Raw genomic sequence first — 57,671 nt, 5'->3', positions numbered from 1 at the left:
TATTGTTTTTCACTTCAACGCTGACAGAGAAACCTTGCTTCAAATCACCAATTTCACTTGTAATATCGACTGTAAATGGATATTTTGCAGAGGAAGCTGCGCCACCTGTATTGGTTGATGAAGCTTGCTGTCCATCCTTAGGATAGTTGGAAATATAGCTAATTTTACCTGTCCATTTTTTATCTGGATACACTTTTGAGGTAATGGTTACTTCTTGTCCAACTGACAAATTAGCCAGATTGTATTCAGAGAGTTCTCCCTTGATTTGAAGACTACCATTGCTGACGATGTGCACCAAGGTTTGGTTAGTTCCTGTTGTTGATTTGGATACATCGCGATTTACTTCTACTACTGTTCCCTCAACAGTGCTTGTAACAGTCGCTGCATTCAACAATGCTTGCGCCTTGTTCATATTATCCACAGCGTCAGAACGTGCATCACGCAAATCAGCCAGTTGAGAATCGACGGTACGTTGAGCAGAAGCAAGGGATTTACTATCCGTCTCTTCATCGCCAGTTTTTTCTACTGTCGCCCCATTAGTCTGTAAGTCATTAATCTGACGGTCAGCCTTATTGACAGCACGAACTGCTGCATCATAATTTGCTTGAGCTTCTGTGCTCTTATATTGAACAAGTGCTTGTCCTACAGCTACTTGGTCGCCAACATTGACTAGGACGGACTCCAAGTCGCCCTTGGTAGCATCATAATAAACATATTGCTCTGAGTTAGCCGTTACGGTCCCCGTCAACAGGACAGATGAGGCTATGCTACCTTCTTTTGCCTGCTGCACAATTGGTGCAACTTCCTTAGGTTCTGTTGTAGAACTAAGATTACTCAGGACTATTGCAGAAATTGCTCCTACTACAACTACAACAGCAACTCCGATAATACTAAATAGCTGCCATTTTTTCAGCTTTTTCATCTTTTTTCCTCCTCTTGATGAAAACCATTTTTCTTTTATACTACATTATATCATATGCCTAACATATTGTGATAGGAAAAGGGACAAAATCCCTAAAAGACCATTTTCCCTCTAAAAACGCTGCAGGATCTCTAAATCATAGCAGATTTTTGCATTCATTTTCTAAAAAAGGTACAATTACTTCATATTGATTAAAGGAGCTTCTATCTAACTATGAAAGAATTCGATATTATTGCAATTGGCGGTGGTAGCGGGGGTATTGCTACCATGAATCGCGCTGGTGAGCATGGCGCTAAAGCAGCTGTCATTGAAGAAAAGAAATTAGGGGGAACCTGTGTCAATGTCGGTTGTGTCCCTAAAAAAATCATGTGGTACGGTGCTCAGATTGCCGAGGCCATCCAACACTACGGACCAGACTATGGCTTTACTTCAGAAACTCAGCACTTTGACTTTGCTACTTTACGAAGGAATCGGGAAGCCTACATTGACCGCGCTCGCTCATCCTATGATGGAAGCTTTAAACGCAACGGCGTTGAACTGATCGAAGGTCGCGCTCATTTCGTTGACAAGCATACAGTCGAAGTCAATGGAGAATTGATTCGCGCCAAACACATCGTTATCGCAACAGGTGCTCATGCAGCCATTCCTCAGATTCCTGGTGCCGAATACGGTGAGACTTCTGATGATGTCTTTGCTTGGGAAGAGCTTCCCAAGTCTGTTGCTGTTGTCGGAGCAGGCTATATCGCAGTGGAGCTTGCTGGTGTCCTCCATACTCTAGGTGTCAAGACGGATCTCTTTGTCCGTCGCGACCGTCCTCTCCGCAATTTCGATAGCTATCTGATTGACGGATTGGTGGCTGAGATGGAAAAATCTGGTCCTAGTCTTCATGCTCACAAGATACCCGAACGAGTGGAAAAACTAGTCGATGGCCAACTACAACTCTACTTCCAAGACGGCAGTAGCCATATTGCTGAGCGAATTATCTGGGCTATTGGCCGTAAGCCAAATGTCCAAGGGCTCAATCTTGATGCTGCAGGAGTTACCCTGAATGACCGTGGCTTTATCGCTGTGGATGAGTACCAAAACACTGTTGTACCTGGCATCTATGCCTTGGGCGATGTGACGGGCGAAAAAGAGCTGACGCCAGTAGCAATCAAGGCTGGACGCACCCTGTCTGAACGCCTCTTTAACGGCAAGACAGATGCCAAGATGGATTACTCCACTATTCCGACTGTCGTCTTCTCCCACCCCGCTATTGGCACAGTAGGGCTGACGGAGGAAGAAGCTATTCGAGATTATGGCGCTGAGCAAGTTCATGTCTACACCTCTAGTTTTACCTCTATGTACTCAGCTGTCACCCAGCACCGCCAGCAGGCTCGCTTCAAGCTTATCACTGCGGGTCAGGATGAAAAGGTTGTCGGCCTTCACGGCATTGGCTATGGCGTAGATGAGATGATCCAAGGCTTCGCTGTTGCTATTAAGATGGGAGCTACCAAAGCTGACTTTGATGCCACTGTTGCCATCCACCCAACTGGCTCTGAAGAATTTGTCACCATGCGCTAAAAGTTCCTTCTTTGGCCTTTCTAAAGCTCACTATTATCATAAAATAAAGAATAAAGGGCGACCATAACTTATCCTTTCATTTTGGATTTTTATCTTACATTTTTGTAAGAAAGAAGTCTTAGGCCATTGGAATAGACCTAGACACACTATCTGGCTTTATTCTTTGACTTCTTTCTTTATTTTAAAGCATAAAATTCAATTATCATTCAAGAAATTCTAAATTATTTCTAAAATTGAGGAAGATTTATGTAAAGAATCTTCCTATTTTTTATTTAGTTGACTTACTTCTTCTAGACAAGCTTATAAATTGTAACTTGTCTAGAAAATCCTATTTTCTTAAAATATTCATAACTTCCCAACCATCTTTTACCCTTTCTGCTATTCAAGAAACCGTATTTTTGATATGATAGTAAGAAATACTAAGAGAAAGGGGATTGGAAATGAGCAAAACGAAAAAATTATTAGCAGCTCTGGGAATTATTTTCTTTAATATTTTTGGTTTAATCGCCTTTATCTTCCTCCTCATTCGGAGCCGCAAAAAACGGAAATAAGCAAACAACTGTCTAGTCTGATGTAAAAAGACTTGACTTTTTTTTATTTTGATTTAAAATAGTTACCATAATTTTAAAAAGAGGTTTACTATTCATGAACAAGAACAAAGCATTTCTTCTTGCACTCCCAGCTATTGGCGCTGCTTTCCTAGCTGTACTCTCCCAGCTTAGTTTCTCCATTGGACCGATTCCCATTACTTTACAGACCTTTGCTGTAGGTTTAATTGCAACCATTTTTAAAACCCGCGAAGCTGTCTTGTCTGTTCTGCTTTATCTGCTGCTAGGAGCTATTGGTCTGCCGGTATTTGCCGGAGGAAGCGGTGGATTTCAAGCACTTTTTGGTCCAAGCGCGGGCTACCTTTGGGCTTATCTACTCTTTGCGCTGGTTGCTTCCAGTCTGACAAGCAAGGATAGCAAGTTTTACACGATCTTTTTGGCTAATCTGATCGGAGATACACTGGTCTTCGTCGGTGGAGTTATCGGACTTCATTTTCTGGCTAATATGGGATTTTCTAAGGCCATGGCTGTTGGAGTCACACCTTTCATTCTTCCTGATCTTTTAAAAATGGTCTCAATCACTCTCATCAGCATTCCTATATTTAGAAGCCTAGCATTTCATCCCTATTTTTCAGACAATAAAAAAGGATAGACTTAAAGTCTATCCATTTTTAAATGCATCCAAAAGAACTTGAAACTCTTCATTGGAAAGGGTGATTCCCTTGCCCATCTTGCTGTGGTCAGGACTCCAAGTGCGAATATCGTACTTAGCAGGCGCACCGTTAAAACTTACGCGGTTGAGCTCCTTGGTCCAACCTTTTTCATTTTCCGATAAAACGAGCAATTTTTCCTCGATTTCAAATTTAAAATCTGCCATACTTTACCTCTTTTCTACTTTCTATCTCATTATTCGTAAAAGATTTTACTTTTTCAATTATTTTATTATATAATATATTGTAACAAGTTATGGAGATTTTATCTATGAAAAAATATCTCGAAATGATTTTACAGAAGACGAATGAGTTCATTAACTATAAAAAGACAGATAAGGAAGAGGATGACAACAGTCACATCCTGCAGACCATTGATTTGGCTCTGCGGAAAGATTCTGGTGTCCATGTTATTTTTCTGGATAAGAATTTTACTGGCGATATTGTCAAATATGACCGTGACCGCCAGCAGCTAATTGTCAAGAATTTCAAAAAAAGTATGACAACCATCATCCGTGTGCCTGATATCCAGCGCATCAGTATAGTTCCCAATAACATCCGTGAAGCCCAGAGAAAAGATATTCGGCTCGAAAGCCGCAAATTCAAAAAATAACTCTTCAAATCAAAAGCGATTTGAAGAGTTTTTTTCTTTGAAAGTTAATGGCAGAATTTATAGGATAACTAGCTCTGCTATCAATTCGCATCAACGCAAGCAACTCTTGCTTAACTAGCAAATTCCTCCTGACTTCGCTTCGAATTAAGCCCGAACAGTCACACTAGTGCCATCTTCTTTATACAAATTGATTAAACCTTCCTTGCGGGCACGGACCATGTCACCAGGTTGGACTGGCTGTGGAACGGTAATCGTCAGTAATTCCATTGGATTTGGCGCACGGTCAATCTTATTTCCTTTTTCATCATGGAGGTCCGTAATATAGGTTTCAAAATGGCGGAAACCAGGTCCGTAGAATTCTACCTGATCGCCTTCATGGATGACATTCCGCTGGCGAATGGTCGCAGTTTGTGTCACTTCATCATAAGCAACCACTTCAGCAACAAACTTATATTCTGGAATCTTACGGCGGGCTCCGAAAAGCTGCTCATTCTCAGTTGGTGTATGATAGTAAAAGCCAGTTGCCAGCTCACGTTGGGCTACTTTCCACATTTCATCTACCAAATCTTGCTTAATAGATTCAAACTTTTCTGGGCTTTCCAAATAAGCATCCACAGCAGCTTTGTAGCAGTTGGTCACCGTAGAAACGTAGTGAATAGACTTCATCCGACCTTCGATTTTCAAACTATCAACACCGTTTTCAATCATATCAGGAATGCGGTCAATCATGGACATATCAACAGCTGACATAGAAAATTCTTCTGGAATTTCCCCCTTCAAACTCTTGCGTTCTTGTCCGAAAGGCATGTCGTACAAATCATATTTCCAACGACAAGATTGCGAGCAACCGCCACGGTTGGCGTCGCGCATGCTCATGTGATTGGAAAGGGTACAACGGCCAGAGTAAGAAATACACATTGCTCCATGAACGAAGGCTTCGATTTCTACATCGGTACGCTTGCGAATCTCAGCTAGCTCAGCCATGGAGACCTCACGTGCCAAAACAACCCGTGTCAAACCAAGATTTTTCCAAAACTCAAGCGTTTCATAATTGGTTGCACTAGCCTGCGTTGACAAGTGAATCTCCAGACCAGGTGCTTCAGAAGCTGCAATCGCAATCAAGGCTGGGTCAGAAACAATAACAGCCGCGATCCCAATGTCTCGCAAACGACGGAACCATTCTCCAGCACCGGCTTCATTTCCTTCGTGCATGACCATATTGGCCGCTACATAGACCTTGGCACCATGCTCAGCCGCAAATTGGACACCTTCTTCCATTTGCTCAAAAGTGAAGTTCCCCGCACGACTGCGCAAACCATAGGCTTGACCACCAATAAAAACAGCATCTGCCCCATAGCGAACAGCTACTTTTAACTTTTCTAACGTACCAGCTGGTGAAAGCACCTCTGGACGTTTTAATTTCTTTGTCATCTTTTCTCCTATTTGCAATATAAAAGTATTGATGTTTAACCCTATCTATTTTATAGCAATTTACCGCTAAAAGCAAGATGGAGCCTAGTTTTTTGACAATTCTAATCTTCTATCCTCATCTCCTTACTAAGTATTTTAGGATATAGGTTTATTATCTTAGAAAGAGGAAAAAAGCCAGAAGTCTTAAACTTCTAGCTTTTCTTTCAAAATTTATTCTTCCTCCTTCTTTTTATTAAATTGTTTGTATCCGAAGAATCCAGCAACTAGAACAACCAATACACCGATGACAATCCAAGTAGTTTGACTTGAGCTATCTTTCTTCGTATCGCTAGCTTTGTCCGCTGATTTTCCTTTTTCTGCTTCAGCCAGGAGGTTTGCTTTGTTATAGCCTGTATAGACAAGATCTGCATCTTTACCTTTTTCCTTCTTAATCTTTTCTTCCATCTCTGCTTCGACTGCTTTGATTTCCTTAAAGATTTTTTCTGAGCGTTCTAAGGCTTCCTTCGTCACTTCTGGTCCAGCGGCTTTGGCTTGTTCATCTGTGTAGTTTGCATATTTGGCGTCGCGTTCGGTTTGTTCTTTATCCCATTCAGCTTCTTTTGCTTTCCATTTTTCTTGGATGCTGTTACCAAAGATTTCTGGATATTTCATAACCATTTGGTCAATATGCCAAACAGTCCAATACCAAGATTTTCCGTCATATTTAGTAGAGCGGTTCTTGAAAGCTTCGTAAGTATCTTCTACATTACCATAGAATGGCACATATGGTGTGTTGCGACTTTGTGCCAGACCCAGCCACATGACACCGCCAAAGGCATTTGGCAGGTTTGGTTTGATTTGATAAACGTGGGCGTCGATTACATTTTCGTTACCTAGCGCATATTTGTAGACATTGCCATCGATCTTCTTACCGACTTCAACTAAGTCATCTGCTTTATATTCTGGCAAGTGTTCAAAACGATTTCTTTGTTCAGCGATCACATCATGAACTGTGTATTTCTTATTTGGATCAGTTGGTTCGCGCAAGAGATCAAAAGCTTCATCATCATAATTTACTTTTGCTTGTGGATCCATCCACTTGATACCTGCATAGGTCCGAGAACGGTTACGTTCCATATATTTATCAGGTCCATAAGATTTAGCAATCATAAAGTTGCCATCTTTGTCGGTCTTATAGTTGTCTGCTTTTTTAGCTACTTCTTCCACGTCTTTAGAAGCAATGACATTTTCCTTATCGTTCAAGTCAACATGACCAAGATAGTAAGTGTTCGCAAAGACAGCATACTTATTCGTTGGGAATTTGATAGCTACATATTGGTGACCAGACAGGATTTCCATGTACCACAGCTCATTCTTATCTGCTGCAACAATGATATTTCCTTCTGCTGATCCTTTTTCGTCCAGAACTTTCGCCACTGTCTCAATAACTTCACGTGCTGTTTTTGCACGAGGCAAAGCAAGGTCAACTAATGATGCTTCTGGAAGACCATCTTTTACAAGTGGGTCTTCTTTAAGCACTTTGTCATTTGGTGTTGCTGAAACGGTCGCTGTCATAGCTACACCAAGTTCATTAAAGCCATGCGCAGCGAAGTTTCCGTTACTTCCGTTATCACGATCAGAGTCGTAGACAGCTGTGTATTTCATTTCATTCGCCAAATGCGGATAGGTAAAGCCATTTGACTCATCTTCTATCTTATCGCCATCTTTATAGGTCTTAGCTGGCACAACTACATAGTTTTGATTGTGCCGACCACCGTCAGGGGCGTATGGATAGTCCTCTGTCCGACCAAATAGAGTAGAGCCATCTGCTGTCAGATCTTTACCGACAATAAAAGCAGAACACGCTTGTGCCACATGAACAGGCAAAAGAGCAACTAACATTGCAAGGAACATTAGTCTGAGCAGTATTTTCTTCATAGTCTATCTCCTTTTGACTATCTGCGGGGCTGGAATCAACTCCCAGTCTAAACAACATAAACCGTAATACCTTAACATTCCTATTTTAGTATACTCTCTTTCTAAACTTTTTGCAAGCGTTTACACAAAATTGTGTATATTTTTTATCTAATCTATATTTCCTCTACTTTTTTCTCAAATCAGAGCAAATAAACTAAAAAATAGCCCCATCTTATTTAGAGGAAAGGCTATTATTTTTTATCTTATCAGAAAACATCCTGCTATAAAATCTTTATAAGCAATTCACTAGAGATTTTGGCAGAGCCGACTTGAGCTTCAAAAAATTTATCTCACTTTTTTAGCCAGCATAGTCGCAAAGCGCAGCTGAATCCGATTCCCGTTTTCATCACGGCGATGGAGGTGGCCAGGATTTTCATTGTACTTGACCAGCTCCCAGTCTTTATAATACTCCGCAAGCTCCCCTTCCTTAAAAGTAAAAGGAAAGGGCACAGAGCAAGGGAAGTCCTCTGTATCCATAGCACAGACGATGAGATTGTAGCCGCCAAGCGCTGTATGTTCTTGCATATTGCGGATAATATCTGGAATCCGCTCTGCCTGCAGAAACATCAGAACAACGGTAGAGACGATCAAGTCATAAGTCTGAGTCAGACTAGCTGAGTTGATATCGTAGGTACCCACTGGCAGATCCAAATCTTCCTGCTCGACAATGCTACGTAAGATTTCCAGTGCCAGCTCACTCTGATCTACGGCCGTTACTTCAAAGCCCTGCTTGGCTAGAAAGAGAGCATTGCGACCTTGACCACAGCCTAGATCTAAGGCCCGTCCTGGGCCAACCGTCTGCATAGCTTCCAAAACCTCTGAGTGCACTGGATTGCTGCCGTATTTCTTAGGAAAATAATCCTCAGGCCGACAGTAAAACTCCAAATACCACTCCAAATCATCTGTCAAGGCTTCGACCCGATGCCAAGCTTGGGGCTGGGCAAAAGGATTGTCCTGACCAGCTTCAAAGATGTGCTCAGCCAGCTCCTCACCTTCCTCTGACATCTCAACAAACTTAAGGCGTCCCTTGAGAACAGTGATTTTGCCCCAAGTTCCCTCTTTGGTATTGTGCTTGTTCTTGACCAATTCGGGCATGGTCTCAGCTGTCCACACTGGCATGCGTTTATAAGCTAGCAATTTTTCTGTCATAAAAAATCCTTTCTCTGAAAGCCAAATTTCAAAATTTTAACTGTCTTTATCATACTCGAAAAAGCCAGACTTGACAAGCGCTAGGGTATTCAAGGTCTCACTAACAAAAAAGCAAGAAATGATTCAGTAGTCAATTCTTGCTCATATCATACATTAAGTTTTGTTTCCTAAAATATATCCCTGCATCTTATACGACAGCTTGTCCTGAAGAGCTTTCATCTTGTATTAAAATTCTTCATTTGTCTTGCGATGTCGCGGTTTTGCTCGCGGCGTTTGATGGACTCGCGCTTGTCATAGTCGTGCTTCCCTTTGGCTAGACCCAGGAGCAGCTTGGCATAACCGTCCTTGAGATAGACCTTGAGCGGTACCAGCGTCATTCCGGTTCCCTTGGTCTCCTGCTCCAGCTTTTGAATCTGCTTCTTATGCAGCAGTAGCTTTCTGCGACGTTCAGGCTCTTGGTTCCAGATATTGCCCTCTTCATAAGGAGCAATATGGACATTGCTGAGCCAGGCCTCACCGTTCTTGATTTGGGCAAAGCCGTCTTTTAGATTGATACGAGCGGCACGGACACTCTTGATTTCCGTCCCGGTCAGCACCATGCCAGCCTCGATGGTATCCACGATGGTGTAGTCGTGTCTGGCCTTTTTATTTTGCGCGACGACCTTTCCTTCTCCCTTTGCCATGCTTGGCTCCTTTCTTGACTAGTTCCTTGTAAAATGCCTTCTGGCTCTTGCCTTTCTTGGACTTCTTATCTTTCTTATCTCTGTTGCCTTTTTCTTTGGAAGAATGGCTGCGCTTGTCATCCTCACGGCGTCTCTTTCTGCCGGATTTGCCTCTGCCACTCTTGCTAGTCTTTTCTACCAGGTCAAATTCACTAGGCAGGTATTCAAAGTCAATCTCGCCCGTAGCCTTATCCGCTCGGACCAGCTTGATGCGAATCTGCTGACCGACTTTAAAGACCACGCCAGACTTTTCTCCTTGCAGGGTCATCGTCCGCTCATTGTAGCTATAAAACTCTGGCAGGTTGGTGACATGAATCAAGCCTTCGACCGTATTGGGCAGCTCGACAAAGAGTCCAAACTTAACCACGCTTGAAACCACGCCGTCAAACTCTTCCCCAACGAATTCTTCCATGTACTCAGCCTTCTTCATGGCTTCGACTTCACGCTCGGCCTCGATAGCCCGACGCTCTCGGCTAGAAGACTGACTGGCAATCTCTGGAATCACTTGCTCAAAATGCTCTGCTATTTCTTTAGACTGTCCATAATCCCGTACCATCCGGTGAACCAGAAGATCCGGATAGCGGCGAATCGGACTGGTGAAATGCGTATAATACTCCGCTGCCAGACCATAGTGACCGTGATTGTGCTCAGAGTAACGAGCCTGCTGCATGGAGCGCAGAAGCATCATAGACAGGACATCCTCATAAGGCTGGTCTTTGACTGCCTCCATAATATCCTGCAGGGCCTGCTGACTCATAGAGCTAGCCGTCCCATATATCCGAATCCCAAAGCTAGAGGCGTAGTCGATAAACTTCTGCACCTTCTCCGCCTTAGGCTCCTCGTGGATCCGATAGATGAAGGGCAGATTTAACTTAGCAAAATGCTCAGCTACCGTTTCATTAGCCACTAGCATAAAGGATTCAATCATGCGCTCGGCAATTCCCCGCTGACGCAGGACAATATCCACTGGCCGGCCTTCCTTGTTGACTATGATTTTAGCTTCATTGGTGTCAAAGTTGAGCGCACCACGTTTAAAGCGCATGCTTTCCAGAATCTCATGCAGCTGGACCATGCTGTCAATACTAGGCACAATGGCCTTGAACTGCGCAGCCTTTTCCTGATCTCCTGCGATGATGTCGTTGACGTCGCTGTAGGTCATGCGGAAGGTCGTTTTAATGACAGACTGGGTGATGGTATGCTTGACCACGCGCCCCTTGGCATCAATCTCCATGATAGCTGACTGGGTCAGCCGGTCCACATTGGGATTGAGAGAGCAGATACCGTTGGACAGGCGCTCCGGCAGCATAGGTACCACGCGGTCGGTCACATAGACGGAGGTTGCCCGATTGAGGGCTTCCTTGTCCAGCTCAGAGCCTTCTTTGACATAGTAGGATACATCTGCGATGTGGACGCCCAGCTCAAAATTACCATTTTTCAAGCGCTTGATATGGACCGCATCGTCCAAGTCCTTGGCATCCGCTCCATCGATGGTGAAGGTTATCTCTTCGCGCAGGTCCAAACGTCCTTCCAAATCACTTTCTGTCGGTGCATCTGGAACTCGCTCGGCCTCTTCCAAGACCTTTTCTGGAAACTCGGAGACAATGTCCATCGACTCCAGCACTTCCAGTACATCAATACCTGGATCGTTTACATGACCGACTACATCAATCAGACTAGCCACAAAGAAATCGTGTTTCTTGGTCGGATATTTGTCAATAGCGACCTTGAGCACCTCTGTGCCATCCAAAACCATGGCTGGTTTTTTGACATAAATAGGCTGACGGATTTTCTGATTTTTCGAGCGGATATAGCCCGCATACTTGGGCTTTTCCTCATCTAACACCAGCTGGCCAACTGCTGTGGTCAGGCTGTGCTCCAAAATATCGATAATCTTAGCTTCAGCTGATGTTTCCTTGATACGATCTGCCACCTTAGTAATGACCACTTCCACCGTATCGCCATCAATGGCATGATTGACATCATTACGGCTGACAAAAAGATCATCCTCTTCTTCATTCAGGGTGACAAAGCCAAAGCCATTCTTGTGGGCATGAAAAACACCCTTGAGCGTCAGACGCTCCTGTTTTTTCTTCTCATAAAGCTCAATCCGCCCCTCATCATCAAAGCGAATCTGATGCTTTCTTTCCATTTGGGAGATAATCTTGACCAAGTCACTAAAGTCCTTGGAAGACTCTTTCCCCAAAGCAGCTGCCAGCTCATTCACGCTAGCCTGCTGCTTTTCTTTTAAATATTCTATAATTTCTTCTTTCATACTTTCTTTCTATATACTGAGGGACTTTTGATGTTCCTCTCTTTTTAAACTTTAAAAAAAGGCCAAGACAAAGTCAGAGCCCATTTTATTTACTAGATAATACTGCCAATATCAAGGCAATCAGTAACCAGACGAAGATCAAGAATCCGGTCATACGCTGCATCACAGCTTCAAATCCACGTGCTTTAGACCGCTCAAAAAGGTCGTTGGCACTCGAATCAAACACGTTACTAGATTGGTTTTTAGTTGGTTGCATGAAAATAGCAATGACAATAAAACCTGATAAAATGACTAAAATCGTTAATAATAGGCTATACATAAATAAAACTCCTTAAAATCCTTTCTATTTTACCATAAAATCTACTTAGATTCAAGATGTAAGGTTACTTTTCTTTCCTTGGGGCAGTACTTCAATACCTCAATCTTATCAGGATGAGTCTTACTATTCTTACTGGTCAGATAATTTTGACTGCCGCAACTGGAGCATTTCAAATGAATTTTAACGCGCACTAGATTTCCTTCTTTTTCAATAAATTTCCAAAACAAAAAAGGTTGATAAGGAGACTCAATCCCACTAAGCCTGCTGTAGCATAAAAGACTGAATGATAGCCTGCTGTCGCTGCAATAGCCGAGCCTGACATGGGGCCGATGACGCCACCCAGATAAAAGAAAATCTGGTTGTAGCTAAAGATTCGAGAAATCCCAAACTTAGGCGTGATTTTGCTCAATAGGGCATTGACCCCCGGCACCAAAGCTCCGGTCCCTAAACCAAACAAGAAACGGTAAAAACCGAGTTGGAGCGAAGAGCCTGCATGAGCACAGAGCAGGTAAATGATAATAGAATAAAACTGAGCTAAAACGAGCAAACGATGATTGCCCATCCGATCCCCCATACGGCCTAAAATACTTGAGCTCAGCATACTAGACAGTCCCATACTCGAAACAATCAGGCCAGATACAAAAATCAAATTGTCCGTTTGACCTAACTCCCGAATATAAAGGGAAAGAATCGGACCAATAGACTGGGCTGCAAACTGGATAACAAAGCTAGTCAGAAAAAGAGTGGACAAGAGCTTGGGATATCTAATCTGGCGAATGAGTTCCCCAAAGCCAATCTCCTCTTCCTTGGTGACTGGCCTAAAATCTTCTCGGATAAAAGCAGCCGTCATCAGGGTCGCCACTAGAAAGAAAAAGCCAATCAGTAGAAAGACATTGCGAATGCCAAAAACTTCAGCAATCACTCCACCAATCAAGGGCCCCATGAGATTACCAGCAACGACACCAGTTGCTAGAGTACCTAGCGCATAGCCCGTCTTGTCCTTAGGTGCCTGACTGGCAATCAGAGCTGTGCTGTTGGGCACATAACCAGCAAAAACACCGTTTAGAAAGCGTAGGAGTAAGAGCCAGAAAATATTGGGCACAAAGGTAAGGCCTCCCATGGTAAAAACCATAGCCGTAGCAGCCCGAATCATCATAGGTTTACGGCCATAGCGGTCAGCCAAACTACCCCAGACAGGGGATAAAAAGGCTGCCGAAACAGCCGAAAGAGCAATGCCAAGACCAGCATAATACTCCACCTCATGACCACGCGCTCCTAGCTGCTCCACAAAAAGGGGCATGAAAGGAGTGACCAAGGAAATACTGGCACCTGTCAGGAAGTTCCCAAACCAAGCGATTTTCAGATTATGTTTCCAATTTACTTGTATCGTGATAGAATCATCTTCTTTCTAATTTCTGCAAAGCATCGAGAAGCTGCTGTCTTGTCTCCTCTAGCCCACCATTATTCTCAATCAACACGTCCGCCCTCTTTCGTTTTTCTTGTAAAGATAACTGAGCTGCTATGCGTTTTTCTGCTTCTTCCTGATTCAGAGCATTTCGATTCATAAGGCGACTGAGCTGAGTTTCCTCCGTCACATCCACCAGCCAGATTTGGTCAAACCAGTTATCATATCCTAACTCAAACAACAAGGGAAGATCCATGAAAAAGATATCTTCCGTCTCTGCCAGCAAGTCTCGTCTGCGAGCCAGTTCCTCTCGAATAATCTCGTTCTGAAGCTGGCTAGACTGCGCCAAGAGTTCGGGATTCCCAAAAATCATAGCTCCCAGCTTAGGCCGATCCAATCTCCCATCTTCCTGTAAGATAGTTGAACCAAAAGTAGATAAAAGAGCTTGATACAGTCGTCCTCCTGGCTCTTGTAGCTCATGCACCAATTGATCCGCATCGATGACTTGGTAGCCTTGCTGCCGCAAAAACTCTGTCACTGTTGTCTTACCCGAAGCAATACCGCCGGTGATACCAATAATTCTTACCATAACAGCTACCTCGCTTTCTGGCAGTGAGGACAGAGATGAGTACCTCGTCCACCCAGCTTAATTTTTTCAATCGGACTGCCGCATCTAGCACAGGGTTGACCAGTCTTTCCATAGACCTGCAGAAAATCCTGCATCGTGCCATCTTCGCCCAAAGCATTGCGGTAGGTCCGAATAGTCGAACCCCTCTTCTCAATCCCAAGCTGCAAAACTTCTATAATCTGCTCACGCAGCCGTTTCACTTCAGCAGTCTTTAGACTAGCTGCTGGCCTTGCCGGATGAATCCGCGCCCGCCAAAGGGCCTCATCTACATAGATATTGCCCAGACCAACAACCAAGGTCTGCTCTAGCAAATAGGGTTTGATAGGCTTCTTGGAGCGACTCAAAGCTACGGCAAAAGGCGCCAAAAGAAAGTCTGAGTCTGTTGGCTCAGGACCAAGCTTTCTGGCAGCAAAATAAGCCTCCAGCTGATCCTTTCTCAGCAGCTCCATGGTCCCAAACTTGCGGACATCCTCATAAACAAGCGTTCCACCATCTGTCATCTCGAAAAAAACATGGGCATGCTTGCGCTCGGGCACCTCTTCAGGATAGAAAAGATACTTGCCTTCCATTCGCAGATGGGAAACCAGCACTCCGCCTGTCAAGTAAAAGAGCAAATACTTGCCCCGACGGCCAATCTTTTCAATGGTCTGACCTGGCAAGTCGTGGACAAAGCTATCCACTCCCGTACCAATCATCTTGGCATAGCGGACCCGCACCTGCCCAATCGTCTTGCCAACAACCAGACGCTCCAAACCACGCCGAACCGTTTCCACTTCAGGTAATTCAGGCATAAAGTTCCTTTCTTAGTATTCTCAATATCAAAGCCCCATAGCAAAGCTGTCCGAGAAATACTCATCCAGCATCAGGCGGTGTTTATCCGATACATTTTCCAGCTCCGCTATTTCTTTCTTAGAAAAGAATCCTAAACGCAGTGTTTCCTCATTATGAAAATTGGTAATATCAACATTCTCCAGTGCCTGGAATTCATACAGAAAGACAACCGTCTGCACTTTGTCTCCATTAGGATAAGATTCATCAAAATTAGTGTAGACATTCAGCAAGCGCTTGGCTTCAACAGCAATGCCTGTCTCTTCGTAAAACTCACGCACGGCTGCTTGCAGAGAAGTCCCCACTAACGCTAGTAGCTTGCATGATTTTGAACACTAATATTAAATTAATATCCTTTTAATTTTTTTAGCTATTATTGAAGCCAATAAAGGAGGGACTGCATTACCCACTTGTTGATATTGAGAATCTTTTGTTCCATAAAATACAAAGCTATCTGGAAAAGATTGTAGTCTCGCAGCTTCCCTAACACTTATTGACCTATCTAAGGTAGGATGAACCCACATTGATTTTCTTACATTTACAACCGTTCCTGAGACACTATTATAATCTAATCTTTGATAGATAGTATTTTGTGTCCTACCAGAATTGCTATATGTAGATTTTAGTTCAACTGGCAAATCATGAAAATTTTGTCCTGGTTTAAGATTTTTAAAACGTTTTAAAGCAATCTCACTCGTTTCTGTAACTAAGTGATTGTAAATTAAATTGCTGTTTGCAATTCTCTTTAAATAATCATTCTGTCTAGAAATAGATAAATTTTTATATTTTGGAGGGGGATCTGCAATGTTTGTAGTTACTGGAACGTCTTCCAAATCTTTAATAGCATCTCCAATAGTATAGCTTTTGCTAGTATAATCCGTAAAATCAAGCCTTGTATCTTGATCAAAATATTTTTTGTTTTTACCTATTAGAAAGAAACGTCTTCTATTTTGTGGGATTCCATAATCACTAGCATTTAAAATAAAACTTTGTAGAAAAAAATCTTCCAAAACAACCTGTTCCATGTATTCTCTAACAGTATAACTTTTTAATATGAATATATTATGACTTTCTTTAAATGAATATACAATATTATTTTCATAAAGTGATTTTAAAAATTTTATTGACTTATCTAAGTCTATATATTTTTTTATGAGTATATCATTTTCTTCTGATATCAGTTGATTAGAAATGGACTCTTCTATAGCGACTTTATAGTCAAGAAACTCATCATGAAATTGTTGCTTTAAAATTAAAGATTCGATTTTAGAAAGATTTTTCTTGAAATAAGATTCTTTTGCATCTTCATTTTTTTTACTTAATATCTTTAATATTCTTGCTAGATCTTTCTGAATCAAATAAGTAAATATTCTAGAATCTATACAATCATTTAATATAAATGTTTTTAAAAATTTATTATTTTCTTCAAATAATGATAGTTTAAATTCCTTATCAGTTGTTTTAATATTAAAATTCTTTTCATCTTCCTTGGTCATAAAGAACAAATGACTATCCGATAGAATGGAGCTAACATTTTCTAACACAAAAACTTTGGGAGAAATTTCTTTTACTGCTCTAAAATATTCCTTAACTAACAAATTATTATTATTAATAAATTCCGATTTATTTCTATTTGCATTTGAAAAACCTTGACAAGGTGGTCCACCTATAACAACATCAATATCTTTATCACTAAAATGTAAATCTATAATATTATCAAAAATTTCTACTTCGTTCGAGTGATTCTTTTTATAGGTTTCCTTTGCCCATTTATTATTTTCTACTGCTTTTTTTATCACAAACCCTGCTTGCTCGAACCCCAAACTTAACCCACCGGCTCCTGCAAATAAATCAATTACTTTATACATTTATTGTGTTTTAAATCCTTTTCTATCCAAATACTTTAGAATCTCATGATGGAGGGAAAAATCTTTATCAGGATTCGCATGCTTATATAATTCGCAATCAGGAAAGTTCTTATCGATTAAAAATAAAGTCACACCATAATACGGTTTGCTATCTACAAAATGTATGTGAGGAAATTTAGAATGTTCTTCAGAATCTTTGAAATCAAACCTTTTTATGTCATTGTTAAATTTTCGTTCCAAAAAACGACCAATCTTTTTTGTTTCTTTAAAATAGGATTCAATATATACATTCTTAAAATTAATTAAATCTTTTTTTTGAATAATATGCTGATTATGTTTTACTGAAGAAAACTTTTCATTATTCAATGATAAAATTAATTGATTTGAAGATAACTGATTTAGTCTCCGTTCTAAATCGTCTTTATCGCTAATATCCTTTACAGAATTATATAAGTCACTATCTACATTTCCTGAAGGTTTTTTAAATTGTTGTATACTAACAATCAGTTTTTCTATATAAGTTTTATTTGGATTACTAGAACTTATTGTTTTGTATAGAGTATAGAGATTTTTATCTTCTAACAATAAATTATTCAAAAAAGACATGTCTAAATTTATAATTTCATTTCTATCTAATTCAACAACATCTAGTATATCTGACAAAGTTCGTATGGCTTCAAAAAAAACGGATTCATTCGTATATATAATTGAGAACTTTTATTAAAAGCAATCTCATATAATAAAGTGATTTTATTATAATCATTCGTCATCGGCATCACCTTATAATTCTTCGAATTCTTTATTTAATAGGGCGAACTCTTCATCAGACAATGTGTCTTCTTCTACTGCTTGGTGATCAAATGTTGAATCGTCTTCAACATTAAGCAACATTTTTCTTAAATCCTTGCTAAACTGATCAAAAAGTTCTTCTTGCATATTTTCGATAGTTCCAAATTTCCCCATTTCAATATTAATAGAAGTTGTATTCCCATCTTCTTGATAAAAAAAGTAGACTTTCTTACTGTTATCAGTTGGATCTTGAGATTTTGTAACACGTACTGCATTAAAAAAATGATCGCTATGCGTTTCTATAATGATCTGTCTATTATGCTTAGACAACCAAAAGTAAAATTCAGCCAGTTCATTCTGTGCTTTTGGATGTAAATGCAGTTCTGGATTTTCGACAATAATAATATCACCTTCTTTTGATAATAAAGAAATAATCAATTGCTCAAGTATATACGAAACACCTGTACCTACATGCTGAGGACGATACTTAATAGAATATTCAAATTCTTTGTTGAAAAGAACTCTGATAACATTAGTATCTACTATGTGCTCTACATCAAAAATATAACCCGTTAATTTTTTTAACCAATAATTTACAATAGATTCATAAATAGGTTTTTCATTAAACGGCAATAAATCTTCATAATATTTTTCACTAAACTTTTTATCTTTATTTTCTAAAAAATAGTCAAAAGTGTAACTTCCATTCTTACCGATTTTCTGATTGTGTTCAATATTTTTAGGATAAGTATCCATAACTGATGCTCTATTTGCACTAATGTAAAACACATCTTCCTCATAAAAAAACTTCTGGTTTCTCTCTCTATTACCCACTTGTTCTTCAGCAGAAACACTACATTCTAATTTAGTACCATCTTCCATACACAGAGAGATTTTAGCAGACTCACCTTTATCTACTCCTTCATTTATTATATTTATAGGAGTTCCTAGTGAGATTGCTTTGCCATTTAGAATATCGTCTTCGTTTCGTTGAGACATTACAAGCAAAGATTGAATAAGTGAAGATTTACCACTAGAATTTGTTCCAGTAATAAGATTAAAATTTGTAAAATTTAATTCCATGTTTCTAATTGACTTAAAATTTTTTATTTCTACTCTATCTATCATTTATTCTTTCCAAAATCCCTTCAACATACTTAAATCTATAATTAATTCGTTCCTCTTGATCTCTCAAATAAAGAATCTTGTCAATAAATTCTTCATCATTAATCATGCGGGTGTATTCATCACATAAACTATCAATAATAGTCTCACTTTTTTCGTCAAAATCAATAGAATCCATTAAATACATCCATACTTCAAATATGTTCATATTAACTACTCTACTCTCTCCGCGAGAAAATTGAGCTCTCTTTAATTTTGCGAATATTATTTGACTTTTATGATATGCTTCGCAAAATAAAGTATAAAGCCTATCTAAAAAATCTTGAGAATTTTTATTAATGTACTTCATAGTCAAATCAAGTAGCACATCTACATTAAATTTATCAATTCCCTGTTTTTCAATCTGTTCCATATACCAACTAATAAATTCTTCATCTTTCCTAAAAAGATAGAAAGAAAAAAATCTTAAAGCAATATATTGATCCTTCTTCCTCTTTTTAGCAACAAAATCTATATTTTCATTTTGAGATATTTTATTTAATAACCTAGTGCTTTTTCCTTGATTTAAAGCATTACGGATTTCCTGCTTATTTAGAATAATACCTCCTCGGTTTACTCTTAAAAATATTTCATTCTGTATCACTGGAGATGTAGTTGAGGATACTATATAGCATATTAACTTAAAATCTTCAAATTTATTTCTCAATTTAGCTTCAAAATCCTCATGTGTTGCTATACTTTTGTTATTAACTAACGCCTTTAAATTTTTCCCAAGTTTCATCCCTTCATGCATAAATTTAAAAAATGTTGTTAATCTTTGTTTTCCATCTACGACAATATAATTTCCATTTCTATCTTCAGAAAAATAAAATGCCGGTAAAGGAATGCCTAACAGAACACTCTCAATCAATTCTTGTTGCTTTGTTAAACTCCATACATTATCCCTTTGAAATTCTGGTTCAAGTATAATTAACCCTTCCTTCTCTTCCTCTTTTTCTCCATTTTTTTTCCACTCCAAAAAACGCAAATACTTTCTATACAAATCAAATATGCTATTTGGTTCATTAATTATTCTCACTTCTTTTCTCAAGTCAGTAGCAGATGAGGAAATCCAGTTATTCTTTAAATTCTCTTTTTCATCATCACTAAGTTGTTCATAATCTTCATCGTTCAAAGCAGATAAATTTGATACCTCTTCTGCCCCTTCAAAATCACCTATTTGTTCCTTAAATTTTTCTGTAAAATTTTGTTCCATATTGAATCCTCCAATAATATTTACAATGATTCTATTAAAACTAACTTTTTATATCACTATATTTTACCCCAATTTTTAAACTCCACTTCAGGTAATTCAGGCATAAAGCTCCCTTCTATCTTCTTTTAGTCAGAAATATACCCTAAAATATCAACAGGATGACTTTTTATTGTTTATAAAACGTTATGAATTCTATTTTTTTAATATTCCTTCTCATTATAGCCAAAGTCCGCCAAATCTAGCTTCTTGTCCCGCCAGTTTTTCTTGACTTTGACCCAAGTTTCTAAGAAGACCTTGTCTCCCAGCATGAGCTCGATATCGCGACGAGCCATGGATCCGATTTTCTTGAGCATGGAGCCGCCTTTACCGATGATAATGCCTTTTTGGCTGTCTCGCTCGACCATGATCGTCGCTCGGATATGGACCTTGTCCGTCTCCTCGTCTCGCTTCATGCTGTCAACAACCACCGCGACTGAGTGGGGAATCTCTTCACGAGTCAGGTGTAGAACCTTCTCACGAATCATTTCTGAAACCAAGAAACGCTCTGGATGGTCGGTAATCTGATCTTCTGGGAAATATTGGAAGCCCTCCTCCAGATTCTCACTAAGGATGTCAATCAGACGGGAAACATTGTTGCCCTGCAGAGCCGAAATCGGAACGATTTCTTTGAAGTCCATCTGCTGACGGAAATCATCAATTTGCGCCAAAAGCTGATCCGGATGGACTTTATCTATCTTATTGACCACCAAGATCACTGGCACCTTAGCCGCTTTCAGGCGTTCGATAATCATATCATCGCCCTTGCCACGTGGCTCATCAGCTGGCACCATGAAAAGAACCGTGTCCACCTCACGCAGCGTGCTGTAGGCTGCTTCCACCATGAAATCGCCTAAAGCTGTCTTAGGCTTGTGAATGCCTGGCGTGTCGATAAAGACAATCTGCTCCTTATCCGTCGTATAAATGCCCATAATCTTATTGCGTGTGGTCTGAGCCTTATCGCTCATGATGGCAATTTTTTGCCCCATGACATGATTCAAAAAAGTTGATTTGCCGACATTTGGTCGGCCTAAAATGGCTACAAAGCCTGATTTAAAAGTCATTGTTCTATTCCTTCTCTAAAAAATAATATCCCACAGTTTTGGCAGAAAGATAATCAAACCTGTGATAACTGCAAAACCAGAAACCACCAAAACTGCACCAGCTGCCATATCCTTGGCATTCTTAGCCCGCATAGAAAAGTGATAATCACTAGCCAGATCCACCACATTTTCAACAGCTGAATTCATGATTTCAAAAGCGATCACCAAAAAAATACTCAGCAGCAAGAACAGCCACTCCGTCGCTGAAATCCGAAAAATCAAACCTGCAATGATGGCAGCTACAGCTGAAAGAACATGGCTCCGCATATTCTTTTCTTCTTTAAAAGCCGTGAAAATACCCGTCAGAGCGAACTCCAAACTCGATATGACATCTCGATTTTTCCACTTGCGCTTGTTATTTTTATTGTCTTGTAAGTCCATAAGCTGTCAAAATTTCTTCCTGTAAGCCAAACATTTCTGCTTCTTCTTCTGGCGTATAATGATCATAGCCGTTGATATGCAGAAAACCATGCACCGCCAAAAAGCCCATCTCCCGTTCAAAGCTGTGGCCGTATTCTTCCGCCTGCTCCCGCGCCTTGTCCACCGAAATGAAGAGCTCACCGATATAAGCGTCAAAATCCTCCAACATCTCAGCCAGCTCAGGATTATCCGCCAAGTCTTCCTCGTCAAAGGCAATATCCAGTTCCGGCTTGTATTCCAAGCTGATGACATCAGTCGGCCGATCTGTGTCTCGATATTCCAAGTTGAGCTCATGGCTGCGCTCATTAGTCACAAAGGTTACAGCCATTTCCTTATTTTCTTTGCCCGTCTTTTTAGCCGCAAACTCCAAGATTTCCTGAGTCTGCTTGATAATTTCTTGAGAAACCTGACCGGTTTCATCCACCATTTCGATATACATATTTTACCTGCCTTGCTAATATTACTTTTATTATATCATATTTGGGCGCCTATGAGAGCCACAAGCATTGCATTTAAACGAGGAGAAATCCTAATTTAAAACCAAAAAAGGCTGAGAAAATCTCAACCTCTTTATCTAGTGCTAATTGCCGGGATCGAACCGGCGACCTCATCCTTACCATGGATGCGCTCTGCCTACTGAGCTAAATCAGCATTACCTATCTACTATATCATGTAGATAGGCACTTGTCAATATTCTTTCTCATTTTTTTGCGAAATATTGCTCCCTAGTCAGATAGTAATGCAGCCGCGTCACTATGCGCCCTTCCTCATGGTTGTCCAGGGCTGCGTAAGGCTCTTCGTGCGAAAAGATCATGCCTGACTTTTGCATGACACGACCAGAGGCAGGATTGTCGATATCATGCAGGGCAACCAATTTGTTCATGCCGATTTCTTCAAAAGCCAGCTCAAGCACTGCCCGAGTGGCCTCAGTCGTGTAGCCCTGATTCCAGTATTTTTTATGGATCACATAGCCGATAGCTGCCGTTTTCAAGTCCAAGCGGATCTTATGCAGGTCAATCGTTCCGATAAAGTCGCCAGTTTCCTTCAGCTCAATACCCCAGCGCCCCAAAGGACTGGCTAGATAAAACAGGGCGATATTATTGCGGGTCTCCTCTAAATTTTTGTTGGTCGCAAAGGTATAGCGAACATTCTCCTCGTCTGAAGCATATTCAAACATGGCTGGAGCGTCATCCAAAGTCACTGGACGCAAGATCAATCGTTCCGTTTCCAATCTGGAATGCTGACTCAGCTCAACATAGATATTTTCCATCTCTTCCTCCTATTTTTTCTTAACAGAATAGCATAATTCCCTGCTCAAAACAATCTTTTTTTCTTGCTTTTTGCGATAGTTTCCTTTAAAATTAAAACATCACAATAATTGGCCTAGGTCCCCTTGTAGTCCTGTATTCGGAGATCCTAGTGTTAGAAAAAGGAGTAAAGCTCTATGTTAATCGGAATTCCAAGAGAAATTAAAAATAATGAAAATCGCGTTGCTCTGACGCCAGCTGGTGTACACAGTCTTGTAGGAAAAGGCCATCAGGTACTGATCGAAACAAATGCTGGACTTGGATCTGGCTTTGCAGATGCAGACTATGAAAAGCAAGGTGCAAAAATCGTTGCCACTGCTGCTGAAGCCTGGGCAGCTGAGTTAGTTGTTAAGGTTAAAGAACCGCTGGAAGCTGAATACCAATTCTTGCGTGATGACCTCCTACTCTTCACTTACCTGCACATGGCCGCTGCTCCCGAATTAGCCCAAGCTATGGTAACAGCTAAAACTACCGGGGTAGCCTACGAGACTGTACGTGACGGACAAGGACAACTACCACTCTTAGTACCTATGAGTGAGGTTGCTGGTCGTATGGCGGTTCAAATCGGAGCTCATTTCCTAACCAAGCAAACAGGTGGCTCTGGCGTTCTCCTTGGCGGTGTCCCCGGAGTTCCAAAAGGTAAAGTTACCATTATCGGAGGCGGTGTTGTAGGAACTCATGCAGCCCGTATCGCTCTGGGACTAGGCGCTCAAGTTACGATTCTCGATATTAGTGCCAAACGTCTATCCGTGCTAGAAGAAGTCTTTGGCAACCAAATTCAAACTCTCATGTCCAATCCATTTAACATCGAGGCAAGCGTCCGCGAAGCAGATGTCGTGATTGGAGCTGTGCTCATTCCTGGTGCTAAAGCTCCAAAACTGGTGACTGACGATATGGTTAAGCAAATGCGCCCCGGCTCTGTTATTGTTGACGTGGCTGTTGACCAAGGTGGCGTTATTGAGACTGCTGACCGCGCGACAACCCACGATGAGCCAGTTTATGAGAAACACGGTGTTCTCCACTATGCAGTAGCCAATATCCCTGGTGCCGTGGCTCGCACTTCTACTATCGCCCTGACCAATGTCACCCTTCCTTATATCGAAGCGTTGGCTGGCAAAGGCTTCAAACAAGCTATTGCAGACGACGCTGGATTGCGTGAAGGTGTCACAACCTATCACGGTCACATCACTAGCCGACCAGTTGCAGAAGGCTTGAATCTCGATTATACTTCTATTGACGAACTTGTCTAAGCATTTTTCTCTTATATACAAAACCCGAAGGAACTTCTAGTCCTTCGGGTTTCATTTGTCTTAAATTTGAATTTGGTATCACGCTGCCATCCATTTAGGCAGGATCAACATTGCTCTAAATCATTAAATTATCAAGTATATTACTCTTTAATAGACATTTTACAAGAAGTATCTAATGCCACTGATTCCTATTCCTGACTAGGCTCTTCTTTCTGGTAAAAATTCATCCCAACCTCAGTATCCTCGACCAGAATGTCATCAGTCTGGCCCAACAGCAGCAAAGCGATGTAAAAGTCACCAACACAGCCCGCTGCATGAATACTAGCCAAAGGCATGTAGAGAGTTGAACTGAGCAAGCCCAGCATGGCCAACAAGGTCAGAAGCAAGCTAATCAAAACAAAGGGAGCCAAACCAATGACCAAGAAGTCCTTACGATTGTAAAAAGTTCCTGGACTAGTCGCATAAGCCATTCCATTTTTAAAACCAAACTTGACCTTGGCCTTCCCTTTACCAAAAAACTTGAAGAAGAAACCGTGGATGTACTCATGGATGACGACAAGGATAAAGGTAAAAACTAACAAATAGGCAAGATCTAGACCCGAAAAATCATAATGATCGGCTCGGAAGATTAGCTGGGTCAATTTCGCAAAAAGCATGGAGAAGGGAAAAATCAGCAAGAGCCCCGCTACATTTAGACCGATTACATATTTCTTTTCTTCCATAAAGTTGATTTTTTTAATGAGTTTCATAAAGGCTCCTCCATCATTTTCGACCTTTACTCAAGACATAAGTGCTTGCACTGATAAAAATAAGAAGCCAAATCACCAAATTAGAGAAATCTTCAATTTTAAAAGAATAGTCTCCTGTTTCAAAGAAGTTGATAAATGGATTCATAAAAGTAAACCGCAGAATATGCTGTATTGTTTTATCAAAACTAGCAAATAAGGGTACGAAACTAATCAGCAACAGCGGAAATAAACTATAAACCTGAGCTTGAGATTGTGTCTTGGAAATACCACCAATAAAAAGATTGATTAAAAGGATAATAACAATAATGAAGAGATTGATCAAAAGATAGATAGGCCATTTGCCAGAGAGGTCTACATGCAAATAATATGGGAAAAAAAGCAAGGCAAAGACTGTAAATAGGAAGGGATAAACCAACATGGATAAGAGGTATTCGCCAGAACGAACCCCGCTCAGCATCAAGGTTTTTAGATTACGCTTCTCCTTGTCCTCTGCCATCATAATAGACACCATGTAGCCGCCACTCATGGCAAAGGTCATAGGCAGGATCATCTTCAATAGTCCTTGGCCTGCATTGCCATTCTTATTTAAAATCATATTGTACAAAAATAGGAGGCCAAAGGGCAGCAAGACGGACATAAGCAAAGAAGAATTTGTCAATAAAATCTGAGTACGCAGCCATGTGAGAGCTTTAATTTTTTTATACATCTAATTTTTCTCCTGTTAATTGAATAAAGATTTCTTCTAATGTAGGTTCGCAAGAATGTACTGTAATAGCCAATTTTAGGTCTTTTGTAGCCAATTCTGAGAACGAAATTTGCTCGGTTTCTCCATTTTCATAGCTAATTTTAACTTTCTTGGCTGTGTTATATTTTTGAATAATAGCTTTCGGCTCGCCATATTCTACTAATACTCCCTTATTTAGCAGGGCCAGTCGATCACAAAGGGCACTAGCTTCATGCATATCATGCGTCGTCAGAAAAATGGTTGTTCCCTTTTTCTTCAGCTCAAGCAAAAGCTCATGAATCACCTTGGAAGTACGGGGATCAAGTCCACTCGTTGGCTCATCCAAGAATAAGACCTCAGGATTATTTAAAAGAGCCCGAGCTAGAAACATCCGCTGCTTCATACCTGTCGAAAGTTTTTCTGCTACAATATTTCTGCTTTCTAACAGACCAACCTGCTCTAAAACTTCATCTATCCGCTCATTTTTTAAATCGTATAATTTCGCATATATCTGCAGGTTTTTATAGAGAGTCATCTTTTCATAAAAGCCACTTGTATCAGATACTAGGCCAATTTTCACCAAATCCTGAGCATTAATAGCATCTGAAGCTTTACCAAGGATTTTACTTTGACCATTGTCGGCATCAAGCTGGCCTGTCAGGATATTAATTAAAGTTGTTTTTCCCGATCCAGATGGTCCTAAAAATCCGAAAATTTCTCCTTGATCGATATGAAAATTAATCCGTTCTAAAGCTTTTTTATCTCCAAAACTTTTAGAAATATTCTCTACTTGAATCACTTGTGACATAAGGCCTCTTCTCACTTTCTTACTTATAATAACGTTTAACGATTTTGTACTGGCTGACAGTAACATAAAGATAGATGACCGATACCGCAATCCAAGCCAAAATCGTATCCAATTGGAATAGGAGATTTAGCAGTATCAGTCCAATATAGATACTAGGAAAGATAAAGCTCACTAATTTCAGATGAACTCCTTTTGGACCGACAAACAGCTTATTTGAAATATCTTTTAACTGCTTGATAGGAGTCCACATTGATATAGACAAAAATAATGGTTAATACAATCATGCCAGATGCGACCTGCATTGGTGTTCCAGCTCCAAGAATAAAGAGTAAGACATAAAGGCCTGGAATGAGGCGCTGATTGAGGTTGAAGAGGGTCAAAAAGCTTTGTTCATAATGAGCCTGCAACTCCCCTTCATCATAGGACAGCGCATAGTCCTTCATCTCCTCAATGGTTGGCATAGCAGATAATTTATATTGACGAACCTTCTGAGTAGTTTTTAATACAAGAATTTGGCCTAAAATCAAAGCAAGAAACAGTGCAATATCATAAAATGGAATGTGAATCGTTGTTTCTGACCTTAGTATCGGACCTAGGTAGCTCACTCCTCCAAAGAGGGTGAATAGAGTCAGAGCAGACGAGATATTATATAAAATCGTCGCATATTCTAGTGTTTTGAAAGTTTGACGATAGAGCTCATAGCTTTTGTCATCATCTTCTTCTCTCTGGTAAGCCCCATGAACTTTATGCGTCTGATAGAGCAAGAAAAAGGTTACGGGATAGAGAATGATCAAGCTCGCTCGACCAATGTTCTTCAGCAGTTCAACATTTAAGACGGTCGGCCAAGAGAAATGCTCAAAATGAGCCATTATAAAACCGACTACTCCTCCTCCTAATATAGCAGCAAGAATGAAGATGCCGATATTTCTCAATATTCTTTTCTTTGTTGACATTGTTTTCTCCTATACTTAAATAAGCGCAGTCAGCCAAGCCATGACTTGGCTAATAAAGTCAGAGGCAGTTTCCAGTATTTCACGGCCAAATAAAGGTAAAATAATCAGCACTGTCATTAGAAAAATAAAGTGATTTCTGACTTTTTGGCTCATTTTATTCCACAAATAATCCTTTTGGAACCATCCTGCCAGATAGGCATAGCCCAAGGCTACAAAAATCCCTAGCTCAGTTGATGCTAGCACTACAACTGCGAAAATTAGACGAATATAAGCTACCTTTATCCCAAAATAATCCGCCAAACCTGCGCAAACACCAGCAATTTTTGCTTGTTCTTCGTTAACTTTAAAGTTTTCCATAAATTCTTGCATTGTTTTTCTCCTTGTTTTACTTTCTCTCACTTACGGAAAGTACTAATATACCTACACAGCTTATCAAGATTGGCTCAAGTACTACCTTGATACAGAACTTGCTTGCTAGTCTTCATGACAAGATGGCTAGCATAAACTATCTACAGTAACTGATTTTTCCTGACTACCTACTCTTCCTCCACTAGTCGAAAGACATTTTCGACACTTTCGTTGAAAATCTGAGCAATTTTGAGGGCAATGACCACGGAGGGCGTGTATTCATCCCGCTCCAGCAAGCTAATCGTTTGCCGTGACACGCCAGCTTTCTTGGCCAAGTCAGTTTGATTCAGCCCGTCTCTGGCCCTCAGCTCTTTAAGTCGATTTTTCAGCTTCATGACAACACCTCTCAGTTCTCTCTTAATTCAACAGATTTGATATCGTCAATACGCATGAGCTTAATTTTTGTTTGACCTTTTTTATTGGTCTTACTCAACTTAACCCAATCGTCATCAGCATCAACTACCTCCCAGCAATCTGTCCCGAAAACTTCACCAATGATGATCGGTTTTTTCCCAATCATTTCTTTAAAAAAACGTGACATTTCTCCACTCCTTTCTTTATTTCTCTCTAAACGTTTCAACTTCCTTTTTACATTTTTCAATTCACTGGATGACATCAGCCACAAACCAGAAAATATCGGAAGTAGACACCAAAACAGTATCTCCATTAGTTCTTCCTTTTATCTTTTCTTCTTAACTTAAATACATTGTAACAGATTCTTTTCTTTTTGACAAGTATATTTGTCAAAAAAATAAAGATTTTTGTCAGAAAGACTTAGATCTTCTACAAAATAAGAAGTAAAAAAGACCAGGACTGAATCCTGATCTTAAAAAGCATACTACAATTTACCTGCTACTGCCTCCAAGAGTTCTTGGATTTTCGCTTGATTGCTTCCTCCTGCCATGGCCATGTCTGGTTTACCACCACCACGTCCATCGACGATTGGAGCCAATTCTTTAACCAAGTTACCCGCGTGAATGTCTTTGGTCTTGCTTGCAACAAGGATATTGATCTTGTCACCGATAGCGGCAACTAGGACAAGCAAGTCAGAGTAGTCTTTTTGTTTCCAGTTATCCGCAAAGGTACGAAGGGCACCTGCATCTGATACAGAAACTTGGCTTGCAATGTAACGGTGTCCGTTGACTTCCTTAACATCCTTGAAGACATCGCCAGCAGCTGCGGCTGCAGCTTTTTCTTTCAACTCAGCATTTTCTTTTTGGAGTTGGCGAAGTTGCTCTTGAAGCCCTTCAACCTTGTGAGGTACTTCCTTGAGTTGAGGTGCTTTCAAGGTTGCGGCGACAGCTTTCAAAGCATCTTCTTGTTCACGGTAGGCTTCAAAGGCTTCCTTACCAGTCACTGCCAAGATACGGCGAGTTCCTGATCCGATTCCTTCTTCTTTGACAATCTTGAAGAGACCAATCTCAGAAGTGTTGCCAACGTGGGTACCACCACAAAGTTCGACAGAGTAGTCACCAATCGTAACAACACGGACTTCCTTACCGTATTTCTCACCAAAGAGGGCCATAGCTCCCATTTCTTTAGCAGTGTCAATATCTGTCTCAACAGTTTCTACAGCAATTGCTTCCCAGATTTTCTCATTGACTTGTTGTTCAATGGCGCGTAATTCTTCAGGAGTTACGGCTTGGAAGTGTGTGAAGTCAAAGCGAAGGAATTCGACTTCGTTCAGAGATCCTGCTTGTGTCGCATGGTGTCCAAGGATATTGTGAAGGGCCGCATGGAGCAAGTGAGTCGCAGTGTGGTTTTTCATGACACGGTGACGACGATTTGTATCAATTGCCAAGGTGTATTCTTGGTTCAAAGCAAGTGGTGCAAGAACTTCAACAGTATGAAGAGCTTGTCCATTTGGAGCTTTTTGAACATCTGTCACAGTAGCCACGACATTTCCAGCAGCATCCAAGATTTGACCGTGGTCAGCAACTTGTCCACCCATTTCAGCGTAGAATGGAGTTTCTGCAAAGATAAGTGACGCATTTCCTTCTGATACAGCTTCTACTTCAGCATTGTCCGCTACGATAGCCACCAACTTAGAAGACAATTGGCTAGCATTGTAGTTGAAGACACTCTCAACAGTGATGTTTTGAAGGGTTTCATTTTGCATACCCATAGATCCGCCTTTGACAGCAGATGCACGCGCACGTTCTTGCTGCTCTTTCATGGCTGCTTCAAAACCTTCACGGTCGACAGTCATACCTGCTTCTTCAGCGATTTCTTCTGTCAATTCAACTGGGAATCCGTATGTATCGTAAAGTTTAAAGACATCTTGACCAGCAATGACAGATTGACCTTTTTCCTTCAAATCTGCTACGATACCTTGGGCAAAGTGTTGACCTGAGTGAAGGGTACGGGCAAATGACTCTTCTTCGCTCTTAACGATTTTTTCAATAAAGTCCCGTTTTTCAAGCACTTCTGGGTAGTAACTTTCCATGATTTTTCCAACAGTTGGAACGAGCTTGTAAAGGAAAGGCTCATTGATACCCAATTTTTGACCATGCATGGAAGCACGACGGAGAAGACGACGAAGAACATAGCCACGGCCTTCATTTCCAGGAAGGGCACCATCACCGATGGCAAATGAAAGAGAACGGATGTGGTCAGCGATAACCTTAAAGCTCATATTGTCGCCATCTTGGTCGTAGACCTTACCAGACAATTTCTCAACTTCACGAATGATTGGCATGAAGAGGTCTGTTTCAAAGTTTGTCTTAGCCCCTTGGATAACTGCCACCAAACGCTCCAAACCAGCGCCCGTATCAATGTTCTTGTGTGGCAATTCCTTGTACTCGCTACGAGGAACAGCAGGGTCTGCGTTAAATTGTGACAAAACGATATTCCAGATTTCGATATAACGGTCGTTTTCGATATCTTCTGCAAGCAGGCGAATACCGATATTTTCTGGGTCAAAGGCTTCTCCACGGTCAAAGAAAATCTCTGTATCTGGTCCAGAAGGTCCCGCACCGATTTCCCAGAAGTTATCCTCGATTGGAATCAAGTGACTTGGGTCCACTCCTACTTCAATCCAGCGGTTGTAAGAATCTTTATCGTCTGGATAGTATGTCATATAGAGTTTTTCAGCTGGGAAGTCAAACCATTCAGGACTTGTCAAAAGTTCATAAGCCCAAGTAATAGCTTCATCACGGAAGTAATCTCCGATAGAGAAGTTCCCCAACATTTCAAACATGGTATGGTGGCGCGCAGTCTTCCCTACGTTTTCAATGTCGTTTGTACGAATCGCTTTTTGCGCATTGGTAATGCGTGGATTTTCAGGAATAATGGTCCCATCAAAATATTTCTTAAGAGTTGCTACCCCTGAGTTGATCCATAAAAGAGTTGGGTCGTTTACTGGAACCAAGCTGACTGATGGTTCTACAGAGTGGCCTTTGCTTGCCCAGAAATCTAGCCACATTTGGCGAATTTGAGCACTTGACATTTGTTTCATTTTATTTTTCTCCTTAAATCTTTTTAATGTTTTTTATGATGAACTTTCCAGCATCTCCACGTAGTCAATGGCGACGCAGAGGGAAATGACCAGGTCTGCATAAGAGTCTTCATAGACGGTTACGGTGTAAGTCGAGGTTAAATGGAAAATCTCTTTTCGAATCTCGGCGACAAGCTGATCACGATCATCCAGCAATTTGAAATTTAAATCCCAGATATTGCCCTCAATCCTTAGGCCTAAATTGTCAAACTCATATTTATCACGGAAGAAGGTCAGTTTCTTGCGAATATAAAAGCTAGTCCCGTCACTGAGCTTGATTTCAAACCGAGGCAAAAATGTTAGAAAGATTTTGCTGATCTGGCTAACTGTCTGTCCTTGAGCATCATAGATGGTGAAACTCTTCGGAATCTGGAAAAATGATCCTTCTACTTGGTAATCTACATTACCTCGATCGTCCTTGATATCAAAGCGTTCGCCACCTAGGCGAAATTTCTGTTTGACAAGATAGGTCTTCATCGCTTTACCTCCAGAGTCAAGATAAAAGACAAGCTCTTTGTCTGAAGGGCGAAAAACCGCGGTACCACCTTCATTCAATGAACTTGTCATTCTCATTAGCTATTTAGTTTGAAACATGAGTAGCATGAATTTTCCTCTCACATGGCTCGCAGCACCGCCAATTCTCTGAGCTGAGATCTAGAAAATCAATTCTCAATAATTTTATTATACTGACTTCTTAGCTTTTCGTCAAGCTTATTCTGCTGCAGGAGCTGGGTTTTCTTCAGTATGAGCAGCTTCTGATTTGCTTTCTTCTGAGCTTGAAGCCCCAGATTTTGCTTCTTCCGAGCTAGAAGATTGTGATTTCTTTTCTTCTGAACTAGAAGACTGAGACTTGCTTTCTTCTTTAGACGATGAGCTAGAAGTATCTCCTTCTACATATTGGGCAAAGACATTTTGGAAAGCTGGATCCTTCACTTTCAGATTCGCTTCCTTCAATTCTTTAGAAATAACAGAACGAATAAAGCTTGCATCGTTTTGTTTTTGAGTCAGAATTCCCTCTTTTAGTTGTTTCTTGTAATCTGTCCATTTTGCAGATTTTTGAGTTTTCTTCACCAATTTAACAATGTAGTAACTTGCTGAATAGTTCTGCTTACCTCGTACAGTGATCACATCAGAAACGCCATTTTCTTCTAAAGCAAAAGTAGCTTTTTTAACGGCATCCGCAACTGTTGTTGAGGTTGAATCAAATTTCACCTCGCCACCCTTATCTTTTGTGTCCTTGTCGGTTGAGTTTTCCTTGGCCAACTGACCAAAGTCTGCTCCCTCAGCCTTGGCTTTTTCAAGCACTTCCTTAGCCTTTTCTTCACTGTCTACCTTGATAATTTGAGCTGTTACTTCTGGTGTATACGTTTCAAAGAAAGCCTTGTAGTTGTCATCTGTCAGCTCTTTTTCAGCTGCTTTCTTAACAGCGTATTCAACCAATTTATTTGCGCGGATCTGTTCTCTGTAGGCATCTTCTGTCATTCCGCTTTGAGCAAGAACATTTTGGAAGGCAGAACCATAAGCGGATTTCATTTTTTCAAAGGCTTCTTCAACCTCTTTATCCGTTACTTTTTTGCCATACTTTTCTTCAAAAACTTGCTTAATGGCCATTTGAAGCAAGACTTGTTGAGAGGAACCATTATTTTTTACTTGATCGTAAAATTCACTTACTGTGATTGTCTCACCTTTCATTGTCACAATATCTTTATCTTTTGCTGTTTGTGAACATGCTGCTAAAGCCACTACAGAAAAGAGAGTTACTGCTCCTGTAAGGATTTTTTTCTTCATTGTTTTATCTACTCCTTCAATAAATTCACTTTGTCTATTGTACCACAAATCCAACTTGATATCTTAATTTTTCCTAAAAATTTTTGGAATTTGAGAAAAAAGTGAAGGGATTATTTTTTTCTAATCATAAGCAGCCCATCTCCTAAAGGAAGCAAGCTCGCAGTCAAATCTGGACTGTCCAAAGTTGCGTCAAACAGGCTATGCAAGCCACGGTAAATAGCTCGTTGGCCACGCTTAATGTCCTCAAAAGGCTTGGCAACATCGCCGCCTTGGAAGACATCGTCAATCAGGACCAGACCACCAGGATTGAGGCGCTTGAGAACCTGAGGCAGAAAGACCACATACTTGGACTTGGCAGAGTCCATAAAGACAAGGTCGTAGGAATCCTCCAGTGTCTCAAGCAAATCCACCGCATCGCCTTCCAGCAGGGCGATCTGCTGACGGCTGTCATACTTAGCAAAATTAGCCTTAGCAAGCTCAATCATCTCTGGATTGCGGTCAATAGTCGTAATCTGAGCCTGAGGCGCATGTTCCGCCATCAAAAGGGCCGAAAAACCGATAGCCGTCCCGATTTCTAAAATCTTCTCTGGCTGCAGGCTTTCGAGTAGCAGGCGGAAATAAGCTACTGTCTCATGGGGAATCACGGGCACATTTTCAGCTCTGGCAAAATCCTCCAGCTCCTTGAGTCCACCAGAAACTGGCTGGAGTCGTTGTCTCATAAAGTCTACAATCTCTTCTTTGACCACTGGCCGACGCATATTGGGATTAGAGTTTTGATTATAAGTCTCGACCATCTTATGCCAGTCCCAACTTTTCTACCAAGGCTTCGAATTCGTCCAGACGACGCTCAAAGACAGCAAAAGCAGCATTTAGGTAGTCTTCTTTTTCCATATCTACACCTGCTTTTTTGATGACATTGAGCGGATAGTCAGAGTTCCCAGCTTTCAAATAGTCCAGATACTTGTCCTTGTCTTCCTGACTGCCATGGACAATCTTTTCAGCCAAGGCAGAAGCGGCTGCAAAGCCTGTCGAATATTGGAAAACATAGTAATCATAGTAGAAATGCGGAATCCGAGCCCATTCGTACTGAATCTGCGGATTATCCTCTTTTTTCAGTCCATAGTATTTCTCGTTCAAGTCAGCGTAGAGTTCATTGAGAAACTCGCTGGTCAAAACTTGACCTTCTTGGTCAGCCTTGTGGATAGCGTGCTCAAACTCCGCAAACTGGGTTTGACGGAAGACCGTTCCTCGGAAGCCATCTAAGAAGTGATTGAGAATAGCAAAGCGGGTAGCATCGTCTTCTACTTCTTCCAAGAGCTTCTCTGTCAGGATATTTTCATTGGTCGTTGAAGCAATCTCAGCTAGGAAGATAGAGTAGTCTCCGTAAACATAAGGCTGGGTCTCACGAGTATAGCTGGAGTGCATACTATGGCCTGTCTCGTGCACTAAGGTAAATAGATTATCCAGTGTATCCTGCCAATTAAGCAACATAAAGGCATTGGTATCATAAGAACCGCCTGAGTATGCTCCTGAGCGCTTGCCTTGATTTTCATGAACATCAATCCAGCGCTCTGAAAATGCTGTCTTCACTCGGCTCAGATAATCCTCACCCAGAATAGCCAAAACTTCCTCAGACTTAGCCAAGGCTTCCTCATAAGTGAACTTGTAGTCTGTCTCTGACAAAGGTGTGTACATATCATACATCTTCAAGTCAGAAATACCTAAAATCTTCGCTCGTAAAGCGATATAACGCTGCAAAAGAGGCAAATGCTTATTGAGAGCTGAAACTAAGCTATCGTATACACTTTCTGGAATAAAGTCAGCTGACAAGGCTACTTCACGGGCAGATGAGAACTTGCGGACTTTCGCATTGTAATTGTGAACCTTGACATTGGTCTGCAGAGTCTTAGCATAGGTATGCTGATACTGCTCGTATACGCTGTAGAGAGCCTCATAAGCTTCCTTACGGACTTCTCGGTTCTTAGACTCAACTAGGGTAATATAGTTACCGTGGCTGAGCTGAACTTCATTTCCATCATCGTCATGCACCATCGGAAAGACGATATCTGCATTATCCAAAATAGAAAAGGTTTCGCCCGCTGCCCCAAAAATTTCACCAGCACCGGCCAATAGCTCCTCTTCGCGCTGTGTCAGGATGTGAGCTTTCTTTTTCAAAAGTTTGTCAAAATAATGCTGATACAGCTGCAGGGCTGGCTGCTCAGCCAAAAAAGCTTGGTATTGCTCTTCTGTAATCGCCATAAATTCGGGCTCGTAGAAGGCAAAGCTTTGGCCAAAATCGCTGTAAAGAGTCATGCCTTTAGCCTGATACTCTTGGTACTTAGCCACACGTGTATCCTGGTCATTCTTCATGTGAGCATAAGAATAAAGCTTTTCAATACGACGCATCAAGTCCAACTGGATTTCAGTCGTTGTTAAGAGACTATCCGCTGAATCCAGCAAATGCCCAGCCAGACCAGCTGCTTTCTTCACTTCTTCTGAAACCTGCGCCAACTCCGCTTCAAAGGCTTCATCTGTTGGGAAAATGGTTGTCAAATCCCAAGTATATTTTTCTTCAATCTCATTTCGTTGTTTTGCCATAGAAATTTCCTCCATCTTTTCTATTTTATCATAAAAGTGGGGGAAATCCTCGCATAAAATACCGGTGGATAGATAATTTGAAGCTGCTTATTTTTTTCAGCCTGATAATAGCTATGAAAGTGCTGATAATAAGGAGTCAAGTCTCTTGTTATTTGGCAAAAGGAGCTAGCTTGGACAGGCCGAACCTGCGGATAGAAATCCTCAGCTGACTTGGTCAGAAGATTGTCTCCTTTTTGATAGAGCTGGGCTTGGAGCTTCATCCAGCGAGGCTGCTGGTAATAAAGCTGCTGACGAACATAGCGACAAATCTCTGGATCCTGCCGCGCTAGATAACTTTCTAGCCCCTGCTTTTTAAAGGGCCTGCGGAGGACAGATAAAAGACAGCCTTGACCAAAAGGAAAGGATTTGATCTTGTACTGAGCTCGCCCATGCAAGTCCTCGTGAATGAGATATTTAAGTCGAAGTTCCTGCTGTTTCTCATCCAATTCCCAAAGATGAAAGCCCATATTTTGACTAAAATAAAGAAAGTCCTTTTGTAGTTTCGTCAGCGACTGTTTTAACCATAATTTCTTGCCCAAGAGCCAGAGGACCTGATAGCCATGCTGGCGATAGGACAGCGTCCTTTCCTCAAGTCTTTCCTGACTGAGTGGACTACACTGGACCTCCAGCGCTATGCGACCATCTATCAAAAGGTCAGCAATCTGCCTTATCTCAGGTAAAAAAGCCTCCACCTGAATCTCTTGACTTTGCTTCCCCCAGCTATAAAGGCCAGCTTTCAAGTTCAAATGCTCCGCACTTTCATTTTCTGCATAAAACGAACAATTTTCAAGAGAAATATGAGCAAAATGCGGTCGCATGACCCTTCCTTTTTTCAAGCGGACCGCCCCCGAACAGGCTGGACAAAAGAGTTGATCACCTAGAGACGGCTGCTTTTCCATCGCATTCAGCAAAAGCCCTTCTTCACTTTTCGCAAGCAACATAAGTATTTCCCTTTCAACATAATGTCTTTTATATCTTTATTCGTAATTAAAACACCAAAGAGAGGGCTTGTGAAATGGAACGAAGTATTATCTATTCTCTCACTTATGTAATCTCACCAAACAAAAACGAGCTGAAAATTTTCCAGACTCGTTTTTCCTTATCCAAATAAATTCTGATTCTTTTTTTCAGGAACTTTCAAAAAGAGAGCAAGCAAGAGCACTAGACCTATAATCGATGCCAGCATGAAATTCATACTACCATAGCCAAAATGATCTAAGATAGACCCTGACATATTCTGAATGAAAATTGTTCCTAGATTTCTCCCTGTCTGTAGTAATGCAAAAGCGGTCACCAAATATTTTTCATCTACCAAATTTGCCACGATGCGCAGGCTAAGCATAGTCAGTACCATGCCAGAAGCATGCTTGGAAAGCAGAGTGACTACGATTTTCGAGCCTAAGCCAAAGTTTAAAGCATAAACCGCATACTGAAGAAGCATCATACCTAAGCAGATATAGAGCAACTTTTTGACAGAGATTTTATCCATGAAAAGGTAGGAATAAAAGATTAAGGGCGCCTCGCACAGTACAGAGACAGCCACGACCGTTGTTGCCCAATCAACACTCAAGCCACTGGATTCTAGCATGGAAGGAATATAGGTATGCCCTGTATTGCCCACTCCAGAGTAAAGGGCAACAAGGAAAAGATAAAAAAGATAGGTTCTGTTTTTAAGAATGGCTGAAAAAAGTGAATGGCCTCGTTTTTCACTCTTTTTAGTTAATCTATCTCGCTTGGGATTCATGCCAAGAACTCCTAAAATACTCAACAACATAGTCCCGATAAAGACCAGATAGATCGCCTGGGGAGAAATATTCTTATAAATCAAACCCGCCAGCTGTGAACCGACGGCATAACCGATTGTTCCCCAAATTCGGATTTTCCCATATTTATAAGGACTTTGGGTTGCTAGTACATCCATCACAGTGCCCACCCCATTGATGAGCATCAAGACAAAACTATACCAGATGGCTAAGAGCCATAGATTATCGGCCTCCATAAAAAAGATGTCTCCTAGGATAATCAGGAAAAAACTGATAAGCGAAACCCTCTTGATGCCAAGCGTATCAGTTAACAGCCCCATGATTGGCTGAGCCAGCATGGAAGAAAAGAAAGAAGCTGATACGACGATAGATACTTGGCCAGCTGTGTAGCCCTTATCCAGCATATAAACGGATATCAAGGTCGAAAACAATGAATTGGACAGAAAATAAAAATTATACATCAAAAAATAAGCCAAATAGCTATTAGAAAACTTTTTCCCCATCATCAAAACCTCTCCAAAAATAGAATAGAGAGTGGGACAGAAATCGGTAATTCGTTAGAATTCGATTTCGTCGTCCCACCTCCGCACAGTTGAGTAGGGCTGTAAAAGCTGATGAAATCAGCGTAGTAGAGCCCACTCAACCACTGCGTCTTGCTCGACAATCCAAAGACAATTGAGAGGCTAGGACTTTTGTCCCAGCCTCTATCTCAGCTTGCAAAATAAGCACAAGCCTTTATTTAAATCTTTGCTTTCTAGCCCTTGCTTTAGCTTTTCTCGATTTCCGATTCTCGATATAGAAAATCAGGATAATAATGACAATTGGCAAGGCAATTAACCAGCGGTTGCTTAGCAAGTCACTATACCAAGTTTTATTATTTTCTTTCTTAGTGACTTCTTCTTTGGCAGACTGGGTGACAGAAGCATCTACTTCCTCCACTTTCATCTCATCAGAGATCTTTGGAGAGAGCGTGTACAGATCATTTCCGGCCTTCAAGACACCATTCTCAACTACAGGCTTTGCCTTCGCACCTTTTTTGACGGTCGCATAAAAATCTTCTGGCAGATTGTAAGTTTTTCCATCAATCTCCTGCTTCCCTTTAGAGAACAGTTTCTTGTACTCATAGTCAGCATAAGATTTTTCGATCAAGGCATTTCCAAATGGATGGCGATAATATTCACCGTCTTGGTCAGACCAGTCGCCAACACCCATGATAACGCCAATCACGCGCTGGTTTCCACGCTTGACAGTTGCAATGTAGTTGAAGGCACCGTTCGGACTTGATCCTGTCTTCAGACCATCTACTCCCTCTAGAGCATAGCGAGCACCCGGCAGAGAGTAATTATAAGTCTCAAATGTTTCTTCATAAGGCGTGCCAGCCTTGACGGTCACTTTGGCCTGATTGGTATAGTTTAAAATATCTGGATAGTTCTTTACAAAATTATAAACTAAAATCCCTAAATCACGCGCAGTTGTTTGATTACTAACATAATTGTTATATCTCTGAGGAGTATAGTAACCTTTGAAGGAAACTGCCGCAGCACCACTGGCATTAAACCATTTGGTGTTGGTCATGCCTAGTTCCTGCGCTTTCGCGTTCATCTTATCCAAGAAAGCATCGGGATCGTTATCTGATAGATAATTTGCCAGCATCACTGTCGTTGCGTTAGAAGAGGGTACAACTGTCATGGTAATCAGCTCAGAAACAGTGTAATTGACCCCAGCCACGATTTTATTATTGGAAATTTCATAAATTCCCGCAACAGCCTGATCTTGCGGCGTCGCCTTAATCACCGTATCTAAACTGAGTTTTCCCTCTTTAATGGCTTCAAAAACTAAATACAAGGTCATGATCTTACTCATGCTGGCTGGATCGCGAACCTCATCAATGTTATCCTGCCACAGTATATCGCCCGTATTTCCGTCAATCATCAAAGATGATTTAGGACGATTGATAGCTTGCACATGATCATTAGGATACATTTTTTGTGCCATATCCACCAATTCATCTGCTGCAGCAGAAAACGGTGACAGAAAGGCAGATAAAATCAGTCCAAACACCAAAAACTTCTTCTTCACATTTATCCTCCAAAAAAATCATTCCTAACTAGTATACCATATTTTTAACAAGGTTTTTGATAAATATCAAAAATCCTACCTAAAAATTAGATAGGAAATAGATTGTTAGGCTTCTAATAAACTCAAAGCTTCTTTATCTGCGATAATGACGACATCTTCATGACCTTGAAGGCTACTAGCTGGCAAAGCTTCTGTCACCTGACCTTGGACTGTTCCTGCAATTGCTTGAGCCTTGGAAGCACCATAGGCGAAAAGGATGATTGACTTCGCATCTAAGATATTCCGAATTCCCATCGAGATAGCTTGGGTCGGTACGTCCTCAATCTTCTCAAAGAAGCGAGCGTTCGCTTGGATAGTTGATTGCTGCAAATCGACGATATGGACAGTGCTATCAAAACTAGTTCCTGGCTCATTAAAGCCAATATGACCATTGGTGCCAATTCCCAAAATTTGTAAATCTACTGGGTGGTCAGCCAAGACTTGATTGTAGCGTTTCACTTCTGCTTCCACATCTTCTGCTGCTCCGTTTGGCAAAAAGCTTTCTTTGAAAGGCTTTTTATTAAACAGCTGCTCATTCATAAAGTAACGGTAAGACTGAGGATTCTCTTCTGAAAGTCCCACATACTCATCCAAGTTTACACTGGTCAGCTCTGATAAATCTAGGTCACTAGCAATGATTTGCTTGTAAAACTCAATCGGGCTGCTTCCTGTCGCCAAGCCCAGTGTTTTAGCCCCTTGAGCCAACTTCTCTTTCAAGATTTCTAAAGCTACCTTTGCGCCTTCTACTTGATTCTCAACACGAATAACTTTCATTCTATTCTCCTATTTTCTTGATTGATTCCTTATTTTATTATATGGTATAGACCAATTTTTGTCAAGTAGATTCTACTTAATTTTTTCATATTTTACTGAGAGACTTAGCGTCAAATCATGGTATAATAAAAGCATGCTATTACCAATGATTATAATCTTTTTACTAGGAATTGCCCTTTTTACCTCTGGGCTTTTCTAAAAAAAACATCTCGGTTGGCAACTAATTTTTTTATGCCTGGGAATTTTCTTTATCAGTATTCCCTTTTTGCTTGCCGCCTACTATATTTGGATCATGAGAACTATTTAAGGAGATAGAATGAATACTGCTGATTTTGATTTTCACTTGCCGGAAGAACTGATTGCTCAAACCCCTCTGGAGAAGCGAGACTCTTCTCGCCTGCTCATTGTAGACCGGGAAACTGGCCAGTTTAGTGACCAACATTTTGACAATATTATTGACCAACTTGAGCCAGGTGATGCCTTGGTTATGAATAACACCCGTGTCCTGCCAGCCCGCCTTTATGGAACCAAGCCTGAAACCGGCGGTCATGTAGAACTCCTACTCTTGAAAAATACCCAAGGAGACTTCTGGGAAGTCCTAGCCAAGCCAGCCAAACGACTCAGAGTCGGAACGCGTGTTTCTTTCGGCGATGGTCGTTTGACTGCCACTGTAACAGAAGAGCTGGAGCACGGTGGACGGATTGTTCGCTTTGAATATCAGGGGATTTTCCTAGAAGTCCTAGAAAGTTTGGGTGAAATGCCCCTGCCGCCTTATATCCATGAGAAGCTAGAGGATCGTGAACGCTACCAGACAGTCTATGCCAAAGAAAACGGCTCCGCCGCCGCTCCAACCGCTGGCCTCCATTTCACAGAGGAATTGCTGGATAAAATTGCGGCAAAAGGCGTTAAGCTCGTCTATCTGACCCTGCATGTGGGGCTTGGAACCTTCCGTCCCGTATCAGTTGACAACTTGGAAGAGCATGAGATGCATTCCGAATTTTATAGCTTGTCTGAAGAAGCAGCTGAGACCCTGCGTCAAGTCAAGGCAAGCGGCCACCGCATCATTGCTGTCGGCACCACTTCTATCCGAACACTGGAAACAATCGGCAGCAAATTCGATGGTCAAATCCAAGCCGACTCTGGCTGGACCAATATTTTTATCAAACCAGGCTATCAGTGGAAGATTGTCGATGCCTTTTCGACCAACTTCCACTTACCAAAATCAACTCTTGTCATGCTAGTATCAGCTTTTGCTGGACGCCAACTGACACTGCAAGCCTATGAGCACGCTATTACTGAGCGCTATCGCTTCTTTAGCTTTGGCGACGCTATGTTTATCAAATAAATACAGGTGAATCTATGAATAAAATCGAAAGTAGGCACCGCCTCATCCGCTCCCTCATCATGGAAAAAAGGGTCCATACCCAGCAGGAACTCCAAGAACTTCTGGAAGCAAACGGCGTCATTGTCACCCAGTCTACTCTCTCTCGTGACATGAAAACTCTCAATCTAGTCAAGGTGACCGAAAATGACAAATCCTACTATGTCATTAACAGCATCGCCCCTTCTCGCTGGGAGAAAAGGCTGCGGTTCTACATGGAAGACGCCCTGGTCATGCTCCGCCCCGTTCAGCATCAAGTCGTCATGAAAACCTTGCCCGGACTGGCCCAATCTTTTGGTGCCATTTTAGACGCTCTGGAGTTGCCCCAGATTGTTGCTACCGTCTGTGGAGACGATGTCTGCCTGATCATCTGTGAAGATAACCAAGCTGCTATCGATTGCTTTGATAAACTCAAAGAATTTGCCCCCCCATTTTTCTTTAGTAAATGACAAAAGAGTTGGAAAATCCAACTCTTTTTCGTGTTGATTCACAGTTTTTACTTGGAAAAATCCGCAACACTGATATCTATCCTAGCAATTTTACTCTCCTGCCAAGCGGAAAATAGTCTCAGCATAGATATCCATCGCACGATAGAGATCTTCCAAAGACGCTCGTTCATTGGCCTGATGTTCCGTCTGCTCTACTCCTGGGAAAAGAGCGCCAAAGGCCACACAATTTGGCATAGTCCGAGCAAAAGTTGCCCCACCAGAGGACATAGCTGGACTAGTATCGCCAGTCTTTTCTTGGTAGATAGCCATCAGGGTACTGACCAGTTCGCTGTTCTTAGGTACATAAAGCGGAGCCAGATAGTCAAATTCTTCATAGTCCAGCTGGTAGCGCCCAGCAATATCCGCTAGTTGTGCCACTAACTGATCTTTATCCGCCAAGACAGGAATCCGAATATCAATACGGATTTCAGACTTTTCTGAGTTCAGTGTCAGACCTGCAATGTTAAAGGAGAGTCTGCCAGACGGTTCATCTGAAATGTCACCAAATAAACGGCTACCAGTCGCATCTTCTCCCACCGCTTCTGCAATAAAGGCCAGAGCAGGATGAGCTTGTAAAGGCTGTAAAACTGTCGCCAGCCGAACAATAGCATTGATACCTTCAGCTGCATCCTTGGCATGCTTAGGTAGACCGAGAACAGTGACTTGTTGGTCATTTTGCTCGTAGTCAAAAGAAGCTGCCTGCAAACCTGCCACGACCTGCTCCAAAAGTTCTCCTTGATAGCTAGCCTTGCCAGGCACAACATTAAAGGCCTCTCCTGCTTCTAGCTCTAGCTGTTCTGAACCAGGACCATGCAGCTTGACCTGTAAGAGGCCTTTTTCAGCATAGGTCAGAGGGAAGGAAGAATCTGGCGCAAAGCCGAGCGTCGCTGTTTCTTCGAGTTCATTGTACCGCCCCATACAGCGCCAAAGTGTCTCTTCGTCCGTACCAAAGATAAACCGAACCCGCTTTTTAAATTTTACTCCGCTATCTAGCAGAGCCTTGACTGCATAAAGAGCAGCCATTGATGGTCCCTTATCATCTTGGACACCACGTCCGAAGATCCAGCCGTCTTTGATAGTTGCCTCAAATGGCGGTGTCCGCCAATCCGCTTCATCACCTGATGGAACAACATCCAAATGACAGAGAACGGCCAGGAGCTCTGCTCCCTGACCGATTTCTGCATATCCGTAATAACCTTTAGGGTCAAGATAGGTAGTGAAACCTAAACTTCGACAAATCTCTAAAGTTTTTTCTAGGACATCTTGAATTGCTTGTCCAAAAGGTGTTCCATTTTCTCCTTCGTTAAGTACCGAAGGGTAGGAGATCAAGGTTTTTAATGATGTAAGAAATTCATCTTTAACTTGATTTGTTATATATGTTTTCATGGAATCACCTTACTCACTATTTTATAGGAATGGAATGAACGTTCCAAGGAGAAGAAGGGCGATAGTCACTACAATGATAGCAACTACAAGTTTGCCCATGAATTTCCACCAAGTACCAATGTTGATACGTCCAAGCGCAAGAGCTCCCATCACAATACCAGATGTTGGTGCGATCAAGTTCAAGACACCTGAAGCAGATTGGTAAGCAGTGATGATCAAGCTAGGACGCACATTGACAAATTCTCCGAGTGGAGCCATGATACCCATAGTCGCGCTGGCAAGACCAGATGAAGATGGGATCAAGAATGACATAGGCAGATAGAAGATATAAGTCAAAACGATAAAGACTTGTGAAGACAGACCGCTCAGACCTTCTTTACCCCAGTTGAGGATAGTATCTGTAATCATACCATCGTTCATGATAACTTGGATACCACGAGCAATTGCTACGATCAAGGCTACACTGAGCAAGTCAGCAGCACCATTCATGAAGGCAGAAATAATCTTGTCTTCTTTAAGACCATAAACAACACCAATAAGGATACCCATAAAGGCGAAGAGCATTGCTCCTTCTGGGAAGTACCAAGTACCCAAAGCAGCTGTAGATGAACCAACAATCTTACCGATAACTGGAAGACCAGTCAACCAAGTATTTAAGTCTCCAAAGAGAGTAATACCTAAGTCACTCCATGGAATGAAACTCAAGACCATCAAGACAAAGGTCAGTACAAAGAGAACAAAGACATGTTTTTGTTTCTTAGTAAGAGTTGAGTTGACATTTTCTTCGTCTTCACCAACATTGAAGAATTTCATATCTTCATCACGTGTTGCATAAGTGAGAGACTTGGTTGGATCTTTTTGGATCTTATCAGCATACTTGTAAACGAACCAAGTGCTAAGACCAGTTAAAGCAAACCAGAAAATCAAACGAAGGATAATCCCTTCACCAAGGCCTACACCTGCAGTTGATGAAGCAATACCTGTCGCAAATGGGTTCAAAGTAGATGCCAAACATCCAATCTGTGAACCGAGCAAGATAATGGCAACCCCAGTCAAGCTATCAAATCCAACAGCCATCATAACTGGCACAAGAAGAGGATAGAAGGCCATAGTTTCTTCACCCATACCATAAGTTGTACCACCGAGGGCGAACAAAGGCATGAGAACCAAAATCAACATCTTTTCGCGGCCCTTGTACTTCTTCACAATAGAAGCAATACCAGTGTCTAGCATACCAGTTTCATTGACAACACCAAGGAAACCACCAACCATGAGGATGAAGAAGGCTACATCGATCGCTGCACTTGTTTCTTTAATCAGCGAGCCTTCCTCTGGATGAGTACCTAGCATAGCCCGAATCGGTGCCATGAGAACATCCCAAATCCCTTGCGGATTTTGAGGTTGGGCTTTATAAACACCATCCACAAAGGAACCCGCAGGGATGATCCAAGTCAACACTGCCATAATAGCAATGATTATCAACAAGACGGTGTAAGATGAAGGCATCTTAAACCCTTTTTTAGCTTTTTCACTCATTTGTTTTTCCTCCTAATGTCTAACAAAGTGCAAAAAACCAACCACTTTCTTAAATAAATATTTAAGAAAAACGCTTTCTATTTATATTTATTTTACCACATTAAGGTCTAAAAAACTAGTATTTTTTGAAAATATCGCATTTATTTTCAAGAAATATTCCTAACTTGATATAAAGACGTTAGAAATACCATATATTTTACTAGTAAAATAGCTTATTCTTTTTCAATAATTGTTCCGCTTTCAGATTCAATCAAAGCGCCAAGATTTTCAAGAGAAGTAATAACTGCTTTTCCTTCTGGACGACCGTTGACAAAAGCGATAGCTGCTTCTACTTTTGGAAGCATGCTGCCAGGGGCAAATTGGTCTTGTTTGATATATTCTTCCAGCTGAGCAACATTCACATGTTCCAACTTTTCTTGGTCTGGTTTGTTATAGTTGACAAAGACGTAATCTACACCAGTCAAGACGATGAAGAGGTCAGCTTCGACCAATTCAGCTAGGCGTTGAGAAGCAAAGTCTTTATCAATAACAGCTTCAACACCAGCCAAATGACCGTTGTCTTCCTTGATGACTGGAATTCCGCCACCACCAGCAGCAACGACCACTTGACCAGCATTCAAGAGGGTACGAATTGTTTCGATTTCCTTGATATCAACAGGTTTTGGTGAAGCAACGACCTTGCGCCAGCCACGACCAGCATCTTCTTTGAAAGTTGCTCCGCTCTTTTCAGCTTCTGCTTTTGCTTCTTCTTCTGAATAGAAAGGACCAATTGGTTTGCTCAAGTTAACAAAAGCTGGGTCATTTTTATCGACAACAACTTGTGTCACAACTGAAGCAACATCTTTTTCTATGCCTTCATCCAAGAGAGCATTTTGCAAGGCATTTTGTAGCCAGAAACCGATGCTACCTTCTGTCATAGCAACAAGTGAATCAAGTGGGAAAGCAGGGTTCTTTTCAGAATCAGCAGCCAAGTGTTGGAGCAAGAGATTTCCAACTTGAGGACCATTACCGTGAGTGATGATCAAATCATCCCCATTTTTAATCAGTTTTACAAGGTGCTTAGCTGTTTCCACCAAAGCTTCCTGTTGAGCTTTTGCTGATGGATCAGAAGAAAGAATTGCATTTCCTCCCAAAGCTACTACAATTTTACGATTTGCCATAAATTCTCCTTTATCACATTCAATTGAATGCCTTTAGATTTCGGTTTAATAATTTTTCAAATACTTTATAAGAAATAACAGATTTCCATCATATAAAAGAGGACTGGACTAAAGCTATTAGTCGCAGCCCTCATAGCTGTTGGTATTACGGTTTATAAATTATACTTTTGGAATGTAAAGGTTGCCGAGTGTAGCAGCCATAACAGCTTTGATTGTGTGCATGCGGTTTTCTGCTTGGTCAAAGTGGCGAGCGTATTTGCTGCGGAAGACTTCGTCTGTTACTTCCATTTCTTCTACGCCAAATTTTTCAGCAACATCTTTACCGTAAACAGTATTTGTATCGTGGAATGCTGGCAAGCAGTGCAAGAAGATCAAGTCTTCATTGTCAGCTTTCTTCACCAATTCCATGTTAACTTGGTAAGGTTTCAAAAGTGCAACGCGTTCTGCGAATTTATCTTCTTCACCCATAGATACCCAAACGTCTGTGTAAAGTACATCTGCACCTTTAACAGCTTCGTCTGCATCTTCCGTGATGAGGATGTGTGCGCCACTTTCTTTCGCAAAGCCTTCTGCCAATTCAACAATTTCTTTTTCTGGGAAGAGTTCTTTTGGTGAGAAGATGTGAACGTTAACGCCAAGGATAGCTCCTGTTACGAGCAAACTATTAGCAACGTTGTTACGTCCATCACCACAATAAACCAATGTCAAGCCTTCCAAACGACCAAAGTTTTCTTGGACTGTCAAATAGTCAGCAAGCATTTGAGTTGGGTGCCATTCGTCGGTCAAACCATTCCATACTGGAACACCTGAGAATTCTGCCAATTCTTCTACCATGCGTTGGCTGAAGCCGCGGAATTCAATCCCGTCAAACATACGTCCCAATACTTTAGCAGTATCTTCTGTAGATTCTTTCTTACCAAGTTGAATATCATTAGCACCAAGGTATTCTGGATGCGCACCAAGGTCGATAGCTGCTGTAGTAAAGGCTGCACGCGTACGAGTAGATGTTTTTTCAAACAGGAGAGCGATATTCTTACCAGCAAGATAGTGGTGTTGAATATTGCGTTTCTTCAAGTCTTTCAAGTGAGCTGAAAGTCCGATTAGGTATTCTAATTCTGCACGAGTAAAGTCTTTTTCTGCAAGGAAGCTACGTCCTTGGAATACTGAATGTGTCATTCTGTTATTTCCTCTTTCTAGTTATTAAATTTCTATTGATAAATTGTCGAACACGAATTAAACTTCTTCACGTTCAAATGGCATAGACATACAACGAGGTCCACCACGGCCCCGAACCAATTCACTTCCGCGAATCTTGATCAAGCGAAGCCCGTATTCTTCCAAAATCTTGTTGGTTACAGTATTGCGGTCATACACTACTACCACACCAGGAGCGATAGTCAAGGTGTTAGAACCGTCATTCCATTGTTCACGTCCAGCTGCTACGATATTGCCGCCACCGCAACGAATCAAATGAACTTTTTCTACGCCAAGGTTTTGAGCCAGAAGCTCAGCCAAGTCACCTTTTTCTTCAACGATCTTCAGTTTTTCGTTTTCATAAGTAACGGAGTAAACGCGAAGGTCGCCTTCGATTTCTGGGTGAATGGTGAACTTGTCATAGTCAACCATAGTGAAGACAGTATCCAAGTGCATGAATTTACGGTTGTTAGCAAATTCAAATGCCAATACTTTCTTGAAGCCAACATTTTTCTTGAAGATGTTCACCAAGAGTTTTTCAATCGAAGCTGCATCTGTACGTTGAGAAATACCAACTGCCAGTACATCTTTAGAAAGAACTAGCTCATCGCCACCTTCGATACGAGTATCTTCTTCACGGTTGTAAACCAATTCCACTTTTCCAGCGTATTCTGGGTGATATTTGAAGATGTATTTACCGTAAAGTGTTTCACGGTTACGAGTATCTGCAAACATGTGGTTGAGCGATACGGCATTACCAATGGTAGCAAATGGATCGCGTGTGAAGTAAAGGTTTGGCATTGGATCAATCGCAAATGGATAATCTGATTCTACCAAGTCAGTCAGACCTTTCGCTTCGTCAGGGATTTCTGGCAATTCAGCTTTTTGAACCCCTGCCATTGTTTTTTCAACCAATTCTTGGTTGTCCTTGATACCATGCAGCAATTCACGAATAGCTTTCTTCGTTTCGCGTCCACGAATATTTGCTTCTTCCAAATATTCTTCGATGAACTGTTCACGAATTTCTGGAGAAATCAAGGATTCAGCAGCCAATTTTTCGAGATAAAGAACTTCAATTCCTTCGTCACGAAGAGCTTGAGCGAATGCATCGTGTTCTTTTTGAGCATCTTCCAAGAAAGGAATGTCATCAAAAAGAAGACGTTCTAGGTAGTCCGGTAGCAAGTTTTCCAGCTCTTTGCCCGGACGGTGCAACATAACTTTTTTCAGTTTTCCAATTTCTGAGAAAACATGAATTGGATGTGTAGACATCTATTGTCCTCCTTTTCGTTGAGGTTTGGTTTCCCAATCCCTTTTATGCTATTATTCTATCATGGATTGGAAAGGCTTACACCTAAAATCTTACATTACAAATGCCAAATCCTTTGCGTTTTTTATAAAACATTATGATATTTATTTATTTTAAAGCGTTTTCTTTGCATATTTTGATTGTTCTATTATTTTTAGGAATATATATTTTTTTGTAAAAAATATATGTTCAATTAATATTAGAATATGATCAGAAAAAACTTTTAAATGTGTAAAAATGTTTGAAAAAAGCCAATCAAATGATTGATTAGCTTCCTTCAAAATATCTCATAAAGTAATCTTTATTCTTAAATGTCAGTTTTTTATGCTCGTAGTCAATCACTTCTTCCTCTCTTAATTTTTTTAGAACTTGATTGACTGTTTCACGTGTGGTGGCTCCTAACTTGGCCAACTCTTTCATACTCATTGGAAATGGAAGTGTATCCTGCTCTTTGCACAGATCCATGCATAAAATAGATAAAGACTGGGTCACACGGTCCGTCGCACTTGCCGAGACAACATTGCGCAAGCGCAATTCCTGAAATTCTAAAATCTGTGATAAACGCTTGGTGATAAACAACAGCTGATCGACATTCTTTTTTGAATAGTCTTCAAACAAGTCCATAGGAATGCTGAAATATTCGACATTGGTGACCGCGCTAGCCGTATAATGATAACGCTCATCGAAAAACATACCTCCATATGGAAACACACTATTCATTTTAATATAATCCATATAAGAAAAAGTATCAGTTGAATCATACTGTTCGATACGGACATAGCCTCGATGCAGGAGGAAAAGGCGATCTCTACGGTCCCCTGAAAAGAAGATAATCTGTCCCTTGGGAATCTTGCGGAATTGAATCTCAATAGCAATTTTATCAAAAATTTCCACAGGAAAATGTGCAAATGCTGGATGCTGCCTGATAATCTGATAATGTTCCTTATTGATCATAATAACCCTTCTTGCTTGCTATTAGTATTATAGCATAAATCCGCTTACAGGCAGAAAACAGCCATTATAAAAATAAGAAAGCCTAGCAAAACTAAAAGATGTGCCCACTTTCTATTCATGGGTTTTCTATCCGCCTGAACTTTTTTCGGCAGATAATTTCCCATAATTATAAAAACCACACCAACGATCACAGTTGCTATTTTACGGATATCAAAGTCCTCGTCTAAGCTCTCATAAATAGTCGCCATATAGAGTAAGACAAAGCTAAAGGGAAAGATCCAGCGAATAAGGTGTTTAAAAGTGGGATTTAAGATATCTTTAGCAACAGTAGACCAATAAATCATAACTTCTAGCAGCATCATGACAATTGGAAAAGCAGAGATTAACAGAAACTTAGGTAAAAAGCTGTCTCCTTCCCCAGATAAGTCAAAGTGAATCGCTATGCTTTCTGGTAATTCTTGATAGACCCAGATAGCATAGAAAACTGGCAAGAGCATGACGCCAAGTGCCCATCCTAATTCTTGTAAACTATTTTTTTTCATTTTCGTTTCCTCCTCCAAGAGATTGAAACCAGACAAGAATTTCTTCAAAAACAGTGACATCTAAGCTGTAATAAATAAAGTTCTTCTGCTTTTCTTCTATGAGTAGACCGGCTTTCTTTAGCTGAGAGAGGTGGTAGGATACCGTCGCAGGCGTCAGCTCAAAAGCTTGGGCAATTTCCCCTGCAGACTTCGGACCATGCTTGAGCATTTCCAGAATCCCCCTCCGAACTGGGTCAGCTAGAGCTTTAAGCGTTTGACTGATCCCCATGATTAGACCTTTCTTTCAGGTAAACTTTCAAGATTTTCTTGGTCAGAAAGACTAGTGCCACTACTTCTACCAAGAGTAGAGCTTCAACTGCAAGTGGCGGAAGAAAGCCTACCTGAGCCAGGGCAGGCGCTAAGTCAATCAGGGCGTGAAGTCCCAGCGCAGCTAAAAAATACACTGGAGCCTTCTCCTTGACCGCCTTCCAAACCCAGAAGGTCAGCAAGATTTGGATAAGAATAGCCAAGATCCGCTCAAGAGCCAAAAGGTAGATGCTGCCAGCACTCATGGAACGGACATTGTCAATAACTGTTTGAGGAATTTGAGCCAGCATCTGAGCATTCCCCTGAGTCACTACTTGAGCTATAACCCAAAGGTTTAAGAGACTGACAATACCAACAAACAAAGCCTCGATACCACCATGCCCCAAGCCATAGGCCACACCATCCCTAAAGGTCAGTGGACGCTTCTTTTGCAACCAGTAAAAGATGACCCAGCGACCTGTTTCTTCGAAAATAGCTGCCGCAGCAACAGCATAAAGAACGTATAGCCAAGGATTTTCCGTCCGCAAAGCAATAGTCCCATCAGCCTGAGGCTGTAAAACGATACGATGCAAGATATTTTCCAGAACCTGACTAGACAGATAAAAGCCAACTCCCCCTAAAAGAAAGACTAATAAAGAAATGTGCTTGGTCTTTTTAAAATAAACCAAAGGAACAAGGACTGCTCCTAAAATCAGCAGCATAGCAATCAAGATATGAATGGAAATCATCGTTTTTCTCCTGAACTGTTTAGATTTTTTTCTAAATAGATTATACATCTTTCTTTTCTTTCTGTCAAATCTATTTTGATTTTTTTCTAAATAGATTTCAATCTAAAAGTCATCAAGCTTTACTGCAATTAAAAACCAAAAATACGCCCAGATTTTCATCTAAAGCGTATTTTTTCTGATTTCTATTAGATTAATTCATATTAACTCGGTGCCACTCATTGATGATATAGGCAATTTGACCGACCTGATCAATACCAACTCCGCTGATCTCCTCACTGGCTTCTGTGCTGCCACCTAGATAGGCTGTATAAAGTGCCACAATATAGGGCTTCTCCTCCATGACAATAGCATCAACATTGAGTGCCTCTCTAACATACCCAGGCTTTTGGTAAATTGTCAAATCGTATAAATAACGCTTGTAATATTCACCAGGGAAGGAAACACCGATAAAATAAAGAATGTCCTTGTATTTTTCTTGGTTATTCCACAGATACTCCAGAACTTGAATATAGTAGTCCGTTGTTGTTTTATTCTCTCTGCTGATCGTCTTGACTTTAGCTTTTGATCGACCATATCTTTCAAACATGCTGTAGGCCTTATCCATACCGCCTAGTCGCTCTGCTAGTGCATAAGCGGGCGTATTTTCAGAGTAGACCAAGGAATACTCCTGCATATCAGGAATAGACATGGCGCCATTGAAGGCCGCTACATAGTTATCGTGCTCTCCTTTGTATTCATAGATGGTATTGGTAATATCAAACCGCTCTTCCAGCGATAATTTTCCTGCTGCTACCTCATCAACAACCAACATATTAAGGGGGAGTTTATAAGTAGAGCCTGCTGTCATAGGCTGGGTATCATTCATGGCATAAGTTTGCCCACTCGTCAAATCTTTATAAGAAAAAGCAATCTGCGAAGAGTCAATTCCCATGTCATCCATATAAGCCTGAACAATTTGTGGCAAGGTCATATTCGCATAATCGTAAGATAAACCCAAAGCCTCCATGGTTGGAAGGTCTTGCTCTATCACCTCTTACTTCTCTTCCATCGTCTTGCTAGCACGCGCAGTCGCCTCAGATTTTGTTTCTTCTCCTTCTGTAGCCTGTGAAGAAGCAATTGATTGACCTGCTTCTGCTATCTTTTTATCAGCTCGCTGTGGCTCCACCAAAAGACCCAAAAAACAAATAAATAAGAAAACACCACCGAACCAGCAAGCCAGTTTCTTTATGTCATTTTTAATCAAAGTATTTCTCCTAATATTTTAGTATTATAAAAGATTCTCATTAAAATAACAAGTAGAAAGGTCAATTTAAGGGCATTTAAAAACGAATCATTGCGATCCGTTTTATAATTCTATTATTTAGCTGCTGCGTAGAGTTCATCCACTTTGTTCCAGTTGATCACTGAGAAGAAAGCCTTGATATAGTCAGGACGCACGTTGCGGTATTTCACATAGTAAGCATGTTCCCAAACATCCAAGCCGAGGATTGGTGCTTTACCATCAGAAATTGGTGTATCTTGATTAGGAGTTGAGACAACTTCCAAACCACCTTCTTTGTTGACAACCAACCATGCCCAACCAGAACCGAAACGAGTTGTTGCTGCTGCAGTGAAGGCTGCTTGGAATTCTTCAAATGAGCCAAACGTCGCATCAATCGCTGCTGCAAGTTCTGCTGAAGGAGCTGTCTTCTCAGGAGTCATCAATTCCCAGAAAAGAGCGTGGTTCAAGTGTCCACCACCGTTGTTGATCACTGCTTGGCGAATATCAGCTGGAATAGACTCAACATCTGCCAACAGTTTTTCCAAATCTTCACCAATTTCAGGATGTTTTTCAAGCGCTGCATTTACGTTATTTACGTAAGTTTGATGGTGCTTGTCATGGTGAAGGTGCATTGTTTCCTCATCGATGTAAGGTTCCAAAGCATTGTATGCATAAGGTAGATCTGGTAAAATAATTGCCATTTACTTGTCCTCATTTTCTTTATTATTATACAAATCATAACGCAAAAACGCACATTTTTCAACTATTTTGCTTATAAATTTTGCTAAGCTTTTAGAAGTTTCCTGTTGCGATTTTCAGCAAGGCGAGGTCGAAAAGGTAGTCCTTGTCATAAAGGCCAGACTTGATCTGGTAGTCCGTTTCAATCAAGCAGGTCAGGGTTCTTTTCAGAAAGTTGAGGCTAAGCCCACGCGCATCCTTAAGCGCAAACTTGACTTGGAAGGGATTCATCTTGCGGCCTAGATAGTCTGATAAGTCCGACACGATTTGGCTCTCAGATCGGCCATTATCCGCCAAAATTTTAACCTGAGTAAACATCCGAAATTGACCTAACATGATAGCAATCAACTTGATTTCATCTTCACCCTGCAAGGTTAGATCGCGCACCAAACTCCGTGCGGCATCAATTTGTTTCTGTAAAATCAGCTGGGTCAAATCAAAAATATTGTCCTGCAAGGTTTTAGGAATGGCCTCAGCGATGTCTTCTAAACTAATTTGCCCCGACTCCTTATAAGACTTCAGAAAAGCCAAGTTTTTACTGATTTCACTGAAATGAAAGCCTGATTTGATCAGCAAGTGGTCAAAAGCCTTCGGAGCAAAGTCCAGACCTTCAAGCTGGGCTTGTTTGGTAAAATACTGACGTAAGTCTGCTTCCTTAATCTCAGCTGCTTCAAAGATCTGTCCATCTCGCTTGAGTATCTTGACTAGTCGGCGTTTGCTGTCCAACTTGCCTTCCGCAAAAATAACCAATTTGGTCGTGCTACTAGGAGCTTCCAAATACTGCTCAAAGGACTTGAGCTCTTCATCCGATAAATAGCGCTTTTTTGCTGTCGTTAGATCCGCAAAATGATCTAAAATAATAATCTTTTCATCCGCAAAAAAGGGCAGGCTGACTAAATCTAACTCCACATCTGCATAAGACGTTTCTTTCATATCAAACAACGTGACATTCAAATCCGCTGGATCGTAGTGAATCTGCTTCATAAACTCGTCTTTTAACAGCTCAAATTGCCCCAAGTCGTCTCCCGTCAAAATCGTTAAAGGTGGAAGGTTTTCGGGAGTGATTTTCCTAATTTTTTCAATTGCTAACACAGTGGCACTCCCTTCTATTTTCTTGATTCTTAGTCATGTATAAATTGTAACAAAAAACAGCAGGAAAGTCTGCTGTTTTTCATCATTCTGATTAGAATATCAGGGACTAAAAGAATTGTCCCAACTGCATGATGATTGTGACCAAGAGGGTGATAAGAAAGAGAATGCCACCTAGAACTGCAATCATACTAAACTCTTGCTTCTCTCTTTTCAACGGTCTTCTACGATTATCTAGTTGCTCGTTGATATGTTCCTGCAGAATTCCCTTTTTCTTCTCTGGCATGATTGTCCTCCCTTACTAAATCTGCATAAAGGAACTTGCCCTCATCGAAAGCAAGTTCTCATGTATCTGGTTAAAGAATGGCCTTATATTGCTCCAAACTAGCCTGATTAGCAGCCTGTTTCTGTCTAGCAAGTGCTGCTTCCATCTCTGATGAGTGGGCAAGGACACTTTGAATCTTATCCACCATGGTTGAGACATTTTCTGGCGCGTAAATGTGATCATCCGCAATAAATCGACGACTATGGCAAGTGTTTTTGAAGCTGAGAATCAGCATGTTATTCTCAAAAGCTGTGCGACAAGCATTAAGGATTTCATCGCTGATATTGATATCTAGATACAAGTCACATCTCTCAAAAAGCTCTGCAACCTTGGCCGGACGAATATTTGGATAAAGCGAAACATTCGGATAACGATTGAGCCCCATCAAATGGCCAGACATTTCTGTGATGGCTCCAATATGGAAATGTACATTTGGCAGCTGAGTCAAGAGCTGCTCTATTTGCTCAAGCTGATCGCTATTGGTCAAAATCAAGGCTTCTGGATTCATATTATTAAGACGTTGGTAATCATAAATATAACCAATATTGTGGAAATAGACTTTTTCTTCTGGTGTTGCCAAGCTTTGAATTTTCTCATATACCTGCCTGTCCTGAACAGCGATGCGGATATTGCGATGAGGCATTTTCATAGCTACTTTCATATTACCAGGTAAGGCTTCTCCGATAGACTCTTGCCAGAAAAGAACATCTTCTGCACGACCATTTTTAGGACGAAGAGCGTAGGCCACCAAGAAGGGGGTTGCTAGAGAATTATAAATAATACGATCTGTATCATATCCACGATATTGCAGATAAAAGACGACAAATTCTTGTTTGGATTTAAAGATATGACGCTTTCCTTCAAGTGTCAAGATAATATCGCCAGTCAGATGATTTTCCATAATGACCACGACATTGTTCTGGTCAAAATAGCGAGTATGGGTCGGATGTTGTGTCTGATCGTAGGTTATTTGCGCAAAAAGCCGTCCTTTGCGATTGTAGATATCTGCTGCTCGAACCTGCCCCTCTGTATCCAGCCATTCGACAGCCCGCACACGTCTTTCATGCGTTGGTTGGCGATAAAAAATATTGGCACGCTTCTTGCCCATATCCAAGATTTCCCCATTTACATTGCTAGAGCGAATCTCCCATAGGTGCGGTTTGAGGACAAGATTAAAATAAATTGGACGGCCCTCTGGTGTGTCCAAATCTCCTGTAAAATAACTGTAAGGAGACTCGACATCTGGTGAAAGATAGCCATCGTCTTGTACAACAACAACAGGACAATCAAGTCCTGTTGCTTTTAATGAACGTAACAAATCAAAACTTGCTTGATCATAGCGGTCAAACAAACAAATCATAGTGGTTATGCCTTTCTTTCTGAATCCTACTTAGTTGGTCTGAGCCGATCGAACCAGATCAGACCAGCGCTGGGCAATATGCTCATCAAGGTAAGGCTCAGCTACCTCACTCGCTAAACAATCTTTTTGTGCGGTAAAGAAAACCTCTCCAATGCTTGAAGAGGTTCGTTACTATGCTCAAGAATTGCTTCGTCTTTCTGAACGCAGACAAGTTGTCTTAAACGATATGGTAGCTCTAGCTCAGCCTTTACCAGAGTATGACATCTTACGGTCAATTCCTGGCATCGCAGAAACCACAGCGACATCTATCATTGGCGAATTGGGAGATATTCGTCGCTTTCAGTCTACCAATCAAATCAATGCTTTTTTTGGCATTGACCTGAGACACTATGAATCTGGGAACTTTCTCGCTAAGGAACACATCACTAAACGAGGTAATCCCTATGTCAGAAAAATCTTGTTCAAGTGCATTCACAACATCGCTTCAGCTAGTCATACCAATCCCTGCCATATCTCTGACTTTTATGAGAAACGAAAAAGACAATCGACAATAGCTTCAACTAAGTCACATACGATTGCCTCTATACATCGTCTTATTCGAACAATGTATTACCTCATCACGCATAACAAACTTTACGATTATTCTTTGACCCAAAATCGATAAGGCTGTCTATGCCGTATTATGGTAACACCTTGTTTCAAAAAATACCAGATGAGGTGTTTTTTAGCATGCCCTTTTATTGATCAAAAAGTGTTAAAAATAAGACAGTAACCTCAGAATAGCTACTGTCTTATCTCTTTTTTTACTTAAAGCCTTGATAAACTTGACAAATGGTAGAAAAGAGCCCAAAAACCCCAGATAGCCTTGAGCCATCCGGGGTTCTTATTTTCATCGCTAAAATGATATCAACAAAATTTCATTGTAGCCGATTTTTGGAACTTAGTCTTCTAAATCCATTTCAGAAGCTGCTGATCTCTTCTTCTTACCAAGAAGAGAGGCAGTTACCAAGGCAGCTACTCCTAATCCAAGACCAGCAAATTGGTTACTTGCAGTTCCTGTATTTGGTAAAGCCTTAGCGTTTGGAGTAACTTTGACTTGTCCTGGTTGTGCAGGCTGTGGCTTAGGTGCTTGAGAGTGATTTGTAGCACTTGAGATTGAAGCACTGTCAGACAAGCTAGCTGAGGTACTTGCGCTGTTGCTCATGCTTGTGCTTGTTGAGACTGACTCACTTGCACTTACAGATTCAAGGTAGCTAGGAAGGTTAAACTCTGGCTTAGATTCGCTTGTTGGCTCACCCTTACTATAGCTGAATGAGTTAGATTGTTGTGACGCACTTGTACTCAAACTGTTTGAAACGCTATTGCTAAGTGATGTAGATGTACTTACGCTGTTACTCAAGCTTACTGAAGTACTTGTTGAAACTGAAGTACTACTTGAGTTGTTGCTTACTGATTCAGATGCACTGATTGAGGCGGATAC

At 41.1% G+C, this 57,671-nt stretch carries 56 protein-coding genes, 1 tRNA gene and 4 pseudogenes (1 of these 61 running past the window's edge); 7 read left to right on the top strand and 54 right to left on the bottom strand.

From position 1 onward, the window contains the following. Positions 1-922, bottom strand: partial view of an efflux RND transporter periplasmic adaptor subunit gene (locus O3651_RS01660; RefSeq protein WP_371595148.1) — the 5' portion only. Its footprint begins 230 nt before the window's first position; 922 of the gene's 1,152 nt are visible here — the first part of the coding sequence; the start codon lies at positions 920-922; the stop codon falls past the left edge of the window. A gap of 213 nt (positions 923-1,135) precedes the next feature. Between O3651_RS01660 and gorA the strand changes: the two genes are divergently transcribed. Next, positions 1,136-2,485 (top strand): glutathione-disulfide reductase, encoded by a 1,350-nt coding sequence (gorA, locus tag O3651_RS01655; RefSeq protein WP_371609343.1) that lies wholly within the window; start codon positions 1,136-1,138, stop codon positions 2,483-2,485. Positions 2,486-3,130: 645 nt separating this feature from the next. Further along, on the top strand, positions 3,131-3,685 hold the full coding sequence (locus tag O3651_RS01650) for a biotin transporter BioY (RefSeq protein WP_371609342.1): 555 nt from the start codon (positions 3,131-3,133) through the stop codon (positions 3,683-3,685). Between the two features lie 9 nt (positions 3,686-3,694). Here the strand turns inward: O3651_RS01650 and O3651_RS01645 are convergent, their stop codons facing one another. Then, positions 3,695-3,910, bottom strand: coding sequence for a YdbC family protein (locus tag O3651_RS01645; protein ID WP_005590703.1), 216 nt, complete (start codon positions 3,908-3,910; stop codon positions 3,695-3,697). An 89-nt stretch (positions 3,911-3,999) separates the two neighbouring features. Here O3651_RS01645 and O3651_RS01640 point away from each other — a divergent pair, with 89 nt between their 5' ends. After that, positions 4,000-4,356 (top strand): hypothetical protein, encoded by a 357-nt coding sequence (locus tag O3651_RS01640; protein ID WP_371609341.1) that lies wholly within the window; start codon positions 4,000-4,002, stop codon positions 4,354-4,356. A gap of 144 nt (positions 4,357-4,500) precedes the next feature. On the opposite strand, the gene O3651_RS01635 is transcribed toward O3651_RS01640, so the two are convergent. The 20 genes and pseudogenes from O3651_RS01635 to O3651_RS01540 form a co-directional block, all read right to left on the bottom strand. Continuing rightward, positions 4,501-5,787, bottom strand: a complete 1,287-nt coding sequence (locus O3651_RS01635; RefSeq protein WP_371609340.1) for a U32 family peptidase — start codon at positions 5,785-5,787, stop codon at positions 4,501-4,503. Positions 5,788-5,997: 210 nt separating this feature from the next. Continuing rightward, entirely contained in the window at positions 5,998-7,704 is a 1,707-nt protein-coding gene (locus O3651_RS01630; RefSeq protein ID WP_371609339.1) for a C69 family dipeptidase, read from the bottom strand. A gap of 324 nt (positions 7,705-8,028) precedes the next feature. Next, positions 8,029-8,892, bottom strand: a complete 864-nt coding sequence (gene tehB / locus O3651_RS01625; protein ID WP_288929745.1) for an SAM-dependent methyltransferase TehB — start codon at positions 8,890-8,892, stop codon at positions 8,029-8,031. Between the two features lie 215 nt (positions 8,893-9,107). Continuing rightward, entirely contained in the window at positions 9,108-9,575 is a 468-nt protein-coding gene (gene smpB, locus O3651_RS01620; RefSeq protein WP_002894882.1) for an SsrA-binding protein SmpB, read from the bottom strand. Continuing rightward, positions 9,538-11,886: a ribonuclease R gene (gene rnr / locus O3651_RS01615; RefSeq protein ID WP_371609338.1), complete on the bottom strand. Its 2,349-nt coding sequence runs from the start codon at positions 11,884-11,886 to the stop codon at positions 9,538-9,540. The genes smpB and rnr overlap by 38 nt, the downstream gene beginning before the upstream one ends. An 85-nt stretch (positions 11,887-11,971) precedes the next feature. After that, entirely contained in the window at positions 11,972-12,205 is a 234-nt protein-coding gene (gene secG / locus O3651_RS01610; protein ID WP_061909629.1) for a preprotein translocase subunit SecG, read from the bottom strand. Between the two features lie 41 nt (positions 12,206-12,246). Continuing rightward, positions 12,247-12,396, bottom strand: a complete 150-nt coding sequence (gene rpmG, locus O3651_RS01605; RefSeq protein WP_005590723.1) for a 50S ribosomal protein L33 — start codon at positions 12,394-12,396, stop codon at positions 12,247-12,249. Beyond that, complete coding sequence (locus O3651_RS01600) at positions 12,396-13,592, bottom strand: multidrug efflux MFS transporter (RefSeq protein WP_371609479.1); 1,197 nt, start codon at positions 13,590-13,592, stop codon at positions 12,396-12,398. Before O3651_RS01600 ends, rpmG begins: the two co-directional genes overlap by 1 nt. Positions 13,593-13,602: 10 nt before the next feature. Beyond that, positions 13,603-14,199, bottom strand: a complete 597-nt coding sequence (gene coaE, locus O3651_RS01595) for a dephospho-CoA kinase (protein WP_371609337.1) — start codon at positions 14,197-14,199, stop codon at positions 13,603-13,605. Between the two features lie 5 nt (positions 14,200-14,204). Beyond that, the gene (mutM, locus tag O3651_RS01590; RefSeq protein ID WP_371609336.1) at positions 14,205-15,029 is read right to left on the bottom strand and encodes a DNA-formamidopyrimidine glycosylase; all 825 of its coding nucleotides are present in this window, start codon (positions 15,027-15,029) and stop codon (positions 14,205-14,207) included. 27 nt (positions 15,030-15,056) lie between these two features. Continuing rightward, a pseudogene (locus tag O3651_RS01585) lies at positions 15,057-15,353 on the bottom strand (NUDIX domain-containing protein); the annotation flags it as partial. A gap of 54 nt (positions 15,354-15,407) precedes the next feature. Continuing rightward, on the bottom strand, positions 15,408-16,934 hold the full coding sequence (locus O3651_RS01580; protein WP_371609335.1) for a DNA cytosine methyltransferase: 1,527 nt from the start codon (positions 16,932-16,934) through the stop codon (positions 15,408-15,410). Continuing rightward, positions 16,935-17,597, bottom strand: a complete 663-nt coding sequence (locus O3651_RS01575) for a hypothetical protein (RefSeq protein WP_371609334.1) — start codon at positions 17,595-17,597, stop codon at positions 16,935-16,937. It abuts the gene before it with no gap. A gap of 117 nt (positions 17,598-17,714) precedes the next feature. After that, on the bottom strand, positions 17,715-18,851 hold the full coding sequence (locus tag O3651_RS01570) for a DUF3696 domain-containing protein (protein ID WP_371609333.1): 1,137 nt from the start codon (positions 18,849-18,851) through the stop codon (positions 17,715-17,717). Then, entirely contained in the window at positions 18,841-20,103 is a 1,263-nt protein-coding gene (locus tag O3651_RS01565; protein ID WP_371609332.1) for a DUF262 domain-containing protein, read from the bottom strand. Before O3651_RS01565 ends, O3651_RS01570 begins: the two co-directional genes overlap by 11 nt. A 200-nt stretch (positions 20,104-20,303) precedes the next feature. Then, the gene (gene era / locus O3651_RS01560; protein WP_061422545.1) at positions 20,304-21,203 is read right to left on the bottom strand and encodes a GTPase Era; all 900 of its coding nucleotides are present in this window, start codon (positions 21,201-21,203) and stop codon (positions 20,304-20,306) included. A gap of 15 nt (positions 21,204-21,218) precedes the next feature. Beyond that, on the bottom strand, positions 21,219-21,623 hold the full coding sequence (locus tag O3651_RS01555; protein ID WP_045499229.1) for a diacylglycerol kinase family protein: 405 nt from the start codon (positions 21,621-21,623) through the stop codon (positions 21,219-21,221). Next, positions 21,604-22,101, bottom strand: a complete 498-nt coding sequence (ybeY, locus tag O3651_RS01550; RefSeq protein WP_061909641.1) for an rRNA maturation RNase YbeY — start codon at positions 22,099-22,101, stop codon at positions 21,604-21,606. The genes O3651_RS01555 and ybeY overlap by 20 nt, the downstream gene beginning before the upstream one ends. A gap of 139 nt (positions 22,102-22,240) precedes the next feature. Then, positions 22,241-22,313: transfer RNA gene (locus tag O3651_RS01545), tRNA-Thr, on the bottom strand. A gap of 49 nt (positions 22,314-22,362) precedes the next feature. Beyond that, the gene (locus tag O3651_RS01540; protein ID WP_371609331.1) at positions 22,363-22,932 is read right to left on the bottom strand and encodes a GNAT family N-acetyltransferase; all 570 of its coding nucleotides are present in this window, start codon (positions 22,930-22,932) and stop codon (positions 22,363-22,365) included. Positions 22,933-23,106: 174 nt separating this feature from the next. Here O3651_RS01540 and ald point away from each other — a divergent pair, with 174 nt between their 5' ends. After that, positions 23,107-24,219 (top strand): alanine dehydrogenase, encoded by a 1,113-nt coding sequence (gene ald, locus O3651_RS01535; protein WP_148877591.1) that lies wholly within the window; start codon positions 23,107-23,109, stop codon positions 24,217-24,219. 188 nt (positions 24,220-24,407) lie between these two features. Here ald and O3651_RS01530 read toward each other — a convergent pair whose 3' ends face one another. The 17 genes and pseudogenes from O3651_RS01530 to nagB all read right to left on the bottom strand — a co-directional run bounded on the left by O3651_RS01530 (position 24,408) and on the right by nagB (position 40,437). Further along, positions 24,408-24,968, bottom strand: a complete 561-nt coding sequence (locus O3651_RS01530; protein WP_148877592.1) for a DUF3267 domain-containing protein — start codon at positions 24,966-24,968, stop codon at positions 24,408-24,410. A 13-nt stretch (positions 24,969-24,981) separates the two neighbouring features. Continuing rightward, on the bottom strand, positions 24,982-25,674 hold the full coding sequence (locus O3651_RS01525) for an ABC transporter permease (RefSeq protein ID WP_148877593.1): 693 nt from the start codon (positions 25,672-25,674) through the stop codon (positions 24,982-24,984). Continuing rightward, positions 25,667-26,500: an ABC transporter ATP-binding protein gene (locus O3651_RS01520; RefSeq protein WP_148877594.1), complete on the bottom strand. Its 834-nt coding sequence runs from the start codon at positions 26,498-26,500 to the stop codon at positions 25,667-25,669. The genes O3651_RS01525 and O3651_RS01520 overlap by 8 nt, the downstream gene beginning before the upstream one ends. 19 nt (positions 26,501-26,519) lie before the next feature. Next, positions 26,520-26,672 (bottom strand): hypothetical protein, encoded by a 153-nt coding sequence (locus O3651_RS01515; protein ID WP_239665864.1) that lies wholly within the window; start codon positions 26,670-26,672, stop codon positions 26,520-26,522. 37 nt (positions 26,673-26,709) lie between these two features. Beyond that, positions 26,710-27,453: a DUF3169 family protein gene (locus tag O3651_RS01510; protein ID WP_187421079.1), complete on the bottom strand. Its 744-nt coding sequence runs from the start codon at positions 27,451-27,453 to the stop codon at positions 26,710-26,712. Positions 27,454-27,468: 15 nt separating this feature from the next. After that, the gene (locus O3651_RS01505; protein WP_061909657.1) at positions 27,469-27,822 is read right to left on the bottom strand and encodes a PspC domain-containing protein; all 354 of its coding nucleotides are present in this window, start codon (positions 27,820-27,822) and stop codon (positions 27,469-27,471) included. Positions 27,823-27,989: 167 nt separating this feature from the next. Then, positions 27,990-28,196, bottom strand: coding sequence for a helix-turn-helix transcriptional regulator (locus O3651_RS01500; RefSeq protein ID WP_005590740.1), 207 nt, complete (start codon positions 28,194-28,196; stop codon positions 27,990-27,992). An 11-nt stretch (positions 28,197-28,207) separates the two neighbouring features. Then, positions 28,208-28,629: pseudogene (locus O3651_RS01495) on the bottom strand (hypothetical protein). A gap of 70 nt (positions 28,630-28,699) precedes the next feature. Further along, complete coding sequence (gene alaS / locus O3651_RS01490; RefSeq protein WP_371609330.1) at positions 28,700-31,318, bottom strand: alanine--tRNA ligase; 2,619 nt, start codon at positions 31,316-31,318, stop codon at positions 28,700-28,702. Between the two features lie 33 nt (positions 31,319-31,351). Then, the gene (locus O3651_RS01485; protein ID WP_005592412.1) at positions 31,352-31,834 is read right to left on the bottom strand and encodes an LURP-one-related/scramblase family protein; all 483 of its coding nucleotides are present in this window, start codon (positions 31,832-31,834) and stop codon (positions 31,352-31,354) included. Between the two features lie 234 nt (positions 31,835-32,068). Then, on the bottom strand, positions 32,069-33,145 hold the full coding sequence (prsA, locus tag O3651_RS01480) for a peptidylprolyl isomerase PrsA (protein ID WP_371609329.1): 1,077 nt from the start codon (positions 33,143-33,145) through the stop codon (positions 32,069-32,071). 110 nt (positions 33,146-33,255) lie between these two features. Continuing rightward, entirely contained in the window at positions 33,256-33,939 is a 684-nt protein-coding gene (locus O3651_RS01475) for an O-methyltransferase (protein WP_148888382.1), read from the bottom strand. A gap of 1 nt (position 33,940) precedes the next feature. After that, positions 33,941-35,743: an oligoendopeptidase F gene (pepF, locus tag O3651_RS01470; RefSeq protein ID WP_371609328.1), complete on the bottom strand. Its 1,803-nt coding sequence runs from the start codon at positions 35,741-35,743 to the stop codon at positions 33,941-33,943. Positions 35,744-35,763: 20 nt separating this feature from the next. Beyond that, positions 35,764-36,723, bottom strand: coding sequence for a competence protein CoiA (locus tag O3651_RS01465; RefSeq protein WP_371609327.1), 960 nt, complete (start codon positions 36,721-36,723; stop codon positions 35,764-35,766). A 158-nt stretch (positions 36,724-36,881) separates the two neighbouring features. Continuing rightward, positions 36,882-38,048, bottom strand: a complete 1,167-nt coding sequence (locus tag O3651_RS01460) for an MFS transporter (protein WP_371609478.1) — start codon at positions 38,046-38,048, stop codon at positions 36,882-36,884. Between the two features lie 232 nt (positions 38,049-38,280). Next, on the bottom strand, positions 38,281-39,624 hold the full coding sequence (locus O3651_RS01455; protein ID WP_371609326.1) for a D-alanyl-D-alanine carboxypeptidase family protein: 1,344 nt from the start codon (positions 39,622-39,624) through the stop codon (positions 38,281-38,283). Positions 39,625-39,729: 105 nt separating this feature from the next. Then, positions 39,730-40,437: a glucosamine-6-phosphate deaminase gene (nagB, locus tag O3651_RS01450; protein WP_371609325.1), complete on the bottom strand. Its 708-nt coding sequence runs from the start codon at positions 40,435-40,437 to the stop codon at positions 39,730-39,732. A gap of 316 nt (positions 40,438-40,753) precedes the next feature. On the opposite strand from nagB, the gene queA reads away from it, so the two are divergent. Then, complete coding sequence (queA, locus tag O3651_RS01445; protein ID WP_371609324.1) at positions 40,754-41,782, top strand: tRNA preQ1(34) S-adenosylmethionine ribosyltransferase-isomerase QueA; 1,029 nt, start codon at positions 40,754-40,756, stop codon at positions 41,780-41,782. A gap of 14 nt (positions 41,783-41,796) precedes the next feature. Next, positions 41,797-42,267: an arginine repressor gene (locus O3651_RS01440; protein ID WP_061910540.1), complete on the top strand. Its 471-nt coding sequence runs from the start codon at positions 41,797-41,799 to the stop codon at positions 42,265-42,267. A gap of 90 nt (positions 42,268-42,357) precedes the next feature. Here the strand turns inward: O3651_RS01440 and O3651_RS01435 are convergent, their stop codons facing one another. The 14 genes and pseudogenes from O3651_RS01435 to gtfB all read right to left on the bottom strand — a co-directional run bounded on the left by O3651_RS01435 (position 42,358) and on the right by gtfB (position 56,191). Continuing rightward, entirely contained in the window at positions 42,358-43,692 is a 1,335-nt protein-coding gene (locus O3651_RS01435; RefSeq protein WP_371609323.1) for a dipeptidase, read from the bottom strand. Positions 43,693-43,713: 21 nt separating this feature from the next. Beyond that, the gene (locus O3651_RS01430; protein ID WP_371609322.1) at positions 43,714-45,228 is read right to left on the bottom strand and encodes a YfcC family protein; all 1,515 of its coding nucleotides are present in this window, start codon (positions 45,226-45,228) and stop codon (positions 43,714-43,716) included. Positions 45,229-45,440: 212 nt separating this feature from the next. Continuing rightward, a complete protein-coding gene (arcC, locus tag O3651_RS01425) occupies positions 45,441-46,388 on the bottom strand; it encodes a carbamate kinase (RefSeq protein ID WP_045499180.1) in 948 nt (315 codons plus the stop codon). Between the two features lie 159 nt (positions 46,389-46,547). After that, on the bottom strand, positions 46,548-47,564 hold the full coding sequence (gene argF / locus O3651_RS01420; protein WP_005590765.1) for an ornithine carbamoyltransferase: 1,017 nt from the start codon (positions 47,562-47,564) through the stop codon (positions 46,548-46,550). A 57-nt stretch (positions 47,565-47,621) separates the two neighbouring features. Then, positions 47,622-48,851: an arginine deiminase gene (gene arcA / locus O3651_RS01415; protein WP_005590767.1), complete on the bottom strand. Its 1,230-nt coding sequence runs from the start codon at positions 48,849-48,851 to the stop codon at positions 47,622-47,624. Between the two features lie 304 nt (positions 48,852-49,155). Further along, positions 49,156-49,842, bottom strand: coding sequence for a Crp/Fnr family transcriptional regulator (locus O3651_RS01410; RefSeq protein WP_148877614.1), 687 nt, complete (start codon positions 49,840-49,842; stop codon positions 49,156-49,158). Between the two features lie 44 nt (positions 49,843-49,886). Then, entirely contained in the window at positions 49,887-50,384 is a 498-nt protein-coding gene (locus O3651_RS01405; RefSeq protein WP_371609321.1) for a DUF1648 domain-containing protein, read from the bottom strand. Continuing rightward, on the bottom strand, positions 50,371-50,652 hold the full coding sequence (locus tag O3651_RS01400) for an autorepressor SdpR family transcription factor (RefSeq protein WP_002896078.1): 282 nt from the start codon (positions 50,650-50,652) through the stop codon (positions 50,371-50,373). Before O3651_RS01400 ends, O3651_RS01405 begins: the two co-directional genes overlap by 14 nt. Beyond that, positions 50,630-51,418 carry a YhfC family glutamic-type intramembrane protease gene (locus tag O3651_RS01395; protein WP_371609320.1) on the bottom strand — a complete coding sequence of 263 codons (789 nt, stop codon included), beginning with the start codon at positions 51,416-51,418 and terminating at the stop codon, positions 50,630-50,632. Before O3651_RS01395 ends, O3651_RS01400 begins: the two co-directional genes overlap by 23 nt. 190 nt (positions 51,419-51,608) lie before the next feature. Further along, positions 51,609-52,661, bottom strand: a pseudogene (locus tag O3651_RS01390) (serine hydrolase). A 113-nt stretch (positions 52,662-52,774) separates the two neighbouring features. Beyond that, on the bottom strand, positions 52,775-53,380 hold the full coding sequence (sodA, locus tag O3651_RS01385) for a superoxide dismutase SodA (RefSeq protein ID WP_371595171.1): 606 nt from the start codon (positions 53,378-53,380) through the stop codon (positions 52,775-52,777). A 91-nt stretch (positions 53,381-53,471) separates the two neighbouring features. After that, positions 53,472-54,509, bottom strand: a complete 1,038-nt coding sequence (gene holA / locus O3651_RS01380) for a DNA polymerase III subunit delta (protein WP_005590772.1) — start codon at positions 54,507-54,509, stop codon at positions 53,472-53,474. A gap of 106 nt (positions 54,510-54,615) precedes the next feature. After that, positions 54,616-54,792, bottom strand: a complete 177-nt coding sequence (locus O3651_RS01375) for a hypothetical protein (protein WP_061422521.1) — start codon at positions 54,790-54,792, stop codon at positions 54,616-54,618. Between the two features lie 70 nt (positions 54,793-54,862). Then, positions 54,863-56,191, bottom strand: a complete 1,329-nt coding sequence (gene gtfB / locus O3651_RS01370; protein WP_371609319.1) for an accessory Sec system glycosylation chaperone GtfB — start codon at positions 56,189-56,191, stop codon at positions 54,863-54,865. Positions 56,192-56,297: 106 nt separating this feature from the next. Between gtfB and O3651_RS01365 the strand changes: the two are divergent. Further along, positions 56,298-56,855, top strand: a pseudogene (locus tag O3651_RS01365) (transposase); the annotation flags it as partial. 276 nt (positions 56,856-57,131) lie between these two features. Here O3651_RS01365 and O3651_RS01360 read toward each other — a convergent pair. After that, on the bottom strand, positions 57,132-57,671 hold a 540-nt coding region (locus O3651_RS01360; RefSeq protein WP_371609318.1), incomplete at its 5' end, for an LPXTG cell wall anchor domain-containing protein.

It is taken from the genome of Streptococcus sp. 27098_8_73 (assembly GCF_041432495.1).
Lineage (GTDB): Bacteria > Bacillota > Bacilli > Lactobacillales > Streptococcaceae > Streptococcus.
This window is presented reverse-complemented; position numbering and strand designations above follow the sequence as displayed.

What these genes read in the sequence shown, in the direction of transcription:
- gorA (WP_371609343.1), top strand. Translation starts at nt 1,136, where the DNA reads ATGAAAGAATTCGATATTATTGCAATTGGCGGTGGTAGCGGGGGTATT.
- O3651_RS01650 (WP_371609342.1), top strand. Translation starts at nt 3,131, where the DNA reads ATGAACAAGAACAAAGCATTTCTTCTTGCACTCCCAGCTATTGGCGCT.
- O3651_RS01645 (WP_005590703.1), bottom strand. Translation starts at nt 3,910, where the DNA reads ATGGCAGATTTTAAATTTGAAATCGAGGAAAAATTGCTCGTTTTATCG.
- O3651_RS01640 (WP_371609341.1), top strand. Translation starts at nt 4,000, where the DNA reads ATGGAGATTTTATCTATGAAAAAATATCTCGAAATGATTTTACAGAAG.
- O3651_RS01635 (WP_371609340.1), bottom strand. Translation starts at nt 5,787, where the DNA reads ATGACAAAGAAATTAAAACGTCCAGAGGTGCTTTCACCAGCTGGTACG.
- O3651_RS01630 (WP_371609339.1), bottom strand. Translation starts at nt 7,704, where the DNA reads ATGAAGAAAATACTGCTCAGACTAATGTTCCTTGCAATGTTAGTTGCT.
- tehB (WP_288929745.1), bottom strand. Translation starts at nt 8,892, where the DNA reads ATGACAGAAAAATTGCTAGCTTATAAACGCATGCCAGTGTGGACAGCT.
- smpB (WP_002894882.1), bottom strand. Translation starts at nt 9,575, where the DNA reads ATGGCAAAGGGAGAAGGAAAGGTCGTCGCGCAAAATAAAAAGGCCAGA.
- rnr (WP_371609338.1), bottom strand. Translation starts at nt 11,886, where the DNA reads ATGAAAGAAGAAATTATAGAATATTTAAAAGAAAAGCAGCAGGCTAGC.
- secG (WP_061909629.1), bottom strand. Translation starts at nt 12,205, where the DNA reads ATGTATAGCCTATTATTAACGATTTTAGTCATTTTATCAGGTTTTATT.
- coaE (WP_371609337.1), bottom strand. Translation starts at nt 14,199, where the DNA reads ATGGTAAGAATTATTGGTATCACCGGCGGTATTGCTTCGGGTAAGACA.
- mutM (WP_371609336.1), bottom strand. Translation starts at nt 15,029, where the DNA reads ATGCCTGAATTACCTGAAGTGGAAACGGTTCGGCGTGGTTTGGAGCGT.
- O3651_RS01580 (WP_371609335.1), bottom strand. Translation starts at nt 16,934, where the DNA reads ATGTATAAAGTAATTGATTTATTTGCAGGAGCCGGTGGGTTAAGTTTG.
- O3651_RS01570 (WP_371609333.1), bottom strand. Translation starts at nt 18,851, where the DNA reads ATGATAGATAGAGTAGAAATAAAAAATTTTAAGTCAATTAGAAACATG.
- O3651_RS01565 (WP_371609332.1), bottom strand. Translation starts at nt 20,103, where the DNA reads ATGGAACAAAATTTTACAGAAAAATTTAAGGAACAAATAGGTGATTTT.
- era (WP_061422545.1), bottom strand. Translation starts at nt 21,203, where the DNA reads ATGACTTTTAAATCAGGCTTTGTAGCCATTTTAGGCCGACCAAATGTC.
- O3651_RS01555 (WP_045499229.1), bottom strand. Translation starts at nt 21,623, where the DNA reads ATGGACTTACAAGACAATAAAAATAACAAGCGCAAGTGGAAAAATCGA.
- ybeY (WP_061909641.1), bottom strand. Translation starts at nt 22,101, where the DNA reads ATGTATATCGAAATGGTGGATGAAACCGGTCAGGTTTCTCAAGAAATT.
- O3651_RS01540 (WP_371609331.1), bottom strand. Translation starts at nt 22,932, where the DNA reads ATGGAAAATATCTATGTTGAGCTGAGTCAGCATTCCAGATTGGAAACG.
- ald (WP_148877591.1), top strand. Translation starts at nt 23,107, where the DNA reads ATGTTAATCGGAATTCCAAGAGAAATTAAAAATAATGAAAATCGCGTT.
- O3651_RS01530 (WP_148877592.1), bottom strand. Translation starts at nt 24,968, where the DNA reads ATGAAACTCATTAAAAAAATCAACTTTATGGAAGAAAAGAAATATGTA.
- O3651_RS01525 (WP_148877593.1), bottom strand. Translation starts at nt 25,674, where the DNA reads ATGTATAAAAAAATTAAAGCTCTCACATGGCTGCGTACTCAGATTTTA.
- O3651_RS01520 (WP_148877594.1), bottom strand. Translation starts at nt 26,500, where the DNA reads ATGTCACAAGTGATTCAAGTAGAGAATATTTCTAAAAGTTTTGGAGAT.
- O3651_RS01510 (WP_187421079.1), bottom strand. Translation starts at nt 27,453, where the DNA reads ATGTCAACAAAGAAAAGAATATTGAGAAATATCGGCATCTTCATTCTT.
- O3651_RS01505 (WP_061909657.1), bottom strand. Translation starts at nt 27,822, where the DNA reads ATGCAAGAATTTATGGAAAACTTTAAAGTTAACGAAGAACAAGCAAAA.
- O3651_RS01500 (WP_005590740.1), bottom strand. Translation starts at nt 28,196, where the DNA reads ATGAAGCTGAAAAATCGACTTAAAGAGCTGAGGGCCAGAGACGGGCTG.
- alaS (WP_371609330.1), bottom strand. Translation starts at nt 31,318, where the DNA reads ATGAAACAAATGTCAAGTGCTCAAATTCGCCAAATGTGGCTAGATTTC.
- O3651_RS01485 (WP_005592412.1), bottom strand. Translation starts at nt 31,834, where the DNA reads ATGAAGACCTATCTTGTCAAACAGAAATTTCGCCTAGGTGGCGAACGC.
- prsA (WP_371609329.1), bottom strand. Translation starts at nt 33,145, where the DNA reads ATGAAGAAAAAAATCCTTACAGGAGCAGTAACTCTCTTTTCTGTAGTG.
- O3651_RS01475 (WP_148888382.1), bottom strand. Translation starts at nt 33,939, where the DNA reads ATGGTCGAGACTTATAATCAAAACTCTAATCCCAATATGCGTCGGCCA.
- pepF (WP_371609328.1), bottom strand. Translation starts at nt 35,743, where the DNA reads ATGGCAAAACAACGAAATGAGATTGAAGAAAAATATACTTGGGATTTG.
- O3651_RS01465 (WP_371609327.1), bottom strand. Translation starts at nt 36,723, where the DNA reads ATGTTGCTTGCGAAAAGTGAAGAAGGGCTTTTGCTGAATGCGATGGAA.
- O3651_RS01460 (WP_371609478.1), bottom strand. Translation starts at nt 38,048, where the DNA reads ATGGGGAAAAAGTTTTCTAATAGCTATTTGGCTTATTTTTTGATGTAT.
- nagB (WP_371609325.1), bottom strand. Translation starts at nt 40,437, where the DNA reads ATGAAAGTTATTCGTGTTGAGAATCAAGTAGAAGGCGCAAAGGTAGCT.
- queA (WP_371609324.1), top strand. Translation starts at nt 40,754, where the DNA reads ATGAATACTGCTGATTTTGATTTTCACTTGCCGGAAGAACTGATTGCT.
- O3651_RS01440 (WP_061910540.1), top strand. Translation starts at nt 41,797, where the DNA reads ATGAATAAAATCGAAAGTAGGCACCGCCTCATCCGCTCCCTCATCATG.
- O3651_RS01435 (WP_371609323.1), bottom strand. Translation starts at nt 43,692, where the DNA reads ATGAAAACATATATAACAAATCAAGTTAAAGATGAATTTCTTACATCA.
- O3651_RS01430 (WP_371609322.1), bottom strand. Translation starts at nt 45,228, where the DNA reads ATGAGTGAAAAAGCTAAAAAAGGGTTTAAGATGCCTTCATCTTACACC.
- arcC (WP_045499180.1), bottom strand. Translation starts at nt 46,388, where the DNA reads ATGGCAAATCGTAAAATTGTAGTAGCTTTGGGAGGAAATGCAATTCTT.
- argF (WP_005590765.1), bottom strand. Translation starts at nt 47,564, where the DNA reads ATGACACATTCAGTATTCCAAGGACGTAGCTTCCTTGCAGAAAAAGAC.
- arcA (WP_005590767.1), bottom strand. Translation starts at nt 48,851, where the DNA reads ATGTCTACACATCCAATTCATGTTTTCTCAGAAATTGGAAAACTGAAA.
- O3651_RS01410 (WP_148877614.1), bottom strand. Translation starts at nt 49,842, where the DNA reads ATGATCAATAAGGAACATTATCAGATTATCAGGCAGCATCCAGCATTT.
- O3651_RS01405 (WP_371609321.1), bottom strand. Translation starts at nt 50,384, where the DNA reads ATGAAAAAAAATAGTTTACAAGAATTAGGATGGGCACTTGGCGTCATG.
- O3651_RS01400 (WP_002896078.1), bottom strand. Translation starts at nt 50,652, where the DNA reads ATGGGGATCAGTCAAACGCTTAAAGCTCTAGCTGACCCAGTTCGGAGG.
- O3651_RS01395 (WP_371609320.1), bottom strand. Translation starts at nt 51,418, where the DNA reads ATGATTTCCATTCATATCTTGATTGCTATGCTGCTGATTTTAGGAGCA.
- sodA (WP_371595171.1), bottom strand. Translation starts at nt 53,380, where the DNA reads ATGGCAATTATTTTACCAGATCTACCTTATGCATACAATGCTTTGGAA.
- O3651_RS01375 (WP_061422521.1), bottom strand. Translation starts at nt 54,792, where the DNA reads ATGCCAGAGAAGAAAAAGGGAATTCTGCAGGAACATATCAACGAGCAA.
- gtfB (WP_371609319.1), bottom strand. Translation starts at nt 56,191, where the DNA reads ATGATTTGTTTGTTTGACCGCTATGATCAAGCAAGTTTTGATTTGTTA.